The sequence below is a fragment of the Spiribacter salilacus genome (genome assembly GCF_009649225.1).
Classification (GTDB): domain Bacteria; phylum Pseudomonadota; class Gammaproteobacteria; order Nitrococcales; family Nitrococcaceae; genus Spiribacter; species Spiribacter salilacus.
In genome coordinates this window covers 1-57,671 of the sequence record NZ_WJPP01000002.1, presented here as the reverse complement: position 1 = coordinate 57,671, position 57,671 = coordinate 1, and the positions used below count along the sequence as shown (strand labels likewise).

Annotated in this window: 56 protein-coding genes (1 of these 56 running past the window's edge); 38 read left to right on the top strand and 18 right to left on the bottom strand. The window is 51.0% G+C overall.

Annotation, left to right across the window (positions count from 1 at the left end; all coding sequences use genetic code 11):
* The 3 genes from hrpA to lysS form a co-directional block, all read left to right on the top strand.
* Positions 1 to 2,878, top strand: partial view of an ATP-dependent RNA helicase HrpA gene (gene hrpA, locus GH984_RS03440; protein WP_253939112.1) — the 3' portion only. 728 nt of this gene lie to the left of the window's left edge; 2,878 of the gene's 3,606 nt are visible here — the last part of the coding sequence; its start codon lies beyond the left edge, outside the window; it ends in the stop codon at positions 2,876 to 2,878.
* Positions 2,879 to 2,896: 18 nt separating this feature from the next.
* Positions 2,897 to 3,995, top strand: a protein-coding gene (prfB, locus tag GH984_RS03435; protein ID WP_369691920.1) for a peptide chain release factor 2 whose coding sequence is annotated in 2 segments (ribosomal slippage) — positions 2,897 to 2,971 and positions 2,973 to 3,995 — 1,098 coding nt in all. Because the reading frame shifts where the segments join, the coding sequence is not laid out codon by codon here.
* A 14-nt stretch (positions 3,996 to 4,009) separates the two neighbouring features.
* Positions 4,010 to 5,521, top strand: a complete 1,512-nt coding sequence (lysS, locus tag GH984_RS03430) for a lysine--tRNA ligase (RefSeq protein ID WP_153718821.1) — start codon at positions 4,010 to 4,012, stop codon at positions 5,519 to 5,521.
* Here lysS and ygfZ read toward each other — a convergent pair.
* Entirely contained in the window at positions 5,487 to 6,467 is a 981-nt protein-coding gene (ygfZ, locus tag GH984_RS03425) for a CAF17-like 4Fe-4S cluster assembly/insertion protein YgfZ (RefSeq protein ID WP_153718820.1), read from the bottom strand. The genes lysS and ygfZ overlap by 35 nt on opposite strands.
* 68 nt (positions 6,468 to 6,535) lie before the next feature.
* Between ygfZ and GH984_RS03420 the strand changes: the two genes are divergently transcribed.
* The 18 genes from GH984_RS03420 to acpS all read left to right on the top strand — a co-directional run bounded on the left by GH984_RS03420 (position 6,536) and on the right by acpS (position 20,402).
* Complete coding sequence (locus GH984_RS03420; protein ID WP_153718819.1) at positions 6,536 to 6,694, top strand: DUF1674 domain-containing protein; 159 nt, start codon at positions 6,536 to 6,538, stop codon at positions 6,692 to 6,694.
* 106 nt (positions 6,695 to 6,800) lie between these two features.
* Positions 6,801 to 7,181, top strand: a complete 381-nt coding sequence (gene sdhC, locus GH984_RS03415) for a succinate dehydrogenase, cytochrome b556 subunit (RefSeq protein WP_153718818.1) — start codon at positions 6,801 to 6,803, stop codon at positions 7,179 to 7,181.
* 11 nt (positions 7,182 to 7,192) lie between these two features.
* Complete coding sequence (gene sdhD, locus GH984_RS03410; RefSeq protein WP_153718817.1) at positions 7,193 to 7,573, top strand: succinate dehydrogenase, hydrophobic membrane anchor protein; 381 nt, start codon at positions 7,193 to 7,195, stop codon at positions 7,571 to 7,573.
* A gap of 4 nt (positions 7,574 to 7,577) precedes the next feature.
* On the top strand, positions 7,578 to 9,365 hold the full coding sequence (gene sdhA / locus GH984_RS03405; protein WP_153718816.1) for a succinate dehydrogenase flavoprotein subunit: 1,788 nt from the start codon (positions 7,578 to 7,580) through the stop codon (positions 9,363 to 9,365).
* A gap of 17 nt (positions 9,366 to 9,382) precedes the next feature.
* Complete coding sequence (locus GH984_RS03400; RefSeq protein WP_153718815.1) at positions 9,383 to 10,162, top strand: succinate dehydrogenase iron-sulfur subunit; 780 nt, start codon at positions 9,383 to 9,385, stop codon at positions 10,160 to 10,162.
* An 18-nt stretch (positions 10,163 to 10,180) separates the two neighbouring features.
* Positions 10,181 to 10,432, top strand: a complete 252-nt coding sequence (locus GH984_RS03395; RefSeq protein ID WP_369691919.1) for an FAD assembly factor SdhE — start codon at positions 10,181 to 10,183, stop codon at positions 10,430 to 10,432.
* Positions 10,389 to 10,793, top strand: a complete 405-nt coding sequence (locus tag GH984_RS03390) for a hypothetical protein (protein ID WP_172973154.1) — start codon at positions 10,389 to 10,391, stop codon at positions 10,791 to 10,793. Before GH984_RS03395 ends, GH984_RS03390 begins: the two co-directional genes overlap by 44 nt.
* A 25-nt stretch (positions 10,794 to 10,818) precedes the next feature.
* A complete protein-coding gene (gene rpoE / locus GH984_RS03385; protein ID WP_153718813.1) occupies positions 10,819 to 11,406 on the top strand; it encodes an RNA polymerase sigma factor RpoE in 588 nt (195 codons plus the stop codon).
* Positions 11,406 to 11,987: a sigma-E factor negative regulatory protein gene (locus tag GH984_RS03380; protein ID WP_153718812.1), complete on the top strand. Its 582-nt coding sequence runs from the start codon at positions 11,406 to 11,408 to the stop codon at positions 11,985 to 11,987. Before rpoE ends, GH984_RS03380 begins: the two co-directional genes overlap by 1 nt.
* Positions 11,984 to 12,967, top strand: a complete 984-nt coding sequence (locus GH984_RS03375; RefSeq protein WP_153718811.1) for a MucB/RseB C-terminal domain-containing protein — start codon at positions 11,984 to 11,986, stop codon at positions 12,965 to 12,967. Before GH984_RS03380 ends, GH984_RS03375 begins: the two co-directional genes overlap by 4 nt.
* A complete protein-coding gene (locus tag GH984_RS03370) occupies positions 12,967 to 14,388 on the top strand; it encodes a DegQ family serine endoprotease (RefSeq protein ID WP_153718810.1) in 1,422 nt (473 codons plus the stop codon). Before GH984_RS03375 ends, GH984_RS03370 begins: the two co-directional genes overlap by 1 nt.
* 63 nt (positions 14,389 to 14,451) lie before the next feature.
* Complete coding sequence (lepA, locus tag GH984_RS03365; protein ID WP_369691952.1) at positions 14,452 to 16,245, top strand: translation elongation factor 4; 1,794 nt, start codon at positions 14,452 to 14,454, stop codon at positions 16,243 to 16,245.
* Positions 16,245 to 16,979 carry a signal peptidase I gene (gene lepB, locus GH984_RS03360; protein WP_153718808.1) on the top strand — a complete coding sequence of 245 codons (735 nt, stop codon included), beginning with the start codon at positions 16,245 to 16,247 and terminating at the stop codon, positions 16,977 to 16,979. The genes lepA and lepB overlap by 1 nt, the downstream gene beginning before the upstream one ends.
* On the top strand, positions 16,936 to 17,664 hold the full coding sequence (gene rnc / locus GH984_RS03355; protein WP_153718807.1) for a ribonuclease III: 729 nt from the start codon (positions 16,936 to 16,938) through the stop codon (positions 17,662 to 17,664). The genes lepB and rnc overlap by 44 nt, the downstream gene beginning before the upstream one ends.
* The gene (gene era, locus GH984_RS03350) at positions 17,661 to 18,563 is read left to right on the top strand and encodes a GTPase Era (RefSeq protein WP_153718806.1); all 903 of its coding nucleotides are present in this window, start codon (positions 17,661 to 17,663) and stop codon (positions 18,561 to 18,563) included. The genes rnc and era overlap by 4 nt, the downstream gene beginning before the upstream one ends.
* Positions 18,563 to 19,273, top strand: coding sequence for a DNA repair protein RecO (gene recO / locus GH984_RS03345; RefSeq protein WP_153718805.1), 711 nt, complete (start codon positions 18,563 to 18,565; stop codon positions 19,271 to 19,273). Before era ends, recO begins: the two co-directional genes overlap by 1 nt.
* A 2-nt stretch (positions 19,274 to 19,275) precedes the next feature.
* The gene (gene pdxJ / locus GH984_RS03340; RefSeq protein WP_153718804.1) at positions 19,276 to 20,025 is read left to right on the top strand and encodes a pyridoxine 5'-phosphate synthase; all 750 of its coding nucleotides are present in this window, start codon (positions 19,276 to 19,278) and stop codon (positions 20,023 to 20,025) included.
* Positions 20,022 to 20,402, top strand: coding sequence for a holo-ACP synthase (gene acpS / locus GH984_RS03335; RefSeq protein WP_153718803.1), 381 nt, complete (start codon positions 20,022 to 20,024; stop codon positions 20,400 to 20,402). Before pdxJ ends, acpS begins: the two co-directional genes overlap by 4 nt.
* Here the strand turns inward: acpS and GH984_RS03330 are convergent.
* Positions 20,386 to 23,868 (bottom strand): FAD-dependent oxidoreductase, encoded by a 3,483-nt coding sequence (locus GH984_RS03330; RefSeq protein WP_153718802.1) that lies wholly within the window; start codon positions 23,866 to 23,868, stop codon positions 20,386 to 20,388. The two genes, acpS and GH984_RS03330, sit on opposite strands and share 17 nt — an antisense overlap.
* A gap of 48 nt (positions 23,869 to 23,916) precedes the next feature.
* Positions 23,917 to 25,116 carry an exodeoxyribonuclease VII large subunit gene (gene xseA / locus GH984_RS03325; RefSeq protein ID WP_253939110.1) on the bottom strand — a complete coding sequence of 400 codons (1,200 nt, stop codon included), beginning with the start codon at positions 25,114 to 25,116 and terminating at the stop codon, positions 23,917 to 23,919.
* A 63-nt stretch (positions 25,117 to 25,179) separates the two neighbouring features.
* On the opposite strand from xseA, the gene guaB reads away from it, so the two are divergent.
* From guaB to GH984_RS03310, 3 genes are all read left to right on the top strand, one after another.
* Positions 25,180 to 26,646, top strand: a complete 1,467-nt coding sequence (gene guaB / locus GH984_RS03320) for an IMP dehydrogenase (protein ID WP_153718800.1) — start codon at positions 25,180 to 25,182, stop codon at positions 26,644 to 26,646.
* 4 nt (positions 26,647 to 26,650) lie between these two features.
* The gene (guaA, locus tag GH984_RS03315) at positions 26,651 to 28,228 is read left to right on the top strand and encodes a glutamine-hydrolyzing GMP synthase (protein WP_153718799.1); all 1,578 of its coding nucleotides are present in this window, start codon (positions 26,651 to 26,653) and stop codon (positions 28,226 to 28,228) included.
* Between the two features lie 204 nt (positions 28,229 to 28,432).
* Positions 28,433 to 29,701 carry a tyrosine-type recombinase/integrase gene (locus GH984_RS03310; protein WP_172973153.1) on the top strand — a complete coding sequence of 423 codons (1,269 nt, stop codon included), beginning with the start codon at positions 28,433 to 28,435 and terminating at the stop codon, positions 29,699 to 29,701.
* Here GH984_RS03310 and GH984_RS11075 read toward each other — a convergent pair.
* The 4 genes from GH984_RS11075 to GH984_RS11020 form a co-directional block, all read right to left on the bottom strand.
* A complete protein-coding gene (locus GH984_RS11075; protein WP_369691917.1) occupies positions 29,698 to 30,003 on the bottom strand; it encodes a DUF6626 family protein in 306 nt (101 codons plus the stop codon). The two genes, GH984_RS03310 and GH984_RS11075, sit on opposite strands and share 4 nt — an antisense overlap.
* 75 nt (positions 30,004 to 30,078) lie before the next feature.
* Entirely contained in the window at positions 30,079 to 30,408 is a 330-nt protein-coding gene (locus GH984_RS11070) for a MarR family winged helix-turn-helix transcriptional regulator (protein ID WP_153718797.1), read from the bottom strand.
* A 39-nt stretch (positions 30,409 to 30,447) separates the two neighbouring features.
* Complete coding sequence (locus tag GH984_RS03300; RefSeq protein WP_153718796.1) at positions 30,448 to 30,954, bottom strand: hypothetical protein; 507 nt, start codon at positions 30,952 to 30,954, stop codon at positions 30,448 to 30,450.
* Positions 30,955 to 31,264: 310 nt separating this feature from the next.
* Positions 31,265 to 31,870, bottom strand: coding sequence for a tetratricopeptide repeat protein (locus GH984_RS11020; RefSeq protein ID WP_153718795.1), 606 nt, complete (start codon positions 31,868 to 31,870; stop codon positions 31,265 to 31,267).
* Positions 31,871 to 33,078: 1,208 nt separating this feature from the next.
* Between GH984_RS11020 and GH984_RS03285 the strand changes: the two genes are divergently transcribed.
* From GH984_RS03285 to GH984_RS03265, 5 genes are all read left to right on the top strand, one after another.
* Positions 33,079 to 34,566 (top strand): type I restriction-modification system subunit M, encoded by a 1,488-nt coding sequence (locus GH984_RS03285; protein WP_153718793.1) that lies wholly within the window; start codon positions 33,079 to 33,081, stop codon positions 34,564 to 34,566.
* A complete protein-coding gene (locus tag GH984_RS03280; RefSeq protein ID WP_153718792.1) occupies positions 34,556 to 35,749 on the top strand; it encodes a restriction endonuclease subunit S in 1,194 nt (397 codons plus the stop codon). The genes GH984_RS03285 and GH984_RS03280 overlap by 11 nt, the downstream gene beginning before the upstream one ends.
* Entirely contained in the window at positions 35,749 to 38,781 is a 3,033-nt protein-coding gene (locus GH984_RS03275; RefSeq protein WP_153718791.1) for a type I restriction endonuclease subunit R, read from the top strand. Before GH984_RS03280 ends, GH984_RS03275 begins: the two co-directional genes overlap by 1 nt.
* Positions 38,774 to 39,529 (top strand): M48 family metallopeptidase, encoded by a 756-nt coding sequence (locus tag GH984_RS03270; RefSeq protein WP_153718790.1) that lies wholly within the window; start codon positions 38,774 to 38,776, stop codon positions 39,527 to 39,529. The genes GH984_RS03275 and GH984_RS03270 overlap by 8 nt, the downstream gene beginning before the upstream one ends.
* Before the next feature lie 175 nt (positions 39,530 to 39,704).
* Positions 39,705 to 40,385, top strand: coding sequence for a hypothetical protein (locus GH984_RS03265; RefSeq protein ID WP_153718789.1), 681 nt, complete (start codon positions 39,705 to 39,707; stop codon positions 40,383 to 40,385).
* Positions 40,386 to 41,038: 653 nt separating this feature from the next.
* On the opposite strand, the gene GH984_RS03260 is transcribed toward GH984_RS03265, so the two are convergent.
* The 7 genes from GH984_RS03260 to GH984_RS03230 all read right to left on the bottom strand — a co-directional run bounded on the left by GH984_RS03260 (position 41,039) and on the right by GH984_RS03230 (position 46,414).
* Positions 41,039 to 41,950 carry a tetratricopeptide repeat protein gene (locus GH984_RS03260; protein ID WP_153718788.1) on the bottom strand — a complete coding sequence of 304 codons (912 nt, stop codon included), beginning with the start codon at positions 41,948 to 41,950 and terminating at the stop codon, positions 41,039 to 41,041.
* Positions 41,951 to 42,061: 111 nt separating this feature from the next.
* A complete protein-coding gene (locus tag GH984_RS03255; RefSeq protein ID WP_153718787.1) occupies positions 42,062 to 42,577 on the bottom strand; it encodes a hypothetical protein in 516 nt (171 codons plus the stop codon).
* 507 nt (positions 42,578 to 43,084) lie between these two features.
* Entirely contained in the window at positions 43,085 to 43,375 is a 291-nt protein-coding gene (locus tag GH984_RS03250; protein WP_153718786.1) for a hypothetical protein, read from the bottom strand.
* Entirely contained in the window at positions 43,368 to 44,018 is a 651-nt protein-coding gene (locus tag GH984_RS03245) for a recombinase family protein (RefSeq protein ID WP_153718785.1), read from the bottom strand. The genes GH984_RS03250 and GH984_RS03245 overlap by 8 nt, the downstream gene beginning before the upstream one ends.
* 609 nt (positions 44,019 to 44,627) lie before the next feature.
* The gene (locus tag GH984_RS03240) at positions 44,628 to 45,293 is read right to left on the bottom strand and encodes a DUF4136 domain-containing protein (protein WP_172973152.1); all 666 of its coding nucleotides are present in this window, start codon (positions 45,291 to 45,293) and stop codon (positions 44,628 to 44,630) included.
* 310 nt (positions 45,294 to 45,603) lie between these two features.
* Complete coding sequence (locus tag GH984_RS03235) at positions 45,604 to 46,023, bottom strand: hypothetical protein (protein ID WP_153718783.1); 420 nt, start codon at positions 46,021 to 46,023, stop codon at positions 45,604 to 45,606.
* A gap of 211 nt (positions 46,024 to 46,234) precedes the next feature.
* A complete protein-coding gene (locus GH984_RS03230; RefSeq protein ID WP_153718782.1) occupies positions 46,235 to 46,414 on the bottom strand; it encodes a hypothetical protein in 180 nt (59 codons plus the stop codon).
* A 571-nt stretch (positions 46,415 to 46,985) separates the two neighbouring features.
* Here GH984_RS03230 and GH984_RS11065 point away from each other — a divergent pair.
* Complete coding sequence (locus GH984_RS11065; RefSeq protein WP_369691916.1) at positions 46,986 to 47,345, top strand: 7(1) septoil knot domain-containing protein; 360 nt, start codon at positions 46,986 to 46,988, stop codon at positions 47,343 to 47,345.
* A 1,156-nt stretch (positions 47,346 to 48,501) separates the two neighbouring features.
* On the opposite strand, the gene GH984_RS03225 is transcribed toward GH984_RS11065, so the two are convergent.
* Positions 48,502 to 49,038 carry a GNAT family N-acetyltransferase gene (locus GH984_RS03225; protein ID WP_153718781.1) on the bottom strand — a complete coding sequence of 179 codons (537 nt, stop codon included), beginning with the start codon at positions 49,036 to 49,038 and terminating at the stop codon, positions 48,502 to 48,504.
* Positions 49,025 to 49,312, bottom strand: coding sequence for a type II toxin-antitoxin system TacA family antitoxin (locus GH984_RS03220; protein WP_153718780.1), 288 nt, complete (start codon positions 49,310 to 49,312; stop codon positions 49,025 to 49,027). The genes GH984_RS03225 and GH984_RS03220 overlap by 14 nt, the downstream gene beginning before the upstream one ends.
* A gap of 142 nt (positions 49,313 to 49,454) precedes the next feature.
* Between GH984_RS03220 and GH984_RS03215 the strand changes: the two genes are divergently transcribed.
* The 3 genes from GH984_RS03215 (at position 49,455) to GH984_RS03205 (ending at position 51,897) form a co-directional block, all read left to right on the top strand.
* On the top strand, positions 49,455 to 50,309 hold the full coding sequence (locus GH984_RS03215; protein WP_253939109.1) for a type IV toxin-antitoxin system AbiEi family antitoxin domain-containing protein: 855 nt from the start codon (positions 49,455 to 49,457) through the stop codon (positions 50,307 to 50,309).
* Positions 50,293 to 50,463 carry a nucleotidyl transferase AbiEii/AbiGii toxin family protein gene (locus GH984_RS03210; protein ID WP_253939144.1) on the top strand — a complete coding sequence of 57 codons (171 nt, stop codon included), beginning with the start codon at positions 50,293 to 50,295 and terminating at the stop codon, positions 50,461 to 50,463. Before GH984_RS03215 ends, GH984_RS03210 begins: the two co-directional genes overlap by 17 nt.
* Positions 50,464 to 50,754: 291 nt before the next feature.
* Positions 50,755 to 51,897, top strand: coding sequence for a Fic family protein (locus tag GH984_RS03205; RefSeq protein WP_153718779.1), 1,143 nt, complete (start codon positions 50,755 to 50,757; stop codon positions 51,895 to 51,897).
* A 69-nt stretch (positions 51,898 to 51,966) separates the two neighbouring features.
* Here GH984_RS03205 and GH984_RS03200 read toward each other — a convergent pair whose 3' ends face one another.
* The gene (locus GH984_RS03200; RefSeq protein ID WP_369691915.1) at positions 51,967 to 52,377 is read right to left on the bottom strand and encodes a type II toxin-antitoxin system VapC family toxin; all 411 of its coding nucleotides are present in this window, start codon (positions 52,375 to 52,377) and stop codon (positions 51,967 to 51,969) included.
* The gene (locus GH984_RS03195; RefSeq protein WP_153718777.1) at positions 52,374 to 52,616 is read right to left on the bottom strand and encodes an antitoxin; all 243 of its coding nucleotides are present in this window, start codon (positions 52,614 to 52,616) and stop codon (positions 52,374 to 52,376) included. Before GH984_RS03195 ends, GH984_RS03200 begins: the two co-directional genes overlap by 4 nt.
* A 137-nt stretch (positions 52,617 to 52,753) precedes the next feature.
* Between GH984_RS03195 and GH984_RS03190 the strand changes: the two genes are divergently transcribed.
* The 5 genes from GH984_RS03190 to GH984_RS03170 all read left to right on the top strand — a co-directional run.
* Positions 52,754 to 53,938 carry an ATP-binding protein gene (locus GH984_RS03190; RefSeq protein WP_153718776.1) on the top strand — a complete coding sequence of 395 codons (1,185 nt, stop codon included), beginning with the start codon at positions 52,754 to 52,756 and terminating at the stop codon, positions 53,936 to 53,938.
* 1 nt (position 53,939) lies between these two features.
* Positions 53,940 to 54,653 carry a response regulator transcription factor gene (locus tag GH984_RS03185; protein WP_153718775.1) on the top strand — a complete coding sequence of 238 codons (714 nt, stop codon included), beginning with the start codon at positions 53,940 to 53,942 and terminating at the stop codon, positions 54,651 to 54,653.
* A gap of 57 nt (positions 54,654 to 54,710) precedes the next feature.
* Positions 54,711 to 56,576: a sensor histidine kinase gene (locus tag GH984_RS03180; protein WP_153718774.1), complete on the top strand. Its 1,866-nt coding sequence runs from the start codon at positions 54,711 to 54,713 to the stop codon at positions 56,574 to 56,576.
* On the top strand, positions 56,549 to 57,238 hold the full coding sequence (locus GH984_RS03175; RefSeq protein ID WP_153718773.1) for a response regulator transcription factor: 690 nt from the start codon (positions 56,549 to 56,551) through the stop codon (positions 57,236 to 57,238). Before GH984_RS03180 ends, GH984_RS03175 begins: the two co-directional genes overlap by 28 nt.
* An 80-nt stretch (positions 57,239 to 57,318) precedes the next feature.
* On the top strand, positions 57,319 to 57,671 hold a 353-nt coding region (locus GH984_RS03170; protein ID WP_153718772.1), incomplete at its 3' end, for an LEPR-XLL domain-containing protein.

Here is a 57,671-nt window from a genome sequence, read left to right as displayed (position 1 = left end):
GCCGCTGTTTGGACGTCTATCAGTCGCTGAGCAGCAGCGGGTTTTCGCGCCGCATCGTGGTCGGCGGATTGTGCTGGCAACCAACGTTGCAGAAACCTCGTTAACCGTACCCGGCATTCGATATGTGGTGGATAGCGGGTTAGCGCGGATCAGCCGTTACAGTTTTCGCACCCGCATTCAGCGTCTTCCCATCGAGCCTGTCTCTCAGGCAAGCGCTCAGCAGCGCTCGGGGCGGTGTGGGCGAGAAGGCCCCGGTGTGTGTATTCGGCTATATGAGCAATCAGACTTTGCCGAGCGTCTGGCGTTTACCGAGCCTGAAATCCTGCGCACTAACCTTGCCTCTGTGATTCTGCAGATGAAGCATTTGCGCTTAGGCGACATTGACGAATTTCCATTTGTTGAAGCGCCCGATCCGCGTTTGGTGCGCGATGGCTTAAGACTGCTGGAAGCATTAGAGGCTTTGGATAGCGCCCATCATCTCACCGCTTTAGGAAAAAAACTGGCCCGTTTGCCGATTGACCCGCGAATTGGGCGGATGTTGCTTGCCGGTGCCTCTGAAGGGGCATTGAGCGAATTATTGGTGCTGGCCGCCGCCTTGTCGGTACAAGATCCAAGAGACCGACCGCTGGATCATCAAGAGGCTGCGGATGCCGCGCATGCTAAGTGGCAAGACAAACGCTCTGATTTTGTCAGCCTGCTCAATTTATGGGCGGCGATGAAGGCCACGGCCAAGGAGTTAAAAAGAAAGCCGTATGAAGCGTGGTGTCGTGAGCATTTTCTCTCTCCAGCGCGACTGCGGGAATGGCAGGAGGTGCACGGCCAATTGCGCGGTCTGTCCAAAGAAATGGGGTTGAGTGAAAACGCCGAACCGGCAGACCGGGTTGCGATTCATCGCGCATTGCTAACGGGTTTACTAAATGCGGTTGCGTTGCGTGAAGAGGATGATGTGTATCGCGGCGCACGCGATTTAAAATTGGCGATTCACCCGGGGTCTGGATTGGCTAAACGCAAGCCGCGCTGGATTGTGGCCGCAGAGCTGGTCGAAACAAGCCGGGTATTTGCCCGTTTAGTTGCCGAGGTTCGCCCAGAGTGGATAGAGCCTGTTGCCAAGCACTTGCTTAAGGCGCATTACCACAGCCCCTTTTGGGATTCGCATAGCGGCAAGGTGTTTGGCCGCGTCGATATGACCTTGTATGGCTTGCCCGTAGTTAATGGACGAAAGATTGATTACGCTCGGGTTTCACCAACAGCGGCGAGAGATATTTTTATTCAGGATGGCTTGCTGGGCCAATATCCAGAGCCTTGGCCCGCTTTTTTGCAACATAATCGTGACTTGCAGGCCGCCTTAGAAAAGGCGGAGGCAAAAGCCCGCCGTCGTGATCTGCTGCTGGATGCCGAGCAGCTGGCTGCATTGTACGATGCCGCTCTGCCAGACGAGGTAGTCGATGCCCCAAGCCTTGCCCGGTGGCTCAAGCGCGGTGGCAACGAACAAGCTCTAAAATTTTCAAAATCTCAGCTTATCGCGGCCACCGATCATACGGTGGTTGAGGACTTTCCTGACACCCTTAAGGCGGGCAGTCTGCAATTGCCGTTGAGCTATGTCTTTGAGCCTGGTGACGATGCGGATGGAGTGACCGTGCGTGTACCCGTGGCTGGGCTCAATGCGCTCGAACCAGATGTTTTTGAGTGGCTTGTGCCCGGTTTATTAGCCGAGAAGGTCATGACGCTCATTCGTGCCTTGCCCAAGCGGCTGCGGCGGCATTTTGTGCCAGTGCCCGAGTTTGCGGCTGCTGTGCTAGAGGCCTTGCCCGATCGTTGCGGCTCTTTAGAGGATGCGGTGCGGCGTGAACTAAGACGAATGACGGGAATTGATCTGCCCGCCGATGTATGGGATGAGCTGAGCATACCGAGCCATCTAACCATGCGGTTTTTGGTGGTGGATGCCAAGGGTAAGGTGCTGGAGGCAGGCCGCGATCTTGCTGCGCTTCAGCAGCAATGGGGCGCGCGGGCTGGTAAAGATTTTCGAGCCACTGAAGAGGTTGGCTTTGAACGCACCGATATTACCGATTGGGATTTTGGCAGCCTGCCAGATCAAATGCCCTTTACTCAGGGAGGTGCCGAATTGCTGGGCTATCCGGCACTATGTGCGGAAAAATCGGGCCTAGCATTGCGTTTGCTGGATAGCCCGCAGCGTGCTGAAGCCGCTCATCGGGTGGGCGTGCGCACTTTGTTGATGAAGAAATTTGCCCAGCAGGCGCGGCTGTTGCGTCGTGAGATGGGCGGATTGAGGCACCTGCAAGTCACCACTGAGGAGCTTTGCGCCGCCACGTTTGATCGGGTGTTTCTAGCCAACGAGGTTCCGCGTGATCAGGCCGCGTTTGTCCGCTGCTGTGAACAAGGGCGTGAGCAGATTATTGTTGAAGGAGAGCGGCTTAGCGAGCTTGTCTCTGGTATCCTGCAGCGCCATGTGACCGTGCAACGACACCTAAAGGGAAATATTCCGCTGGGTTTGGTTGATAGCTATCGGGATTTGGCGGAGCAGCTTGAAGGTTTGGTTTATTCGGGTTTCTTGCTAACAACACCCGTGGAGCAGCTGGCTGAGTTGCCTCGCTATTTGAGGGGGATGGAGCGTCGAATTGAGCGTTTGCAGCGTGACCCATCTCGTGAGCAGGCAGGTTTAGCCCAGATTTTGCCGCATCAAAAGCGGCTGCGGGAGACGCTTGAGCGGCATCAGCGCAAAGGGGTTAAAGACCCGGCCCTGACGGTGGTTCGTTGGATGATCGAAGAGTATCGGGTGTCCATATTTGCCCAAGAACTTGGCACCCAAACGCGTGTATCAGAAAAGCGCTTAGCCCAGGCATGGGCTGAAGTGCGGTAAGACAAAAAGAGGAAAATTGTGCTCGATACCAATGCATTGGTGAATCAACTGGCCGACCTTAAAGGACGTCATGACGCCCTGAGGGGGTATCTTTGACCTGGCAACTCAGGCAGAGCGCTTAGAGGAAGTGAGCCGAGAGCTTGAATCTCCAGAAGTTTGGAATGATCCAGACCGGGCGCAAGCACTCAATAAGGAGCGAGCGGCGCTGGAGCGGGTTGTTAATCGTCTGAACGACCTAGCCAGCGGGCTGAATGATGCCGAAGAGCTGCTTGAGATGGCGCGCGAAGAAGACGATGAAGAAACGATAGCGGTGGTGGGCGATGACCTGGCGGGTCACGAAAAGGTGATTGCTGATCTTGAATTCCGCCGTATGTTCTCAGGCGAGATGGATGCCAACAATGCCTTTGTAGACATTCAGGCAGGATCCGGCGGCACCGAGGCCCAAGATTGGGCGGAAATGCTGCTGCGAATGTATTTGCGCTGGATTGAAGATAAGGGCTTTAGCAGCGAAATTATTGAACTCTCCGCTGGTGAGCAGGCCGGTATAAAAAGCGCCACCATTAAGGTCAATGGCGAATATGCGTTTGGCTGGCTACGCACCGAGACGGGTGTCCATCGGCTAGTTCGAAAATCACCATTTGATTCAGGCAATCGTCGGCACACCTCATTTGCAGCCGTGTTTGTGGCACCAGAGCTGGACGATAAAGTGGATATTGAGATTGATCCATCGGATTTGCGAGTGGATGTGTATCGAGCGAGTGGCGCCGGCGGGCAGCACGTTAACCGCACCGAGTCTGCTGTGCGGATTACGCATTTACCCTCAGGCGTGGTGGTGCAGTGCCAAAATGATCGCTCTCAGCATAAAAACCGGGCAACGGCGATGAGTCAGCTGCGGGCAAAGCTTTATGAGCGCGAAATGGATCGGCAGCGTGCGCAGGCCGCTGAGATCGAAGATACCAAGGCCGATATCGGTTGGGGCAGCCAGATCCGCTCGTATGTGTTGGATCAAAGCCGAATTAAAGACTTACGCACGGGCGTTGAGGTGGGTAACACACAAGGGGTGCTTGATGGCAACCTCGACCCATTTATCGAAGCCAGCTTAAAAGCAGGATTGTAGGGAGCAACAAGGCGATGGCAGAAAAAGATCAACAACACGAAGAGCATCGTCTGATTGCCGAGCGGCGGCGTAAGCTTGGCGAGTGGCGTAACAGCGGGGCCGCATTTCCAAATGATTTTGGCCGCACGCATTTAGCAGCTGACCTACAGCGTAACTACGCTGAGCATGATGCTGAGGCGCTGCAAGCCGCGGCCATCCCTGTGCAGATTGCTGGGCGGCTCATTTTAAAGCGTGTGATGGGCAAGGCGAGCTTTGCCACGCTGCGAGATATGTCTGGCGATATCCAGCTGTTTGTGCGGCGAGATGATCTGCCTGAAGGCGTTTATCAATCGTTTAAAGGGTGGGATGCCGGCGACATTGTGGGTGCAACCGGCCTGCTGATGCGTACCCAAACCGGCGAGCTGTCTGTGCACTGTGACAGCTTGCGCCTGCTCACCAAATCACTGCGGCCGCTGCCGGATAAATACCATGGCTTAGAAGATACTGAAGTGCGCTATCGCCAACGGTATTTAGACTTAATGACCAACCCAACGGTGCGTGAGGCGTTTTATACGCGCAGCCATATCGTGCGCTACATTCGTGAGTATTTTCACGCCAAGGGCTATTTGGAGGTGGAAACCCCAATGATGCAGCCCATTCCCGGTGGCGCTACGGCACGGCCATTTGTCACGCATCATAATGCACTAGAGCGCGATCTTTACCTGCGCGTAGCCCCCGAGCTCTATCTTAAGCGCCTTTTGGTGGGCGGGTTTGAGAAGGTGTATGAGATTAATCGTAATTTCCGTAACGAAGGCGTCTCTACGCGGCACAATCCCGAATTCACCATGCTCGAGTTCTATGAGGCCTACTCAGATTACCGCGTAGCAATGGACTTAACCGAAGATTTGTTGCGTGGCTTAGCACGCGATGTGCTCGGCACCGAGTCAATCACCTATCAAGGTGAATCCATTGATTTTGGCTCAGACTTTGCGCGGGTAACCGTGGCCGAAGCGGTAGTTGCGCAAAATCCTGAACTAAAAGGGCAGCTCAGCTCGCCAGAGGCTTTGCGGTTGCGCCTAGATGCGCTGGGTGTGCCCACTCAGCCGCATTGGGGGGTTGGCAAGCTTTTATTAGAGATTTTTGAGAAAACGGCTGAGGGCGAGCTGCGCCAGCCAACATTTGTGACCGATTATCCAACCGAGGTATCGCCGCTTGCGCGCCCCCGTGATGATGACCCGAGCGTGACCGAGCGGTTTGAGTTGATTGTGGCTGGTCGTGAGATTGCCAATGGCTTTTCAGAACTAAATGATGCCGAAGATCAGGCGCGCCGCTTTCAGCAACAGGCCGAGGAAAAAGCCGCCGGCGATGCCGAAGCGATGCACTACGATGCCGATTATATTCGAGCGTTGGAATATGGCATGCCCCCCGCCGTGGGCGAGGGGATCGGTATTGATCGGTTGGTCATGTTACTGACCGATGCGCCGTCTATTCGCGATGTATTGCTATTTCCGGCTATGCGGCCTCAGGCGGCTGATAAGGCAGATTAAGCAGGGTTAAGTTAAGTTCATCAACGGTCAGCCCCCCGGCTTCGGCGGCGTCAATTTTTAATACGGCCAAAAGCTCGGCATTGCCATCGGCGGCGGCAGCGGCAATGACAACGCTGCCAGCCTCACCCCCATTGGCATCTAAAATTTTAGCGCCAGGCGCGGGTGGGTCGCCCGCCATCTCTAGGCGGTAAAGACGGCGTTTCAAGCGCCCAAGGTAATGCATTCGGGCAACCACCTCTTGGCCAGGATAACAACCCTTTTGGTAGCTAATGCCGCCTAGTGGCTCTAGGTTCATCATGGTGGGGATGAACTGTTCCATGGTCTCTGGCACCACATCCGGAATGCCAGCCTGAATCTCTAAGAGTTGCCAAAAAGCATCGTCAGCCGGCGTTAGGGCCTCCATTAGGCGAGCCTGCAAAGCGCTGGCCTCTGCTTGGGGAGCCAGTAATAAGTACCGCAACCCCGTAGCGCTGGGCAGCGCAATAATGTGTAGATCACCCGCGCGGCTGACTTCGCCTGATGTTGTGGGAAGCGTGCCCGCTATTTCGGTCAGTAAAGTCTCAGCGGCAGGGCCGGCCAGACCGAGTAATGACTCGTCATCAGACAGATTGGTAAGGGCAACCTGCGCTCGGAGTATGAACATTTGTAGTTTGGGTTGGATGGCCTTAAGGACTGCCGCATTACCGATTAAAAGAATGCCGGTGTCACTGTGAACAACTCGAAAGAGTGCCCGCGTGCGTCCTTTCGCGTTACACCAAGCGGCGATGCAGCTTTGATTATCCGGCAGATCTTTAACGGATTGGGTGAGCTGGTTTTGTAAAAACTCAATGGCATCGTCCCCCGCTACATGTAAAACGCCTAAATGCGTGAGCGGCGCCACGATACCGCCGGTTTCAGCGGCCTGTAGCAAGGGTGCTACGGGGAGAAGGGGTTCTGCCTGAGACATGTCTGACTCCTAAACAAATATGCGATAATGACAAGGTAACAAAATTGTCGATAGTACGGAGGCAGCTAATGAGTGATGAGCGCAAGGAACAAGCCCCAGAGCCTGCTGCTGATTCAGCCAAAGAGCAAGCGCCTAAGCCGATGCCTAAAGAGTACGGTGGAGCGCCCGGCCCTGAGCCAACACGTTATGGAGATTGGGAGAGCAATGGGCGCTGCACCGATTTCTGACGTCGAGGTCAGTGATTGTTGCATCGCGGCATTGTTGCGCTGAGTGCCAGCAAAGCGTACCTTATAGAGGTTCCAAACGCCGTTAGTCTGCCTGGAGAGCAACCAGATGAGCATCGATAATCGGCCGCTATCGCCGCATTTACAAGTCTACCGATTGCCCTTTACCGCAATCACATCCATCAGTCATCGAATCTCTGGCGCTTTGTTAGCGGCCGGTTCTCTGGTGCTGGTCTACTGGGTGGCTGCTGTGGCAGCAGGCGCAGAGCGCTACGCGGCAGCCAGCGCGCTTTTGGGCAGCGTGCCGGTAAGGCTATTAATGTTCGTATGGACCTTTATTCTGTTTTATCACCTCTGCAATGGGGTGCGGCATCTGTTTTGGGATGCGGGCTATGGGTTTGATTTAGCCGTAGCGCAACGGACGGGGCAGGCTGTGATTGCTGGCGCGGTTGCGTTAACCCTCATCACGTGGCTGATTGTGCTGATTTAAGGAGCCAAGGCATGCAATTTCGTACTCCATTAAAGCAGGCGCGCGGCCTAGGCGCCTCACATCACGGGCGCGCCCATTGGTGGGCACAGCGGGTTAGTGCAGTGGCCATGTTGCCGCTAATGCTTTGGTTGGTGATTGGGCTAGCAGTTAACTCCGGCGCCGATTATGCACAGGCCGCGGCATGGATTAGCAGCCCAATTAACGCGGTTATGCTGATTTTAGCCTTCGGCGTTTTGTTTTATCACGGCGCGCTAGGTCTACAGGTTGCCCTAGAAGACTATGTGCCCCACAAAGGCGTGCGCATGGGTCTGGTTTTTGGGTTGCGGTTTGTTGCAGCCTTTCTTGCCGGGTTTGCTATTTTTTCTGTGCTGACTATTGCCCTCGGAGGCTAATGCCATGACCACCGATTACGAAATTATCGATCACACCTACGATGTGGTGGTTGTCGGCGCGGGCGGTGCCGGTTTACGTGCCACCTTTGGGATGGCTGAAAAAGGCCTAAAAACGGCGTGCATCACTAAGGTTTTTCCAACGCGCAGTCACACCGTGGCGGCACAGGGCGGCATTAGCGCAGCCCTCGGTAACATGGGTGAAGATGACTGGCGCTGGCATGCTTACGACACAATCAAAGGCTCTGATTGGTTGGGCGATCAGGATGCAATCGAATATATGTGTCGCGAAGCCATCCCCGCCATCATCGAGCTTGAGCACTACGGCGTGCCGTTTTCTCGGACTGAAGCCGGCAAAATTTATCAGCGCCCATTTGGCGGTATGACAACGCATTTTGGCGAGGGTACAGCCCAGCGCACCTGTGCCGCGGCTGATCGAACCGGGCATGCCATTTTGCATACCCTTTATCAGCAGTCACTGGCGCATCAAGCTGAGTTTTATATCGAATATTTTGCGCTCGATCTGATTATGGAAAACGGCGCTTGCCGGGGCGTCATTGCTCTTGAGTTGGCCACCGGAAAGATTCATCGTTTCCGTGCCCATTTGGTGGTGTTGGCCACCGGGGGTTATGGACGGGCCTGGTTCTCTTGTACGTCTGCGCACACTTGCACGGGTGATGGTGGTGGAATGGTCTTGCGGGCGGGTTTGCCGTTGCAAGATATGGAGTTCACCCAGTTCCACCCAACGGGGGTTTATGGCGCAGGCTGCCTGATTACCGAGGGTGTGCGGGGTGAAGGCGGCTATCTCACCAATTCTGAGGGTGAGCGTTTTATGGAGCGCTACGCGCCCAACGCCAAAGATCTTGCCTCGCGCGATGTGGTCTCTCGCTCAATGACAATTGAGATTCGCGAAGGCCGCGGGGTAGGCCCCAACAAAGATCACATTCATCTGCACCTTGAGCACTTAGGGCCTGAGGTTATCAATCAGCGCCTACCGGGTATTGCAGAAACCGCTCGTATCTTTGCGGGTGTCGATGTAACTAAAGCGCCAATTCCGGTATTGCCCACGGTTCACTACAACATGGGCGGCATTCCAACCAACTACCGTGCTGAGGTTGTGGCACCACGTGACGGTGATCCTGATGCCGTTGTACCAGGCCTGATGGCCATCGGTGAGGCAGGCTGCATCTCGGTGCATGGTGCCAACCGACTGGGCTCTAACTCGTTGCTTGATTTGGTGGTGTTTGGTCGTGCAGCGGCTATTCGCGCGGCTGAGGTGGTTAGCGAGCTTGGCTCGCATCGGCCATTGCCGGCAGATAGTGCCGATTATGCCTTGTCTCGGCTCGATCGGTTGCGGCATGCAGAGGGTGAGCATTCAACGGCCAGCATTCGAGATGCCATGCAGGCGACAATGCAGGAGTACTCGGCGGTGTTCCGGACCGCAGAAACGCTGGAGCAGGGCAGTCAGAAAATGCATGAAATTGCGGGGCGCCTTGCCGATGTGAAGGTGGCCGATCGCTCGCTCATCTGGAATACCGACCTGATTGAGACGCTAGAGCTTGAAAACCTGCTAGGTAATGCGGTTGTGAGTATGGACTCGGCTTTGAATCGTCAGGAAAGTCGCGGTGCGCATGCCCGTGAAGACTTTAGCGAGCGCGACGACGAGAAATGGATGAAGCATACGGTGTCGTGGTTGCAAGCCGATAATGCCGTGCAATTGGATTACCGCCCGGTGCATATGACAACGCTTAGCGATGAGATGGAAGTGATTCCACCTAAAAAGCGTGTGTACTGAACGAGGAGTATGAAGTAATGGCGAAGTTTGTCCTTCCTCCCAATTCCCGGATTCAGCCGGGTGAGCATCATCCGGCACCGGGTGGCACCAGCAACACACGGCTGTTTAAAGTCTACCGTTGGGATCCTGATGGCGGTCAAAACCCGCGTCTAGACACCTATGAGGTTGATTTGGATACCTGCGGCCCAATGGTGCTGGATGCGCTCATAAAAATTAAAAACGAAATCGATCCAACGCTCACCTTCCGGCGGTCTTGCCGTGAGGGTATTTGCGGATCTTGCGCAATGAATATCGATGGACGTAATACGCTGGCTTGTACCATGGCCATCGATGATATTAAGGGCGATGTGCGCATCTACCCGCTGCCATCCATGCGGGTGGTGAAAGATCTTGTGCCGGATATGACGCATTTTTATGCGCAGTACGCGTCCATTAAGCCGTGGCTGCGCGCACAAACCCCCGCGCCGCCAGATCACGAGCGACTGCAGAGCCCTGAAGACCGAAGCGAGCTCGATGGTCTGTACGAGTGCATTTTATGTGCTTGCTGCCAAACCTCCTGCCCAAGCTATTGGTGGAATCCTGACCGCTACCTAGGCCCAGCCGTGCTGCTGCAGGCCTATCGCTGGATTGCAGATAGTCGGGATGAATCAACGGGCGAGCGTCTTGATGACTTAGACGATGCCTTTAAGCTTTATCGTTGCCATACCATCATGAACTGTGCCTCGGCATGCCCTAAGGGATTAAACCCGGCAAAGGCTATTGCTGAGATTAAGCAGCTAATGGTGGCACGTCAGTAGGCGATAAGCAGGCTTGTTGTGAGTGAACTGTCACGTCTGCGCTGGCGCTGCCGGCGTGGTACGACCGAGCTGGATCGACTGCTCGGTCGTTTTTTAGATGCGGATAGCAACGGCTATCAGGCACTTGATACCGAGGGCCGGGCGGCCTTTGAGCAATTGCTGGCTTGCGAAGATGATGACCTGATTGATTGGTTACTCAGCGGTCATCTGCCAACGGAGCCTCAGCTTGTCGATATCGTCACAAGAGTACGCGCCGCCTCTGGTCTTTAGAGTGGGGCGCGCTCGCCGCGTCAAGATTTATTTATCCATCGTAACGGGTGTTGCGCTGCTCGCGCCCTTGGCCCATCCCTTTATGTTGTTGGGGTGGGTTTTTGTTTTGCACGGGCTTTTTCGGCATTGGCCCGGCTCGCCTGGGGCTATTGTGGGCGGCGTGATTAACCATAATCATCGTCTGCGCATGCGCCGGGGTGATGGTAAGTGGGTAAGTGGTCAGGTGGTTGATCGCGTCGTTTTGTCTTGGCTGATTATTCTCAGCACCCGCTCGGGGTGGCATCGCTCAGGCTTACTCATCATGCCGGAGGGTAGTGGGCAAGAATCGCATCGTCGTCTGCGTCGGTGTCTGCTACGCTAATAGGCTGGCTGGTATTGGAGAAAACATGAGCACCGCAGAGGCGGATAGGGAACTCGTCAAACGCGTGCAGGCAGGCGATAAGCATGCATTTGATCTGTTGGTGATTAAATATCAGCACAAGCTGGTTAAGCTTGTGTCGCGTTATGTCCATGATCATGCCGAAGCGCTAGATATCTCGCAGGAAGCGTTTATTAAGGCCTACCGTGCCCTGCCAAACTTTCGCGGAGACAGCAGTTTTTATACCTGGCTGTACCGTATTGGCATCAATACCGCAAAAAATTATTTGGTCTCACAAGGCCGCCGTCCACCGGATAGTGATATTGATGCACAAGATGCGGAACGATATGACATCGAATCGCGTCTAAAGGATCACGAGTCGCCAGAAGCGCTTGCGCACCGCGACCAGGTAGAGGCAGTCGTCATCAGTGCAATCGAGGCGCTGCCTGAAGATTTACGAACAGCAATTACGTTAAGAGAGTTCGAAGGAATGTCTTACGACGAAATTGCCACGGCAATGGATTGTCCAATAGGAACCGTGCGGTCACGAATTTTTCGTGCTCGTGAGTCGATTGATAAGCGGCTTCGCCCGCTTTTGGTGGAGACTGACAACTAATGGCTGGCAAACAACACGAGCAGATCTCAGCGTACGTTGATGGTGAGCTCAATGCAGACGAACAACGGTTTTTGTGGCGTCATCTTGCCGCTAACCCCCAGGCACGAGCACACCTGATTCAATTGCATGAAATAAAAGCCGCGCTGCACCGTGAGCGTGTGGCGGGGGCCAGCAGCATAGCTGATCGGGTAAAAACAGCGCTGGCTGATGAAGCGGCTCATTCAACACCGAACGCTCCCGAGCGGCGCTTTCGCCTCTCTCCTTTATTTCAACCCATAGCCGGTTTAGCGATCGCTGCCAGTGTGGCGCTGGGGCTGGTTGCCGTGTGGCCCGTTACCGGGCTTGGCCCAACCGCGCCCACAACGCCGAGTGTGGCGAGCGCGCCGCCACCCATGCTCTCGCCCACATTACCCGTCAGCCCAGCGGCTAATCCGCGGGCCAGCGTAGTGGGTGCTACGGGCAATGCGGATGTGCGACAACGCTTGTCGCCGTATTTTATTAATCATAGCGAGCATGCTGCGTCAGGCCAGCTTGGCGGTACGCTGCAATATGCGCGAATTGTAGGGTACGACGGCGAGTGAGTAGGGTACATACACTCGGTTGTCTGGTGTTTTGCTTATTCGCCGTTGCCGGCGCGCAAGCGCAAGATCATCAGGCGCGAGATTGGGTAGAGCGGGCTGCTAAAGCACGTACCGAGCATAGCTTTATTGGCGATTTTATCTACCAGCATGATAGCCAAATACAAACACTGCGTATTTGGCATGCCGGTGATACCGCCGATGGAATTCAGCAGCGTATTGTCTCTTTGTCTGGCGATCCGAAAGAGATTTTACGCAGTGATGGTCGTGTGACCTGTATTTTCGCCGACGATCAGCCGCTAGTGGTTGATCAGCGCCAAATTCAGGCCTCGATTGGCGATCGGATTCCAACCGATGTCGATCGATTACTCCCGCATTATGGATTAGTCCTTTTAGGCCCAGATCGCATTGCAGATCGCTCGGTGGTCGGGGTGGCCTTACAACCGGCCGATTCCTATCGATATGGTTATGAGCTTTGGTTTGATGAGCAAACCGGGTTGTTGCTCGGCGCGGAATTAAGAGATAACCAGAGCCAAGTAATCGAGCGCATTATGATGCTCGACTTTAAATTGCAGGACAGCATTAACCCACAAGATCTTGCCCCATCATTAAGCGGCGAGGGTTTTACTTGGCTTACGCACCCTGGGGGGCAGAGCGACGCTGCACAACCGCCCGAGGGGGTATCTGCGCGTTGGGAAATCGGTGAGTTACCGCCCGGGTTTGAGTTAGAAATGGATCGCATGCAAATGCTGCCGGGGCATGATGCGGCGGTACGGCATTTGTTGTTTTCTGATGGGCTGACTGCGGTGTCGGTCTATATCGAGGCGGCAGACGAACGTGATGGCCTAGACGGGGCCTCAAAAGTTGGCGCGCTCAGTGCGTTTGGAAGAGATATTGCAGGATATCGAGTGATAGCGGTGGGAGAGGTGCCTGCGGCAACGGTAGAAGCACTCGCCTATGCACTTAATCGAGGAGAAAATTAATGAGAACGGTCATTCAGCGTTATTTTGTAGTGTTTGTTCTGTTGTTTCTGTCGGTCGGGGTTGCGTCAGCGCAGTTGCCTGATTTTGTCGATCTGGTAGATCGCAATAGCCCTGCGGTTGTTAACATCAGTACCTCGCAGGAAATGGCCGCTAGTGAACAGGTACCAGATATGCCAGACCTGCCCGAAGGTCATCCTTTTCGGGATTTTATGGACCGGTTTCTTGATGAAAACACCCCACCACCAGGCCCGCGCTTTGATTCTCAGTCGCTGGGCTCAGGGTTTATCGTCTCAGACGATGGCTACATTTTAACTAACAATCATGTGGTGGAAGGCGCCACAGAAATTATCGTGCGACTCAACGATCGTCGTCAGCTAGTTGCCGAACTGGTTGGGGCAGACAAGCGTAGTGATTTAGCACTGCTTAAGGTGGAAGGAGAAGATCTGCCCACGGTATCCATTGGCTCCTCCTCAGACCTTAAAGTGGGTGAATGGGTGCTAGCCATTGGTGCGCCGTTTGGCTTTGAATACTCCGTAACGGCGGGCATCATCAGCGCCAAGGGCCGAAACCTGCCCACCGAAAGTTACGTGCCGTTCTTGCAAACCGATGTGGCGATTAATCCGGGTAACTCGGGTGGCCCGCTGTTTAATTTAGATGGCGAAGTGGTGGGTATAAACTCGCATATCTATAGCCGCTCCGGCGGGTTTCAGGGCATTTCGTTTGCCATTCCCATTGAACTGGCAATGGATGTTGCCGATCAGCTAAAAGCGGGCGGTGTAGTAAGCCGCGCTTGGTTAGGTGTGGTGATTCAGGATGTTACGCGTGAGTTGGCAGAGTCATTTGGGATGGATCGGCCAGAAGGGGCGTTAGTAGCGCAAATTCTGCCCGATAGCCCCGCTGCGGCTGCTGATTTCGAGCCGGGTGATGTGATTGTTGAATTTAATGGCGTTGATGTGCCCAACTCAGGTGCGCTGCCGGCCATTGTTGGCCGTGCACCGGTCGGTGATCGTGTGCCTGTGGTTGTGATGCGCAGTGGCGAAGAGCAGGTCATTGAAGTGGTGCTTGAGCAGCTACCAGAAGATCTGACGGCCCGAGCTCCCGGAGGGGCGCAGGAACAACAGCGAGATCGGGGAGAGTTCGCCTCGTTAGGTATGACGGTTGAGCCGTTGAACCAAGATGCGCGTGAGGCTCTCGGGCTTAATGAAGATGCCGCCGGCGTGCTGGTGAGCGATGTCAGCGGAGAACCTGCGCGCGAGGCAGGGCTGATGCCGGGTGATGTCATTACACGTATCAACCGCCAAGAGATTGAGAGCATTTCAGCACTGCGCGAGGTATTAGACTCCGTGAGCTCGGGGCGGAGTATTCCGCTGTTGGTTTTACGTAATGGGACTCCGCGGTTTCTAGCGCTACGTATACCGTAACGACAATCCCGTGGGTGCGCGGTACAATAAGGGTCTTTGCTTCGGCGGTCTTGGGTTTTGGATATCACTCACATTCGCAATTTCTCCATCATCGCGCATATCGATCATGGAAAATCCACGCTCGCTGATCGGCTAATCGATCGGTCGGGCGCCTTGTCTGGCCGCAAAATGGCCGAACAGGTGCTCGACTCGATGGATATCGAGCGCGAGCGTGGCATTACGATTAAAGCTCAAAGCGTTACGTTAGATTACGTGGCAAAAGATGGGCAAACCTACCAGTTAAACTTTATTGATACGCCTGGGCATGTTGATTTCTCTTACGAAGTCAGCCGTTCTTTGTACGCCTGTGAAGGCGCATTGCTGTTGGTGGATGCCTCGCAGGGGGTCGAAGCTCAGAGCGTAGCTAACTGCTACACCGCGGTCGATCAAGGGCTAGAAGTCATTCCTGTGCTCAACAAAATTGATTTGCCCTCCGCAGAACCCGAGCAGGTGATTCAGCAAATTGAAGAGATTATCGGCCTAGATGGCGCTGATGTTCAGTCAATTAGCGCAAAAACCGGCTTGGGCGTAGATGATCTATTAGAAGCCATTGTTGCTAAAATCCCGCCGCCCGCTGGCGAGGAGTCTGCACCGCTAAAAGCCCTGATTATTGACTCATGGTTCGATAATTACCTGGGCGTTGTCTGTTTGGTGCGGGTGTTTGATGGCGTTTTGAATAAGGGCGATCGCATTCGCGTGATGTCAACAGGTCGGGAGTTTCAGGTTGACGATCTCGGTGTGTTTACACCCACTCGCACACCGCGAGATGCGCTCTCGGCTGGGCGTGTCGGTTATGTTGTAGCCGGTATTAAAGATATTGATGGCGCGCCTGTGGGCGATACGCTCACGCATGCAAAAAAGCCTGCAGAACAACCGCTGCCTGGCTTTAAGGTGGTGCAGCCGCGGGTATTTGCGGGCGTTTTCCCCATCAGCGCAGATGACTACGAGTCATTTAGAGACGCGCTTGGCAAGCTGCGTTTGAATGATGCGTCATTGCACTATGAGCCAGAAAATTCCGAAGCCCTAGGGTTTGGGTTTCGGATTGGTTTTTTGGGCATGCTGCACATGGAAATTATCCAAGAGCGGCTAGAGCGCGAGTATGGCCTAGACCTAATAACCACGGCGCCCACCGTTGTGCATGAGGTATTAGATAAAGACGGCCAGGTTTTGCAAATCCATAATCCCTCTCAGCTGCCGCCACCTAACTCGGTGCAAGAAATTAGAGAACCCATTATTCATGCCAGCATTTTGGTGCCGCAAGAGCATGTAGGGGCAGTCATTAAACTCTGCGAAGATAAGCGGGGTACCCAAAAGGGCATGCAGTACGTGGGTAATCAGATTTCGCTTGAATATGAAATGCCAATGGGTGAGGTGGTGCTAGATTTCTTTGATCGTCTGAAATCAGCGAGTCGGGGCTATGCCTCCTTCGATTATGAATTTCGCCGTTTTCAAGCCGAGCGCTTAGTCAAACTCGATATTTTAGTGAATGGCGATCGTGTAGATGCCCTGTCGGTTATTGTGCATCGCGATCAGGCAGAGTCGCGAGGGCGCGAGCTAACCGAGCGGTTAAAAGAAATTATCCCGCGGCAGATGTTTGAGGTGGCAATTCAGGCATCGATTGGCTCGAAAATTATCGCCCGCTCAACGGTGAAGGCCTTGCGTAAGAACGTAACGGCAAAATGCTATGGTGGCGATATTACGCGTAAGAAAAAATTGTTAGAAAAACAAAAAGAGGGCAAGCGCCGAATGAAACAGGTTGGGCGTGTAGAAATTCCACAGGATGCTTTTTTGGCCGTACTGCAGGTGGATAATCGCTAATGATTAACTTTGAAGCAGTACTGGTGTTGGTAACGCTGCTTACCGGTGTGACTTGGGCATTTGATAAGCGACGCCGCCGTCGGGGCTATACCGGAGGGATGTCATGGTGGGTTGATTTCTCCCGCTCCGTGTTTCCCGTGATCCTGGCGGTTCTTGTGATTCGTTCATTTATTATCGAGCCTTTCAGAATTCCTTCTGGCTCGATGATGCCCACCCTAGAGGCGGGCGATTTTATTGTCGTTAATAAGTTTGGCTATGGGCTGCGTCTGCCGGTGGGGCGGCAGTTAATTGTTCCAATGGGTAATCCTGAGCGTGGTGATGTAGCCGTGTTTCGTTATCCCGTTGATCCGTCTCAGGACTACATTAAGCGTGTTGTCGGTCTGCCAGGCGATGAGCTCGTCTACCGCAACAAGCAGCTTTCAATTAATGGCGAGCCGGTGCCAACCAAAGCATTAGGTCGCTGGCAAGGCGATCCTGAGTTTCTGCTACGTGAGGAGCAGATTGGTGAAATCTCGCATCAATTGTTGGTTTTTGATGAAAGAGGCGGGCGCGAGTTTTCCTTTGAAGTGCCGGCCGATCATTATTTTGTGATGGGAGATAACCGCGATCGCAGTAGCGACAGTCGCTTTTGGGGCCCGGTGCAGCGTGATCACTTTGTGGGTGAGGCGTTCTTTATTTGGATGAGCTGGAATGGCGGCATCAATTGGGGGCGGCTTGGCCAGCGAATTGATTGAGACACTCAGCAAGCGGCTTGGGTGGTCTTTTAATGATGCGCGTTTGCTCGCTCAAGCGCTAACGCATCGCAGTGTCTCTGACGAAAACAACGAGCGCCTAGAGTTCTTGGGCGATGGTATTTTGAACTTTGTGGTTGCCGCAGAGCTCTACCATCGTCGCCCTGATCTTCAGGAGGGCGATCTTAGTCGGTTACGGGCCGCTTTAGTGAACAAATCAGCCCTAGCGGGCATCGCGCGGAGCATTGAGCTTGGCGATTACGTTGAGCTAGGTGGTGGAGAGCTAAAAAGCGGCGGTCATCGGCGAGATTCTATCCTTGCCGATACGCTTGAGGCGGTTTTAGGTGCGGTTTATTTGGATGGCGGTTTTGATGCCTGCCAAGATATGATTCAACGGCTGTATGCCCAGCATTTTGCTGATTTGCCGAAGATGAAAGCAAAAAAAGACCCCAAAACGCGTCTTCAAGAATATCTTCAAAGCCGTCAATTACCGTTGCCTGAATACCAGGTAGACGATATTGCCGGCCGTGCGCATGAGCAGGTGTTTACCGTGTCTTGCCGGGTTGAGACGATTACATTGGTCGGCGCGGGTAGCGCAGGCAGCCGTCGTGCTGGCGAGCAGGCCGCTGCTGCCGATTTATTATTTAAGCTGGGTATTGATGACCCTGCCACGGAGTCTGATAAATGAGTGAGGTTCCAGAAGGGTTTAAGGCGGGTTTTGTGGCGTTGGTCGGCCGGCCTAACGTTGGCAAGTCAACCTTGCTCAATGCCTTATTAGAGCAAAAAGTCTCTATTGTTACGCGTAAACCGCAAACAACGCGCCATCGCATTCAGGGCATCCATCAGCGTAAGGATGCACAAATCATTTACGTTGATACGCCGGGTATTCATGACAGCGGCAAAACCGCAATGAACCGCTACCTGAACGATGCTGCGGGCAGCGCGCTTGCCGATGTTGATGTGGTGGTGATGCTGGTTGAATCGGGGCGTTGGGGTGAAGGCGAAGATTTGGTGTTACGCCGGCTTAACGCGGTGCGTAGCCCCGTGATTCTGGCGGTCAACAAGGTTGATCGAGTGCGTGATAAAAATCAGCTGCTCCCAGAAATTGAACGGCTGAGCAAGCGCTATGACTTTGCGGCAATTGTGCCAATCTCTGCTCTAAAAGCGGATAACCTAGCGGCCCTAGAAGCGGCTATTCTTGAGCAGCTGCCGCAATCTCCCCCGCTGTTTCCGCAAGATCAGATTACTGACCGAAGCGAGCGATTTATGGCCGCAGAGCTTGTGCGCGAGCAGCTCACCTTAGCACTGGGTGACGAGCTGCCGTATGCCAGCACGGTAGAGATCGAGGCCTTTGAGCAAGAGGGGCAACTGCGCCGGATTGCCGCTATTATTTGGGTGGAGCGACGTGGCCAGCGGCAAATTATGATTGGTGAAGGCGGTAGTCGAGCTAAACAGATTGGCACCGATGCAAGGCACGAAATGGAGCGTGTGTTTGGCGGTCGGGTTTACCTTAAGCTTTGGGTGAAAGTCAGAGAAGGCTGGTCAGATGATGCGCGCATCCTGCAATCGTTAGGATATGCGGATTAATGTCGCTTGAGCCGGCGTTTGTTCTACATACCCGGGCTTATCGCAATACAAGCTTATTGCTTGAAATTTTAACACGCAGCCATGGCCGGCTCGGCTTAGTGGCCCGCGGCGTGCGACGGCAACGCTCGCCAACAGCCGCCTTATTACAACCCTTTCGACCGGTGGCCTTAGATTGGCGCCTACGCGGTGAGCTAGGCACGCTGCGCCAGGTAGAGCCAGCAGGTCAGCCGTTGGCGTTGCATGGCCGCCCATTAATTAGCGGTTTCTATCTCAACGAGCTGCTGCTGCGTTTGCTGGCAAGGCACGATCCGTACCCGGGTTTATTCGAAGCGTATTTAACTGCCTTAGAGCGTTTGACGATGCCCGATTTTGATGAGGCGGTTGCCCTGCGCACTTTTGAGCGTGATTTGCTACAGATGTTGGGCTATGGCCTGCCTTTAACGCATGACCTTGGCGGGGCTTTATTAAAGCCAGCGCAGTGGTATCGTTACGACCCAGAGCGCGGCGCTGAACCCGTCGCCAACGCTACCGCGGCCGGGCTAGTGGTTGTTGGAGCAACCCTGATTGGATTAGCGCAACCTTTAATGACGGCTGAGGTGGCGCGCGCAAGCCGAGCGTTGATGCGCGCCGCGCTACAGCCGCATTTAGGCTCAAAGCCACTGAAAACACGCGAGCTGTATGCCCGCTTTCCAGAGAAAGGAGCTTTTTAAACATGGCGCATCATCAAGGCTGTTTAGAGCCGCTGCTTGGCGTGAACGTCGATCATGTTGCGGGATTACGGCAGGCGCGCGGCACGCGTTACCCCGATCCGGTGCTGGCCGCATTAATTGCCGAGCAAGCCGGAGCCGATGTAATTACGGTGCATCTGCGCGAAGACCGTCGGCACATTAATGATCAAGATGTGGCGCGTTTGGCAGAGGCATTACAAACGCGAATGAATTTTGAAATGGCGGTAACCGGCGAGATGATCGATATTGCTAAGCGCATCCAGCCAACGGATTGTTGCTTGGTGCCTGAGCGCCGTGAAGAGCTCACCACCGAGGGCGGGCTTGATGTGGCCGGGCAGCTATCGCGCATTACTGAAGCAACGACCGAACTTCAACAAGCCGGTATTCGGGTGTCTTTATTTATTGACCCAGAGCCTGATCAACTACATGCCGCTGTGGCAGCGGGGGCACAGGTGGTTGAGCTGCATACCGGGCAGTTTGCTGAAGCGGGTACGGATACGACAATTCATGCAGAATTTCAGCGCATTCATGATGCCGCCGTGCTGGGGCATTCGTTGGGCCTGCAGATTAATGCAGGTCATGGTCTGCATTATCATAATGTGGCGCCAATTGCTGCGCTGCGCGAAGTCACCGAGCTCAATATTGGGCATAGCATTGTGGCGCGGGCCGTATTTACTGGATTTGAAGCAGCCGTGCGTGAGATGAAGCGATTGATTCAGGATGCGCGCCATTGAGTATTCTAGGGCTCGGCACAGATGTGGTAGAGATTGCGCGGATGCAGCAAATCTACGCCGCGCATGGTGAGCGGTTTGCTAAGCGGCTGCTGAGCCAGCAGGAATACCCCGCGTTGGCTAGTGCGGCTCAGCCGGCAGCGCTGCTAGCACGCCGGTTTGCCGCCAAAGAAGCCGCTGCTAAGGCACTGGGCTGTGGCATTGGCGCGCAGGCAAGCTTTCATGACCTGATTGTGGCCCATGATGATGCCGGTGCGCCTAAGCTGGTGCTCAGTGGCCCAGCTGCCATACGCGCACAGCAGCTGGGCGTATCGAGTACACACCTAAGCATTAGCGATGAGCGCGCTTACGCTATGGCGGTGGTTATTCTTGAGAGCTAGTCACCGGCGGTGCTTCAAGTAACACCTGCTCTAACCACTGCGCATTAAGTCGGTCGCTTAAGCGATTTTGCTGCTGACGTGCGGCCAGATTCTCCAAATCAATACAATCCAGCGGCTGATCCTGCCCGGCACAGGAGAACACCGCGCGCGTCCGCTTGCCTGTGACTGGATCGATCTGCCATTGCAAGCACTGCGCGCAAACGCCCTGCAACATGCACTGCATGGGGCTGCCCACCGTGCCAAAGGCGTCGCAATTTGGCGCCACTAGCGGCTTGAGCTCGCCCTTTATGGCATCTTGAAAACCCTGCAGTAAGCCCGTGCCACCCATCACCATAATGCGATCGACATCGTGTAGCGGAATGCCGCCACTGGCAGGACCGATCTCGCCATGGGCATAGCGGCGGACAACGTCGATCATATCCGTTGCCTCTAGGCTGATGTCTTGTGGCCGGCGTGCACTAATTTGTGGGCCGCGCGCAGTACACCAAATAATTTGATCAGCACCGGCCTCCAGCTCATCTTGATGATCCACATCAGCCGCTGCGCCAAAGGCCGCTACATAAAGGACCCGATTGCCCGCGGCACGCAAAGCAGCGCCGATATCTAGCATAACGGCAGCCCCCCAGCGCCCAGCCACAACCATGATGGTGCGATTGCTCGGCATATCGGTTGGCGCCCCGGTGGGGCCCATTAAGACCAGCGGATCACCCGGTTGTAGGCGGCCGACCAAGCGAGGCCCTGCACCCCATTGTAAAATCATGAGCCGAATACAGTCATTACGCACACCGGTACCAGACACGGTAATTACCGGAATCTGCAAGCGGGTGCCCGCCACAACGGGCGATAAAGACTCATACGTTTGCAGCCGGAAAAATTGCCCCGCCTTAAAATTACGTGCAGCCATGGGCGCACGCACCCACAGCTCGATCATGGCGGGGTTGTCTCGCTTGACTTCAACCACTCGGGCGGAGAGCAGATCATCTATGCTTGTCATAAACTCGGCATGGCTGCGCGTATCGGCTGCGGGCTCCAGCGCCATCGCAGCTAAAACATACGGGTAGGTGCGCATGCCCGAGGCAATGGCTTTAACCACACTGCCATGAAAAGCCGGGTGGGTATCGCCAATAAAGCTCACGCGACGGCCACCCTGCTGGTATGAGGTAAAGGGGCCGAAGGTCGGTTTTTTACTATGCTCGGCATCCTCGGTAGCCGTGAGCGTTTTGTCGACGAGCTCATGCGGGCGGAAATGATCGCCATCAAGCTCAAAGGTGCCGCTGTGCTCACGCTCGTAAATGGTGTTGGGCACGGTGCCAGCGGCAATAAAAATGGCACGCGCTGATAACCGCTGCGTTTCGCCGGTTTCGCGATTTCGGCACACTAGGCCGCTGACATGCGCGTAGTCATCTACCTCGGCATGCACCGGCTCAAGGCCCTCAGCGTAAAGCAGGCCTTCTTCCATCGCCTTAGCTACTTCTTCGTGGTTACGCGTATAGGCTGGAGAATCGGTCAGCGACTTGCGATACGCAACGGTCACGCCACCCCAGCTTTTTAATAAGGCACTGAAGTCTGGCTCGCGGCCATCGCGCGCGGCGGCGAGGCGCTCGGCGCGCACCGCCTTTCCATGGGTAACGAATTCATCTAGCGTGGCTAGGTCTTCTTCGTTCATGCCGCGGGTGACGGCCTCTGCACCAATCCGCTCGCAAAGCTGTTCATGCCGGCTTAGGATTTTTTCAACCTGTTTAATGTAATAGGCCTGTACTTCGGTGGCGGTATCGATGCCGGTGAGTCCACCGCCAATCACCACGGCCGGCAAACGCACCTGAAGGCTGGCTAGGCTAGAGGCCTTGGCTGCCCCGGTTAGCTGCAGCGCCATCAGGAAATCACTGGCTTGGCGCATACCTCGAGCAAGGCTATTACCCATCGGCACCACGCGCGGCAGCCCCGCGCCGGTGGCGTTGACTACATGATCAAAACCCAGCTCCCACGCATCGTCTAAGGTGAGGGTGCCGCCAAGGCGCACGCCGCCAAAGGCCTGAAAATGATGCCGTCGCGCTAGCGTAAGATAAATGAGCTTAAGAAAGTTCTTATCCCAACGTACGGTAATCCCGTATTCCGCCACGCCGCCAAAGCCGAGCAAAATTCGCTCATCTAAATCTTCAACCAAATCATCCCAATGCGCCACGGGCTGCTCCAGCAGCTCGGCGGGCAAGGGCTCGATTTTTAGCCCATCAATACCCACTACGGCGGTGCCTGTCATGGTTAGATGATGGGCGATTGTAAAGCCGGCCGGCCCTAAGCCCGCCACCAAAACCCGGCGCCCGTTATCGGGCTGCTGTACGTATTGCTCGCGCCGTAGCGGGTTCCAGCGCGTAAGCAGATGATAAAGCTCAACGCCCCAGGGCAGCTCAAGCGTATCGGTGAGCACGCGGGTTTCAATTTGCGGGATATTAACCGGATCTTGTTTTTGGTAGATGCAGCCTTTCATGCAGTCATTGCAAATTCGGTGTCCGGTGGCAGGCACCATGGGGTTGTCTACCATCACCATTGCCAGCGCGGCTAGGTTAAGCCCTTCGCGCCGCAGCAGATGCATTTCTGAGATTTTTTCTTCTAGCGGGCAACCGGTAAGCGTTACGCCCAGTGGGTCTTGCTTAAACCCGAGCCCCGGCTCGGTTTTTTTCTCAGGAAACCCACGTGAGCAAAAATCACCTTCGTGATCATGGCAATAAATGCAGTAATGCACCTCGCTTTGCACTTGGCGTGAGTCCATCCGCGCATCGGTTAGCGAAAATCCATCGCGGTGGCGCTGCGCATTGGCCGGTGCGGCAAGTCGATCAATCTGCTCAACAGACTGAATTTCGGTATCAACGCGATTGAGTGGGTCAACCCGTGCGGGTAGCCGAAAGCTGGCCCAGCCGGCCACGCGGGCCTGCCCTTCGGGCGTTTGCCGCGCCAGCTTGCACCAAGCGGTGATTAGCTCAATGGCCTCGGCGTTGGTGTCTGCATCGTCAAGCAACGCCATGGCCAGCTCGGCAATCGCGCGCTCTTCATCCTCGCCATGTGAGCCACCGCCGAGGCCAGCCTTGACCGCGGCATCTAGCTCGCCAAAGGTTGATTCAATGGGTTGGCGATGTTTTTTAACGCGTTTTTGCACATACGCCTGCTTAAACGCCATCACTACATCGTCTGCCACAATGCGTGCCTGCAACTCATCTAACGCGTCTTGAATACCAAAAACATCGCCAATAAACGCTTCAAGGTGCGGTGCAATGGCCAATAACAGCTCGCTATTGGCGGTGCCAGGTAGGTCGCTATCGCGTTTTCGATACGCACGTAATGCTTCGCTAAGCGTGGCATCACTAGTATCGAGTGTTCGCAAAAATAAGGCATCTAGCTCAGCTAGGCCTTCAGGGGTTTGTAGGCGCGTAAAATCGAGCCCATGCCGGGCGAGTGCGGTATTCAAGTTCATAATCGTAGATGATGCGCTGTGTCTTCCCAATCAACAAGCCAGCGTGGATCAGGTTTTTACCTTTTTTACCTGTGCGCTGATCTCACCCTGGCTTAATTGTATCTGCACATCTTGCCCCGGCTCTGCGGCGCTGGCCTCGCGCAGAATTGTACCCGTGCTGGGGTCGGTCACAATGGCATAGCCGCGCTGCAATGTAGCCAAGGGGCTGATAGTTTGCAGACGATGGCTAAGATTGCCAATTTGCTCGTGAAGCCGCCCAAGGCGTTGCTGCATGGCGTGCCGAAGCCGTTGATCCAGTTCGTCTAGTCGCTGACTTCGCTCTTGAAGTTGCCGGCCTGGATGTTGTGCATCAAGCCGCCGCGCCAAATTTGACAGCCGCGTTTGGTGATCTGCAAAACGCCGGCCCAGGGCGCTTTTGAGCTGATGTGCCAGTCGCGCGAATTGCTGTGCCAGCGCATCGGCATCGGGTGAAAGGGTTTCTGCGGCGGCTGAAGGGGTGGCCGCGCGGTAATCAGCGACCCAATCAGCAATAGAAACATCCACCTCATGCCCAACGGCACTCACAATAGGCAATGTGCTGGCATGAATGGCCCGCGCCACGCGCTCATCATTAAATGCTTGCAAGTCTTCGAGCGAGCCACCACCACGCCCCACAATCAGCACATCGGTTTCCGCACGCTGATTGGCAAGCGCAATGGCATTGACAATGTCGTCGGGCGCACTGTCGCCTTGCACGGTAACGGGATAAATTAAGACGGCGGTGGCTGGGCTGCGCCGTTGTAAAACACTAATAATGTCACGCACCGCAGCCCCGGTGGCCGAGGTGATTACGCCAATGCGCTTTGGCAGGGAGGGAAGTGGCCGCTTGTGTTCGGTATCAAAAAGCCCTTCGGCTTGTAGTTTGGCGCGGAGTGCTTCAAAGGCGCGCTGCAGGGCGCCATCGCCCGCGGCTTCTAAGTGCTCTACGATCAGCTGATATTCACCGCGTGCGGTGTACAGCCCCACCTTGGCGCGCAGGCGCACTTGATCTCCATTGTTCGGTGTAAAGCGGCCACGGCTGGCGCGATGGCGAAAAAAAGCGCAACGTACCTGAGCGTTACTATCTTTTAAGCTGAAGTAAAGATGCCCTGAAGCGGGGCGGGCCAAATTGGAGATTTCGCCCTCAACCCACAGCGGCGGGAGCGCTTGGTCAAGTAATTGGCGCACGGTCTCGTTAAGTTGTGAGACCGAAAGGATCTCGTTTGGCATCGGGTGGTTCATACTCCTATAATGGCGGGTTAACCTTACCCGCGGCAACAAGAGGTCAAATCTATGCAACTCATTCAAGAAGCGTTGACCTTCGATGATGTTCTACTGCTGCCGGGTTATTCAGACAAATTGCCGCGAGAGGTAGACCTAAAAACCCGCGTCACCCGTGAAATTTCACTGAATGTTCCGTTGCTCTCAGCCGCCATGGATACCGTTACCGAGGCCCGGCTTGCCATTGCGTTGGCAGAGCAGGGCGGTATTGGTGTGGTGCATAAAAGCATGACGGCCGAGGCACAGGCGCACGAAGTCCGCCAGGTTAAGAAATTTGAAAGTGGCGTGATTAAAGAGCCCATTACCGTTGCGCCCTCCGCCAGCATTCGTGATGTGCTGCTGCTCATGGCGCAAAACGGCATTTCCGGTGTGCCGGTTGTAGATGGTAAGCGCCTGGTCGGTATTGTGACTAGCCGCGATTTGCGGTTTGAAACCCGCTTTGAACTGCCCGTAACCGCAGCAATGACGCCAGAAGACCGGTTGGTGACGGTGCAGGAGGGCGCTGAGCGGGAAGAGATTTTGGCGCAGCTACATCAACATCGCATCGAAAAGCTGCTGGTCGTTAATAAAGACTTTGAACTGCGCGGCATGGTCACGGTTAAAGATATTCAAAAGGCCGAAGACTTCCCCAATGCTTGCAAAGATGAAGATGGCCGGCTGCGTGTAGGCGCGGCGGTTGGCACCGGCGAAGGCACCGATGAGCGTATTGAAGCGCTAGTCTCAGCCGGCGTCGATTTGCTGGTGGTTGATACCGCGCATGGCCACAGTCGGGGTGTACTGGAGCGAGTGCGCTGGATTAAGCAGCATTACGCAGATGTGCAAGTCATTGGCGGCAATATTGCCACCGAGCAAGCGGCGCGCGCGCTGGTTGAAGCGGGGGCAGACGCCGTAAAAGTGGGTATCGGGCCCGGCTCAATTTGCACCACGCGCGTGGTGGCCGGTGTAGGTGTGCCGCAAATCACCGCTATCGCCAATGCGGCTAAAGGCGTAGCCGGCACAGGTGTGGCGCTAATTGCCGATGGCGGTATTCGCTACTCCGGCGATGTCGCCAAAGCCATTGCGGCGGGTGCCGATTGCGTGATGATCGGCAGCATGTTTGCGGGTACGGAAGAGGCTCCCGGTGAGGTGGAGCTGTATCAAGGGCGAAGCTACAAAGCTTATCGCGGCATGGGCTCGATTGGGGCGATGGCGCGCAATCAAGGCTCCTCCGATCGGTATTTCCAAGAAGACGCCAGCGAAGTAGAAAAACTGGTGCCCGAGGGCATTGAAGGTCGCGTGCCGTATAAAGGCGCCATGCAAGTGATTGTGCATCAGCTACTCGGTGGCCTGCGCGCCAGCATGGGCTACTGCGGCAAGCCAACTATTGATGATTTCCGTGGTCAGGCTGAGTTTATTCGCATCACCAACTCTGGGGTGCGCGAAGGGCATGTTCACGATGTGAGTATCACCAAAGAAGCGCCCAACTACCGAAGCGAATAAATCAATGACCAGCCAGCTACATGATGAGCGAATTTTAATCCTTGATTTTGGTTCGCAATACACCCAGTTAATTGCCCGTCGCGTGCGTGAGGCGGGCGTGTATTGCGAGATTCGCCCGTGGGATGCCACAGCCGAGTCGCTCATTGATTTTGCGCCGCAGGGCGTCATCCTCTCCGGCGGCCCAGAATCGGTTCACTTTGATGCCGCCCCGCGCGTGACGGATGTGGTGCTGGGCATGGCTGTACCCGTTTTAGGTATTTGCTATGGCATGCAGGCACTGGCGCAGCAGCTGGGTGGCCGGGTAGAGCCATCTAGCCATAAAGAATTTGGCTATGCCGAGGTGCGCGCACGCGGGCATTCGCGGCTACTAACGGACATTGATGATCGGGTGAATGCCGAGGGGCATGGCCTTTTAGATGTGTGGATGAGCCATGGCGATCATGTGGCAGAGCTACCCGCTGGGTTTAAGGTGATTGCCAGCACCCCGAGCGCGCCGATCGCAGGGATTGGTGATGATGAACGTGGCATCTATGGGCTGCAGTTTCATCCTGAAGTTACGCATACCAGCCAGGGGCAGCGTGTCCTCGAGCGATTTGTGCGCGATATCTGCGGCTGCAGCGGGCAGTGGACAGCCGGCAATATTATTGACGATTTAATCACCCGCGTGCGCGATACGGTGGGTGATGAGCACGTTTTACTTGGCCTATCGGGTGGTGTTGACTCCTCAGTGGTTGCCGCGCTGCTGCATAAAGCCATTGGCGATCAGCTGACCTGCGTGTTTGTGGACAACGGGCTGCTGCGCTTGAACGAAGGTAATGAGGTGATGCAGACGTTCGCCCAGCACATGGGCATTCGTGTGATTCGGGTAGATGCAGAATCGCGTTTTCTCGACGCGCTGGCGGGTGAGGCTGACCCAGAAGCCAAGCGTAAAATTATTGGCCGCACATTTATTGAGGTTTTTGACGAGCAAGCCAGCCAAATTGATAACGTGCAGTGGCTGGCTCAGGGCACCATTTACCCCGATGTGATTGAATCAGCTGGCGCCAATACGGGTAAGGCCCATGTCATAAAATCGCACCACAATGTGGGCGGGCTGCCTGAGCACATGAAACTCAAGCTGCTCGAGCCACTGCGCGAGCTCTTTAAAGACGAAGTGCGCCGCATTGGCCTTGAGCTTGGCTTGCCGGCCGAAATGATTAACCGCCATCCGTTTCCTGGGCCTGGCCTGGGGGTACGCATTTTAGGCGAAGTGCATAAGCCCTACGCCGATTTGCTGCGCCAAGCCGATGCCATTTTTATCGAAGCGCTGCGGGCTGAAGGCTGGTATGAAAAAACCAGCCAAGCCTTTGCGGTTTTTCTACCCGTAAAATCCGTGGGCGTAACTGGCGATGGCCGGCGTTATGAATATGTAATTGCCTTGCGCGCCGTTGAAACGGTCGATTTTATGACCGCCCGCTGGGCGCATCTGCCCCATACCTTCCTCGATCAAGTCTCACGCCGAATCATCAACGAAATCGATGGCATCTCACGCGTCGTCTACGACATTTCCGGAAAACCGCCGGCCACGATTGAGTGGGAATAGTTTTTAGAATGTAAGTCATTGATTTTTTGGAAAAAAATTTTCCACATTTGTTACACGCTACCTCGTAAGTTATTGAAAACATTGAACCAGAATCTTGACTTACACAAAAAAGTGCACAATAGTTGAGTTTTTCCAGTTCAATAGTTGCAAGGCATGCTTATACCAATACGAAACCCGAGAAACACTGACACTCAGCAAACGATTATGGGGTTAGCGACTATCTTTCTGCGCGGAAAGGTTTGGTGGCTAAGATATCGGGTGCAGGGGCAGGGGGGGTACGAACGAGAAAGTCTCGGAACGCAGGATCGCGATGCTGCGATAGCGAAAGCTTACGATATTGTCTCGCAATATCAAAACCATGGGATTCTGCCTTCTCGGCGCTTAACAGTGGCATCAGCGATTAAAGAATACCTCGACGATAAAGCCACAGAAGTTGCTACAGGCAACGTCCTCGAGGGTATAGGTGCTGGCCGATTCGGAACAATCCAAACCCATTTATCCCATTGGCAAAAATTTCTTGGCGATCAGACCCCTCTAGGGAATTTGCATCTTGATAGCGGCAAGGCTTTCAAGCGTTGGCGACTCGACCAAGGTGCATCTCTGGTCACGATTCGTAATGAGCAGGCCTCGTTTAATGCGTTAGTCCGATGGTTGTACGAACGGAACAAATTTCACTTGGCTAAGCTGAATATGAGCAAAATCCGGGCAGCGGAGTTTGAGAATCAGGATGTCCGGCGAGCTTCCTTCACTGAAGAACAAGCTCAACGGATTCGCGCCCATTTGATGGCTAAAATTAAGTCAGCGGAGCAGAGTACAAATGGCGTCGAGTACGGAGATCTGTTGACCTCCTGTTTTTTTATGCTGCTGCTCGAGACTGGTCTGCGTATTGGGGAAGCGCTAGCAATGGAATGGCGAGACCATAGCCTCGAGGAGAAGGTGATTACAGGGTCTGTCCCAGATTCTGGGTCATCCGTAACAAATCCGGAAGACCAAGAATTTCATTCCCTGACTCGAGTGCAGGTGCGCGCAGAGTCCTCAAAAGTCCGGAAATCACGAGTGGTAAAGTTTTTGGATTCCTCGAATTTCTTCCTTTTACTCAAAATGGCGCAACTTCGACGTTATGAAGAGACGGATGGCCAGTTTCCAAAACCAGAATCCACTTCAAAGATTTTTCGCCTGAATACTAATACACCAATGTCTCGGCGTATCTACTTGAAGGGGTTTGAAAAGCTTCTTGACGATTTGGGTATCCAGAACAAGCAGGGTGCCTTGGTGCCGTACTCATTTCGACATTATTACATTACCCGTCATATTAATATTGGTAAAATCAACACCATGCAGTTGTCGGCGATTGCGGGGACGAGTGAGCAACAAATTAGAAAGACATATTTCCATCTTTTTGATCAATATGTTGAAGATGCCGCACTTGCGGGCGTGGTGATGCATGACGGTATACTGATTGAGCACAATTAGTCCTCCACTATCGTAATATCCACGCTACCCAAAACTTCATCCCGTATTTGGTACGCAAGTCGCAAAAATTGACCGTGATCGTCCGGATCCAAATATGGGTAAAGATCTGCTGTGGCGGCCTGCAGTCGCAGCGCGCATATTGCAAGGGCTTCCTTGCTCGGCTCAGAACCTTTAGCTCGCATAGATCGAATGTAACCTTCTGTTTTTCCGAGCCATTTTACAGAAAATTGGTTTTCACTGGTCACGATATTGAGACGTGATAGTAGTTCGTACGTTTGGTTAAGTAGATCATGTTTGTTCATGATTCTATTTAGCCGATTGGTCACAGAACTGGAAAAATGGTGGGTGGACAGGTGATGACCCACAGCGCTCACTTTTCAAAGGGAATTGGCAATCGCCTCGAATGCCTTCAATGTTTTTTCGGTGGGTATCAGGAACACAGTGCGCCGGTCTTGTTCCGATCGGGTTCTCTCAATCCAGCCATCAGCGACTAGTCGATTTAAATTGTAACGAATCCCAGTTGCTGAGTTCGGTACGGTGGCCATCAGCTGTCTGACGGTTAACGATTTACCATCATTCTTCTTAACGCTTACGGCTATTAATATATCAAGCGGCAATAGTGAGGAACCGTAGGGTATGCCTGGTTCTAACGCCGCTCTGAGTGCCTGAACTGCGCGGGTGGTGTTGTGAAAGTTGTTCCTATCCATAGGTGACTATTTGTCCAATGTGGTGCTATGAAAAGCAACCTATAAGTTTTGTTGCGCATACTGCAGCAGTGTGGATCGAACAGATTTGGCTTGCCCTGGTGTTCGGCCGGTAAGAAGTGAGGTCATCACGTAAATCAAAAGGTTGAGTAAGATAAATGCCAATTGAAGGGGCAAGAGTGTCCAAATCCACTTGGCATTGCTTAAGGAGTCAGTAATTGTGTTCCATATGACAACTCCGGTTACCCCAAGCAAAACCATACTTTGTGTTACTACAAGTACGGTAACGAGCACTCCTATGAAGTTCGATAACCGATTTTGGAAATAGTCTGGACTGAATTTGTCGAGTTGGACTTTGAGGATATGGTTCGCGTTGTCAGGTTCCTCAGCCTTTTCTATTGGTATTCCAGCCTGTAAACAAACCTCATAAAAGGCTTTGTCTGCCGCCTTGTTTTGAAAACGAATGGTTAAGAGTGCCGCTACCGCACTTATCGATAACACCACAGTAATGCAGCCAATGATATGTCCTATGGCTATGAGTGTGTTCATCCTAGAGCACCTTTATCGCGAGCAGGGGTAACTTGCTTGTATGGAGATGTGGGCATATCGAACACTCTTATCGGTGTGAACCCGATCGGGTCAGATGACAGTCGTGATTATTTCTCTTTCTCCCATGACGTAGGCAAGCAATCATCTTGTCTAACAAGATTCCCCACCTGATTATGCCGCAACTTATGCCTCAAACGCACCTAGGGTGATGTATCCGAAGGCAGAATGGGTTCGGCTGTAGTCAATTTCGATGCACTCAATCTGGCGACCATGGTTTTTCCCGAATAGGCGGGAAAATCAACACGGTGGGCTAATCGCAGTCCTGATAATCCGATTCTATGCAGATTCGGGCGCGGCTTTGGGCATCGGCAATGGCTTCGGGGGTCATGCGGTCTGCAATTACGTCTCTATTATGCACGGCATCGGAGTTTCCGTTGCTCGCGGCAATGTTAAACCACATATGTGCAGTTGAATAATCCTGAATCACACCGTTGCCAAGTCCATACATGCGACCAAGGTTGTATTGCGCTTTGGCATTACCTTGCTCAGCGGCTAACCGATACCATCGCACAGCCTCCGCGTAGTCTTGCGCGACCCCTTGGCCTTGGACATACAAGACCCCAAGGTTGAGTTGTGCGTCGACATCACCTTGCTCAGCGGCTAACCGGTACCACCGCGCAGCTTCGGCGTAGTCTTGCGCGACCCCTTGGCCATGTGAATACATGAGACCAAGGTTGTATTGCGCTATGTCAAGCCCACCCTCTGCGAAAGGCAAAAATATTTCATAGGCAGTCTCGTAATCACGGATTTTATAGGCCTCTACGCCAGCTTTGAATTGCTGGGTTAAATCATTTGCCCACAACATACCCGGGGCAAGCAATAAAGCCATCACGACTGCACGAATAATCCTTTTCATGCCTTTAGTTTCTTCGATGTGTCTCACACAGGTCAACATCCGTACTGATCTTCAAATCCTCAGAGTCATGGGCAGGTAAAAAATATTTACCCGTTGTCAGTACGGCTAAATATAGTCATGACTAAAAGAAAAAAACCCCCTCGTGGGAACAAAAAATCAAACGTTACTGACGTAGAGCTCGCAACTGCACAGATGTTGGCTCGAAACTGCTTGAAAGATTACGGAAATATCCTAAGCCCCGCGGAGCGTCTTACTTTGCAGCGATTTTTGCGCGCCCTTGGTGGTGGTAAATCGGAGGGCAAAAAGAAAGATGATCCGGCGACCATGGTTGATAAAGTCTTGAACATAACTCTTAACGTCAACAATACGGTCCGTAATCGGAAAGCAAGAGAGCACAGGGAGTAGAGATGACTACGGACATTGGTAGTACGGTTGGCTAAAGTGCCCTAGTTACAAGTGAAGCCGCCGAAACCGTCAGAACGACAATGTGTGCCATCGCTGTTCCGCCACCCTCCAAAACCGTCGGATCGTGATGAGGAGCCATCGCTATGACGTAGGCCACCAAATCCGTCCGAGCGGGATGAACTGCCATCACTATGCCGATAGCCTCCAAAACCATCTGATCGTGACGAAGAGCCATCGTTGTAACGGAAGCCGCCAAAGCCATCAGAGCGGGCAGTCGTGCCATCATCGCATCTATATCCCCCAAAGCCGTCTGATCGGCAGTTCTGGGCTTGGGCAGTACCAATGGTGAAAATCGACAAAATAGCGAGACTTAGCAGCAACTTTTTCACTTGGCTTTTCCTCTATTTTTCAGCGGACTCTTTGATAGACAGGATGTTGGCATACAGAGGTAATCTCGTGAGTTAAGACCGGTGCTAGGAATAAAGTGCATCAGGCGGGCATGGTCACACTTTGTTTTGGAGTCATGTCGCTCAATGTCATATCCATACAGTTATGGGGGCACTTTCAATTAAAATCCTTGACATCGCAAGCGAGCTACAACGTTTTCAAACAGTAGTAACAACAGTCTGCGACATAATGTGTCGGTGAGGTCTGGAATGCTCATAATGATAAAGGCGCTCCATTGATGGGCCTGCTGTGCTTTGATGTAGTGCCGCCTTAATAAGCGGTAAACTAGTGTGACTTCGGTAATTTTGGGTGTTCATCGCACTACAGTCCTGTCGCCTGATGAAAAGGAAATTTTTATGGCAATCACACTAAACGAACTTGAACAACACCTTTGGGGGGCTGCCAACATCCTCCGAGGCAGTATTGATAGTGGCGAATATAAGAGCTACATCTTTGGCTTGCTGTTTTTCAAGCGTCTGAGTGACGTCTGGCAAGAAGAGTTCGAACAAAAGCTCAAAGAGTATGGGGACTCATCTTTGGCAGCTGATGCTGATGAGCATAGGTTTGATCTTCCTAAGGGTCATCGTTGGGAAGATGTCAGGAAGCACACCACCAACATTGGTGAGCATTTGAACTCAGCATTTCAAGCGGTTGAAGATGCCAATATGAAATTACGTGGCATTTTCCAAAGTGTGGATTTCAATAACAAAGAACGTTTCAGTGATGAGATCCTAGAAAGGCTATTGCAGCACTTTGAGAAATATGAGATCAGTAATGCCAATGTCGATGCTGACATGTTGGGTAATGCCTATGAGTATTTGATCAAGCAGTTTGCTGATGATGGTGGCACAAGGGGTGGGGAGTTCTATACACCCAAAGAAGTTGTGACCCTAATGGTCAAATGTCTTGAGATCACAGAAGGCATGAGTGTCTATGATCCCACCTGTGGCAGTGGCGGTATGTTGCTTGAGTCCTATCGATCGGTTGAACAAGCTGGTCTCAATCCTCGTTCATTAAGTCTCTATGGTCAGGAAAGGAATCTAAACACCTGGGCAATCTGCCAGATGAACCTTTTTCTGCATGATATAGACGATGCTGATGTGCGGCGTGGTGACACGTTAAGAGAGCCAAAGCACTTGGTCAGTGAAGGTAGCAAAGCCATCAAGACCTATGATCGTGTGATTGCCAATCCACCATTTTCTTTGAAGGAATGGGGTCATACCCAGTGGAAGAATGGTGATCCCTATGGTCGGGATGTCTATGGGGTTCCTCCTGCCAGCTATGGTGATCTGGCTTTTGTTCAGCACATGGTGGCCAGTCTCAATGAACATGGGAAATTGGCTGTGGTTGTGCCTCATGGTGTCTTATTCCGTGGCGGTGCTGAAGGCAAGATCAGACAAGCCTTTATTGAGAATGATTTGGTGGAAGGTGTGATTGGATTGGGTCCCAACCTGTTCTATGGTGCCGCAATTCCTGCTGCCATTCTGTTTTTGAATCAGCACAAGCCTGAACATCTGAAAAACAAGATCATGATCGTCAATGGTGCTGAGGAATTTGATGAGGGTAGAGCACAGAACTATCTTCGTGATGAGCACATTGAAAAGCTATCTGATGCCTATCTTGGATTTGAAGATATTGAGAAATTGGCTCGATTGGTTGATGTCTCTGAGATTGAGGGCAATGATTTCAATCTGAATGTGACTCGCTATGTGAGTCTTGGGGAAGAAGCTGAAAAGATTGATGTGGCAATTGAAGCTCAGAAGCTGACTGAGTTGATGGCTGAACGTGATGCCACTGAGAAAAAGATGACTGCCTATCTTCAGGAGCTTGGCTATGTTGAGTGAGGTTCCTGAGGGGTGGAGATTGAATCGGCTTTCGTCGGTGGCTACTTACACTAATGGAAAAGCGTTCAAGCCGTCAGATTGGTCATCTCAAGGTTTACCAATCATTCGAATTCCTCAATTGAGAGACCCTTCCTCTGATTACAACTGCTTTTCCGGAACCGTTGATGACAAATATCGAGTCACCTCCGGTGATCTGCTCTTCAGCTGGAGTGCAACACTAACCGCTGTAATGTGGAATGCATATGATGCTGTTCTGAACCAACATATCTTCAAGGTAGAGCCGATTGATGACATAAATAAAGAATTTCTGCTCTATCGTTTGTTACTGTCAATCGATGAGCTCATGAAAGGGGCTCACGGCACGACGATGCAGCACATCAAGAAAAGGGAATTGGATACTCATTTGATTTCAGTGCCACCACTCCCCGAACAAAAACGCATTGCCGAAATCCTTTCAAGCGTTGATGAAAGCATTCAAGCCACACAGTCTGTGATTGATCAGGCTGAGCGTGTCAAGCGTGGTTTGATGGAAGATTTGCTCACCGGTGGTTTGGGTAGTGAAGCCATTGCACGAGGTGAGGTTCCTGAGGGTTGGCGTATGATTCCGTTCGCTGATTTTTGTGAAATAAAAGCCGGCGTTGGCTTTCCCGTAAAGTTCCAAGGAAGGACCGAGGGTGATTTCCCGTTCTACAAAGTTAGTGACATGAATTCTTCTGGTAACGAGCAGTTCATGTCTGTAGCTAATCATTACGTGACAGAAGCAGACTTGCCTGTATTGAAGGCAAAACCATATCCCGATGGAGCTGTAATCTTTCCCAAAATTGGTGCGGCCATTAGAACTAATAAAAAGCGTCGTCTCACGAAAGACAGCCTAATTGATAACAATGTTATGGCACTGATAGCAAACGACAATGTGGTTACGCCAGGCTATCTATTTCGAATCATGGAGAGGACCAATATTTACTCTTTCTCGTCTCAGAATGGCTTGCCATCAATCAATAAGTCGACGATAGCAAAAGCTGAGGCGTTGATACCTCCCCTTTGTGAACAAAAACGAATTGCCGAAATCCTTTCAGGCGTTGATGTGTTCATCCAAAGCCAAAAGCAAATCATTGACCAGTACCAAGTCACTAAGAAGGGACTGATGGATGACTTACTTACGGGGAAGGTTAGGACTGTCTAATGAAAGGTCGTGGGGCTGAATGGCGATTGGCTGAGAAACCGACACTGGAGTATCTCCAGTCAATGGGGTATCAGTTTGTGCCACCAGAGTCTCACCATGAACTTCGATCTGCTGACAATCAGGTCATCTTTCGACCACATCTGATTGAAGCCATCCAAAGACTCAATGACATTTCCCTCGGTGACGCTGAGGCGGCTGCTTCTGAACTTTCTCGACTAGAAGATAATGAAGAATGGCTCAATGTATTGAGAGGATCATTCTCCAGAACTGTTGAGGGTCAAAGCACCCAAAAGACCCTGAGACTGATTGATTTCCATGATCCAAGCAATAACCACTTTGCTGTGACGCATCAGCTGTATGTCAAGGCTGAGAAGTCCCGCATTCCTGATGTGGTGGTTTATATCAACGGCATTCCTGTCGTGGCTATTGAAGCCAAGTCTCCCATCAATTTCAAAGACAAGAATGGGGAAGGCTTTGATCAAATCAAACAATACGAAAGAGACATCCCCAGGCTATTCTTTACCAATGCCTTCAATATTCTGACCGATGGCACCACAGTGCTTTATGGCACCACAGGATCACCATCCAAGTTCTATGGCTATTGGCGAGACAGTTATCCACGACCAGATGATTTTGACAATGAGTTGCACAAGGGACTGTGGTGTTTGTTGGAACCCGCCAGACTGTTAGACATTATTGCTCACTTTATCGTCTTTGAACGAGAGCAAGAGTCTGGTGCCATCATCAAAAAGATTTGTCGATACCAGCAATTCAGGGCCGTCAATAAGATGGTGGACCGTGTATTGGAAGGCAAACACAAAAAAGGCTTGATTTGGCACACCCAAGGCAGTGGTAAGTCACTGACCATGGTGTTTGCTGCCTTGAAACTCAAGCAACATCGCACCATTGAAAACCCCAAGGTTTCCAATCCAAACCTATTGGTTTTGACTGATAGGAAAGATTTGGATAAACAGATCTCTCAGACCTTTGTTGCCACCCGTTTGCCCAATCCTGTGCCTATTGCCAGCATTCGAGACCTCAGAGAGAAGATGGCCACTGAGGTGAGTGGTCAAACGTTGATCAGCACCATCTTCAAGTTTGAGGGATCCAAGAATCCCATTCCCAATTCTGAGAACTGGATTGTGATGGTGGATGAGTGTCACCGTACCCAAGAGAAGGATTTGGGTGCCTATATGCGAGCCACCTTACCCAATGCCACATTCTTTGGGTTCACAGGTACACCGATTCGGAAAGACGACAAAAACACCTATGAGAACTTTGGGATCGTGGGTGAGGGTTATTTAGATAAATACGGAATTGATGATGCCGTCAAAGATGGTGCGACAGTTCCAATCTATTACACCAGTCGAAAAACAGAATGGCAGATTGATGAAGCCAAGATTGATAGCCTATTTGATACATGGTTTGCTGATGCCAGTGATGAACAGCTAGAAATCATCAAAAAGCGTGGTGTCAGATTGGCGGATTTGGTTTGTCATCCCAAGCGAGTGGAGTTGATTGCTTTTGATCTGTGGAACCACTTCAAGTCCTATGCCATGCCAGATGGGTTCAAAGCACAATTGGTGGCCTATGATCGAGAAGCCATTGTTCTCTACAAAAAAGCATTGGATGCGATCATCACACAAGATTTAGTCAAGGAGGGGATGAGTGAGGCTGAGGCAAGGTCTGAATCAGAGACCTACACAGCTTGTGTCTATAGTCGATCTCAGGAAGATGACAAACCCAGCGAGGATCATTACAAATCAGCGGTCAGAGAAAATCTGGTGGCATGGTATGCCGATGACAAAGCAGAAGATAAGATCAAAAAGGACTTCAAGACTCGTTATGCCAAGCCCCATATCCTGATTGTCTGTGACAAGTTGCTTACTGGCTTTGATGCACCGGCTGAGAGTGTGATGTATCTGGACAAGCCACTCAAGGAACACACACTGCTACAAGCCATCGCCAGAACCAACCGAGTGGCTGATGCCAAGAAGAAAAATGGCTTGATCGTGGACTACATCGGTGTCAGTCATCATCTCGAGGATGCCTTGTCCAGTTATCGATCTGAAGATGTCCAGAATGCCATGCGAGATCTTGAGAGTCTTCGCAATGAACTCAGAGCTGCGCATCGGGTGTTGTTGGCATACACCAAAGATATCAAGCGCCATGGTGGCAATCTCAAGGTTGAATATGATGCGCTGGTCAAAGCTATTGGCTCAGAAGATGAGTGGATATTATTTCAGCGCAAGGTCAGAAACTTTGTGACCCTCTATGAAGCACTGTCTCCTGATCCCGCTGTGTTGGAAATGAGCCAAGACCTTCGTTGGTTTGCCAATTTCATGTTGTATGGCAGACAAGTCTTCGACAAAAAAGAAAGTTTTGAGACAGGAGATTACAGCGAGAAGATTCGAAGCATGTTGGAAGACCATGTGCATGTCACCGGTTTATCCACCATCGTCAAATTGCGTTCTGTAATTGATGGTGAGTTTTGGAATGATTTTGATCAGGTGGGGGATGATGAAGACAGCCAACGATCGGCTGCTTTGAAAAAGACCACTGAGTTGAGAAAAATCACCGAAGCCAAATTGGCTGAGAATTTTCATCAATATGCCAAATTCAGTGAGAAGCTCAAAGAGTTGATTGAGAAGATGGATGACAGTCAGCTCTCTTGGGCTGACAAATTGAAATCAGCCGAGGCTTTTGCCAAAGAGATAGAAGAAGAGTCTCAATCGTACGAAAGAACAGGTCTGTCATTTGAAGCACACAGCCTTCTGAGGGTCATTGAGTCGATATCTGGTGACAAAGTATCCCCAGATGCCCAAAAATCCCTTGCTGAGGCTGTGGAAGCCATTTACAGCGATGAGAACTCGGCGCCCAAGCTTTGGCAGACCAAGGATGGTCTTCGGAAGGAACTTCGCCAGCAGGTCAGGAAGGCAGCGCACCAACTGGGGTTCACTCAGTTGAGAGAATTGCCAGTGGAATTGGAAGAAATGGCCATCAAGCATTTCTCACGAGGTGAATATGAGTGAGATTGTGATTGGCGACCAAAGTATTCCGTATACCCTAGTGCGCAGTGACAGAGTACGGCGCATTCGGTTCGATATGGATCTGAATGGATTTCGAGTAGTGGTTCCCATTTATGCAAGTGGTGACGACATACGCGGGGCGATGCTTCAAAAAAAGAAATGGATTATCCGGAGTCATCATTCACTTGAAGAGAAGCGTTCCGAGTGTCATAAACTCTATAGATTTCAGAGTGGTGCGAAAATACCGTACTGGGGCAGACTATCGCGTCTGCAACTTGAAGCATCCGATGTGGAAGAAGTCACAGTTCGATACCGAAATGGGTTTCTCGTATCCCATCCCCAATATAAATCACCTCAGACACACGATGAATCTATTGAGTTAGGTTTACAAAGTTATCTGCGCCAACAATTTATGACTGAGGCAAGGCGACTTTGCCGTAAGTATCAGCAATCAATCGGGAAATCGCCAAAAAGCCTGCGAATTACCCAAATGGTAACCAGGTGGGGCAGCTGTTCACCTGCTGGGATAATCTCGCTTGACTGGAGGCTTGTGTATGCCCCCAAGCGTGTTGCTTCTTATGTGGTAGCTCATGAAATGGCGCATCTTCATGTGCTAAATCACACATCTGAATTCTGGAGAACCCTTCGCAGTATCTATGGGAATTTCTCATCGGAACATGAATGGCTTGAGGCGAACCAGCATCGACTCGGCTATGTTCGTTGTCCGATCAACAATGCGATGATTGGATGAGGTCAGATAATCTTTAAGTTACATATGCTGAATATCTTCAAACGAAGAAATTGAGCAAAAAAAGAAAAAGAATTTAAAGATCATCTGCCAAGGAAGGTGAACTTTGATAATAAGGTATACGATTACGTTTCACAAAAACGGCGTAGAGAGAACCACTCGTCTCTTTGCTAAAGACGTGAAAGCTGCAATTGTTAAATTTTTGTATAAAAATAAAGACGTTGATGCAAAAGACATCGTGTCTGTGACGTCGAAAAGATCATTTTCAAAAGAGACAGGTAAGATTGTTGGTGCAGCGCCGAACGAAATAAGCAGGCTCCAAGTCGATGGCAAAGGGGAGGTGCAGAAATCTGAAGAGGACTCTGCAAGCTCATCTAATAATGTCGGAGATGCCAGTTGGCAAAAAAAGCCACTTATATTGGGGCTGTCCTTGTGCTTGATTGTTGCCATAACTCTAATTATTGGGGAATATCTGGAAGATTCAAGTTTCACCTTCAAAAACCAAGAGAGACGGTATAGTTCAGAATGGGATAGTTACCCAGTTGACTTTAGGCGTTTAAGAGAAGATGCGCAAAATAATGATGGGTATATCATCAAGGGTACAAATTTTGAAATAGCGAACCGTTATGGGTACAGAGATTACGTTCAAGAAAAGGCAGATGGTACTCGGTGGGCGATGGTACGTAGTCTATCAAATCAATTTTCTATATCGAGCTGGACAGTAGACTGTGATGAAAAGTGGTTCAAGATTGGGCATATCGGCGGTGAGCAGGAAGATTTGCAAAAACCTGAAATAGGAACCCAAGGGTTTGCCGTTGCTGCAACCATATGCAAAATTCCATTTACTCCTCACTATTGACTATAGAAACTTGCTCGACATGGGATTAAATATGAAAAACCTAGCTATTTTAATAATTTGGCTGATAAGTGTTGATGCATTTGCGGAAATCCCCTGGGAAACAAATCCTAGAGAAACGCCTTATTTTGTTTCAGAATCTGGAACGAGGTACTGGGAATGTAAGGGGCAAGTAGATCCTCGGTTATTGCATTTGATTGCAGATGAAATGAAAATGATATCGGATGCGCATGGGTTTTCACGGCCAGACTCTAGCCTTTGCCTCTACAAAATCTGGGACCATATAGTGGATGCCAGTGTAAAGATGTATTCCGTGGACTATTATGTTTCCTTTAGATCTTTAGAAACCTGTCTCCTGGAAAACTATTGCGACAATGTTAGGTCAGTTACCTTTATGCCCGTTAATGACGGGGTCGCAAGGCAATATCTCTTATCAAGTGTTCAGTTGAAAGATACCAAAATGGTATGCATTGGGTGGGATGGTAACCTTATAAATGCCTTGGGTGGTTGCCGATGATTGTGTCTTAACTACTTTACACATTTGTTGTGTCAGACAACTTACGCAATATCATTGTCTGACCATCTCTATCACCTCCGTTTCATCTCCATGATATGGGCAAGGTAGACCCTTATTTGGTCATACGCAAAAGAGTGTATTAACCATAACGTTGTCTAAGTTGATCTAGTGCGTCTAGCGCCTGCTCTGCAATATGATTCTTAGCCCAACTCGCTTGAGTGAACCATAGCCGGGCACTTTCGATATCGCGAGCCACGCCTTTGCCATTGAAAAACAAAATCCCAAGGTTCAACTGAGCACCATGATGTCCTCTTTCTGCAGCCTTTAGGTACCAATGTGCTGCGGTAGCAGGGTTGGCTGCCACTCCACGTCCATCTTCTAGCAATAGGGCAAGGTTGAACTGAGCAGACACGAATCCCTGATTGGCAGCTCGGGTATACCAGTAAACGGCCATTTGTGGATTGGGTTCTCCTACATACCCCTCATCATGGAAAAGCCCAACGTTAAATTGGGAGGCAGCATCATCTTGTATTGCTGCTTGCAGATACCAGTGCATCGCCTTTCGCATATTGATTGGGACAAGTTTGCCTTCTTCATACAACACCCCAAGATCATGCTGTGCATCAATGAATCCCGCATTGGCAGCTGCCGTGTACCAATGGATGCCTTTTTTTATATCCAAATCCACCCCATTGCCATCAAGATACATGGCACCCAGTTGATGTTGACTCTCAGGTAGACCTTGATTTGCTGCCTTTTCAAACCATTCTGCTGCTCTACTGAGGTTTTTCTCAATGCCGATACCATTGGTTAACCGAATTGCAAGGTTATGTTGGGCATAGTCCAATCCTTGTTCTGCTGCAGATTGATACCAAAAAGTGGCCACTTGAATGTCTTTATCAACCCCAAACCCTTCATCATAAAGGTGTGCAAGGTTGTACATTGCAGATGCAGAACCACTTTGAGCTGCCATTTGACAAAAATGACCGGCCTTAGCCCAATCCCTTTGATCAATGGCATCAAAACACTGTTCACATAACCTTTCACTCATAAACAAACCACTGGCAATAGCTCTGTGGATAACTTATAACCAATCAAACTAGTGGGAGCAAATTTACAAGTCATCTCTTAGATATGATTTCTTTTAATACAGTAAGGAAATCTAATTTTTCCGATATTCCGTTGTATAGTTATTGAAATCAATGTAATCCGTTGTCCACAATTCAAATTGCTTCGTAAGATATTCAGAGAGTCCTTTTGGGTCATATATCTCTTCACACCATACTTCAGAACCCCCTGAAGCTCGATATACATCACCAGTAATAGGAGAGGAATTATTCCAGTTATCTCGAATAATATCCTTTATATCTTTGTTCCCATTTTTGTTACTTAGTGGTCGGGGGTCTTGTATTAGAATATGATAATGCACTCCATAAAAGGCATTTCTTTCTAATATTGGAGTTACAACTATGCTCTTTCTTGATCTTCTACCAAAATAACATTCATTCATTCTTTTGATAAATCTCGAAAGTATCATGGATGCAGTGATTTCATTAACATCTTCTTTGAATGTTAGAGTGATCATGTAATCATGATGTCTTGAGATTATGAATTCCTGAATTTCTTTTTTATATTTCTCAATTATCTTTTCTGCATCAATTGTTATATTTTTAACCATTTTACTAAACTCCTATGTTTTATGATGGCACTAGAATAACCAAGTCTCCCGAGTGTTATTTTCTCGGCTCCAGCGTGTGTGACCTGATTGTGAGCGGAGATGGGATCCTTGAGGGAGTCGAATCCATTTTGGTTAGACGACTTTACGAAGGCATCTCAGCTTTTTCATGAATCTTTACAATTCATGTTCACGCATGGTTATTTAGTTCATTTGAATAAATTAATATTTTTTATATGAGAACTGTCGTTGCAGTCTTTTGAATTTTGAATATTTAGGAAAAGTCGTCAGGTTATGGAATATTTGGAATTGATTGAAAATGAGGGAAAATTTGGGTCAGATTGACTAGAAATATGATGCATTAGCAACCGGTGTAGATCGGTAGTGATGGTATCGGTGATTTTCTCAAAGCAGTGGAAACGGAAAGGTTTCATGCCTTAAGGAGTTTAGAGCGAATGCTCTCGAGGACGTTGGAAATTAGGGCTCTTAAGAATTTAAAAAAGTTGGTGATTATTGTGGTTGATTTCTTGTAGTTGAACGAAACAGTAATTCAAACCCAAGGGCGCTGCCGATGGGGATGATTATGGCGACAAAAAGTGACGCTGCTCCTGGGGCAGTCGGAAAGAGTGTGTTCACTAAACCAACGAATACGAATGTGGTAACGCATGCTTTGGCGTGTATTTTGAAGTTCTTTTGGATCGAACAAAAATGTAGTATCAGAGCGACAATCGCGAATGCCGGCAGCCCAAACCCAATACCGTATGCAAGGACTCCACCGATTAGTAAACCTAACTCATTCATTTGGAACCTCCTCAAATTGCGGCATTGGTATCACGGTACGGCGGATTTTTTGAACAGTGCTTGTACTGCATCCGAGCTTTGATGCGATATTCCGCACAGATAATCCCACACCTAAGAGATCACGAATATCCTTGTGAAGCTTTTCGTTCACCGGTCTGCCTTGGTATTTTCCAGCATCTTGTGCCTTTCGGATACCTTCTGCCTGGCGACGGCGGCGATCTTCAAAATCCTTGCGAGCAATGGCAGCCATCATATCCAGCATCATTCGGTTGATAGCGTCGAGCATACGGCCGGTGAATTCATCTTCCCCATTAACCATATTCATTGCGATGTGGCTTGTCGGTAAGTCCATGGCAACTACGCGCAAGCCCTTGGACTCTATCTCATTTCGAAGGGCGTCCCAGTCTTCTCGTGGAAGGCGAGAAAGACGATCAATTCCCTCAACTAAAAGGATATCACCAACCTGTGCGTCCGCTAGCAAACGCCGTAGTTCCCGACGGTCTGGTGTGGCACCACTGGCATTCTCTACATACCATGCGGCAACGGGTCTATCTTTTGACCGACAGAAATCCTCGAGCGATTGACGCGCTCGATTTGCATTTTGATCAATAGTGGAAGCTCGGAGATATCCTCTAACGAACATGGGAACCTCTTCGTGTAGCGATTAGGGTATATAGTAACACACTGTAGCATTTTGGATCAAGATGCCGTACTTTTCGCTACACTTTTGCCTAACTTCTTAACGTAGTAGTGGAGGTATACCCAAAAAAATAATGATGACGATGGTATGTTCGGCAGCCGACTTATTGAGGTGAGGCACAAATTACATCCAGTCAGCAGCTCGCCCTCACACACCAAGATGCCAGCGTCCCTTATGAGTAACTTGCGACGTTATCCGTCGTTGGTAATGATTACGTACCTGTTTGGTCATCAGGCGCTGCCGGAGCGAGAATCGGCTGGGGGTTTAGGAGCGTAGATGGAGCCTTACTCGAGTTGTTGTTTGATCTTTTTCTCAATCAACTGCTCCATGGCCCTGGTCTCCAGCTGGCTTTTCTCCCAGTCGATCCCCCAGTCCTCCTGAGGGATGCCCGTGGAAGCTCCTGTCCTCGCTAGGGTTGAAGATTCCACCTATCACCTCGATCATTTTCGGGGGGCGTACCCTAAGACAGCACCGCTGGAGAAATTTGATTGAGCAAAAGAAAACGAGAGGCATAGCACAATACCCCTCGCTACAACAAAAAACGGATTCTAGTTATTCTATGACCCGAACCGCTTCAGTCCGAGTTGCACCGCTCTCACCTGGGAAATCTCTGAATAAGGCCTCTACCATCGCTGGCATTACCCGGCTTAACTGAGAAAACGAGCCTACGCTGAATACAGTAGCCTCAAGCAAAACTTTTGTGTCATTTCCGCCAACAGTCTGTGGCTCAGCAATATTTAACTGTAGAGAACGGCTATACACGGTACCAGAATACGTCAAAGAACCAACAACGCCAAAGGTCGGTGTTTGGTAGGTCGTGCCAGAATATGTCCCGAAGCCGCCGCTTGAGCTTATGGTTCCATACGTTGTAGATGAGGAAGTACCTGTCTGCCCTATGATAGGTAGTGATCCAACTTTTTCTTCACCATCACTAATTTTGTATTCCATCTGAATTACCCACATAGCATCAGACTGGGCATCGGCTTCAACATATCCTAATTCAGTCAGATGCCCGCGCACCAAATCTGCGTATGCTCTATATTCTAATGAGCCTGACTGCGCCGCTGTTGGATCGAACGCAAAGGTAATCTCATTAGCACGCGCATCTAAATCATGGAATACGGATATATCAGAGCGGACGACGGTTCCGCAACCAGATATCGCAATCGATATTAGCGCTAACAGCCCCGTAATAATCAAAAATTTTTTATTATTCATAGTGTCAACCTCAGTTATGAGCGCTTTTGCGGAAGGCAAATATAGGCTCGTACTTGCGCCACTTTCCATTAATCTTACAGAAGATTTTTGTCGCCGGCTGCTTAGGTAATCCCCCTGGTGCGACCCCAGATCCCTAGACACTCGATCGCTTCCTAAGGTAGTTATCTTCGAAAACACTTGATGATCGTGTTACTCAGAAAATCAACAACCTACAAGCTCAAATCTGAGGTGTGCGAAATGGTGTGCTACAGCTGACACTGAAAACGTGTTAGCACAATTGAGTGTGTCGTATACCTGCTTTATTCGTTCGTCAGCTTTTTCTAGTGTGACTTACCAACCCTTTATGTCCGCGCACCACTGACACGAAAACGCCTAAAGTAATAAGGTTTGCGCCTCCATCCGCTAATAACGCAGTGAGGTTCATATTTCCCGTGTAACCTATCACGTTACCAACAAGAGCCAACGCTGTTAACAACACTGGCAACACCATTAGCGTGGCAAAGCTAATCTCTCCGGCAAACTTGGTGATCACTACACCAGCAAGCCAACCAGCGAATAGACCAGCTACGAGTGTCGGTCCTACCGCTACTATCAACTCAGATAGATTCAAAAACATTATGTTGTTGTATATGTAGTAGAGGGCAACGCCTAAAAGATAGCCAACAGCCTGACCAGCGAAAACAGTGATGGGATAGGTAAGAGACCAAAGAACAGAGCGTAAATAAATCATTAAAACCACGCCATCAGAAGTAACCTCAACGTTTCAACCATATTTTGTAAAACAAATTTGCCCGCTTCACCGATCAGGTATTCCCCCATTTATAACGCCGTTTTTAACTAAAAATGCCATTTTAGGGGCAGTCATGGACGGGCAGTTTGGGTAGGGCTCCACACAGATCTGTCTTCGTGTAGTGATTCGGGAGATTCCATATCCATAACTCTTAAAGGGCTTCGATGCCTTTGTCGCGCAGCTTCTTGTACGCTTGCCGTATCTGCTCAGCTTTCGCATCGCTTATCGTTGGTGTCTTAGAGGCATCGATGGCGATTTTAGCGTAGGCGATACGCTGCTCTTGCGGCATGTCGGGGTACAGTTCCGCGATTAGTTTTTCTAGATTGACCATGTCTTATTCCTCGTTTACCAATGTGATAAAGACGCACTTGCAGCCTTTATGTTCTTTACATTACCACCTCGCTCTAACGCTTCTTTTGAAATCATATAGAATGCGAAGCAGGTGGTGTATTCGTACTACACATTGCTAAAGACATCCATCATTTCTTCAGCACTAGTGTTTGCAAATGGAGCAGACGTATCTTGTGCGCACACAATTGATGGCACTAGTGCTAGGAAAAGTATTAGAGAGACTAAACGAAACGATTTACACATCAGCGCTCCATCCTATGGAAATATTCCTTTTGCTGTAATTTCAACCATGCTAAGTACTGTGCGTAAGTAGCGTGCCACTTGTGTGCTCAAATTTCTATGTTCGTCTGATCTTGCCCACTTTGCAGTGGTTCTCCGCCAGTTTACTAAGTTACTGTGGTGCCCACGGCAAGTGGGCAAGATTACTTGTCTTAAGGATATCCCCTGAGTTTTATCTAGGCCATCTCTGGGTCGTCAGCTTTGAGCAAGGTTGTCACAGCAAATTCCCTGTAATACCTTCGGTCAACCTATATAGTAATGAGGAGCAAAGAATGCCCAACGAGTCTTTGAGATTTAATTCGGAGCTAGTTTCCAAGGGACGCATTGCTCTGACATGCACGGTATGCCTTTTTCTCCTTTTTTTCTCCCTATCTGCTTCTGCGAGGAAGGTCTATTTTACTAACTCAGAGGTGCAGGCGGATCTAATCGTCTATGAAACATCGTCTCAGGTCCAAGCTGATCTAAAAGTGTTTATTACTCACTATCAAACACACGCTAACAAAAGACCCGGAGTATGGTACGTCGCTAATTCTCAGGGACAAAGTGACACACTCGTGTATGTGACTGACTCGCAGGCGCGAGCTGACCTTGTGATTTATTATGTGAATAGTGAGGTTCAAGCTGGAAGGTAGAACCTATGCCGAAATCCAAGCGGACTCAGAAGAAAACTGACGGGTTAAACAGTTTCTCTAAAACGGCTGCATTATCCGGAATTTTGGTCTCCTCTGCTGTGCTACTCGTGTCCGAAGAAAACTACTTTAGGAAGCTATCGAGTGTCTAGAGAACTGGGTCCGCACCAGTTTCACTGTAAGCACGAGAGTCGCATCAACTGATCTCGGCCCTTATTTACCTGAAATACCGCAGTAGATGCGTCGGGTTGGTCTTCAAGGCGAATAATAAGCTCAGACGACTTCATTATCTGGGTTAGGGCCCATGCGCTTGAAACGGTCGGTTGGAGTTCTAGCAGACGACGACGACAGCGATCTCTGAGACAAACAGGCCAGTCCTTATGTGTCCAAGAGCCAAAGGACCTTATCGGACCACCATCCGCTCTGTAGATAACATTATAGCTATAAGGAGGAACAGTAACCTCCCCGCTAAGCTGAAGAAATACTCTAGCTTTACCCGACGGAAGACACTGTACTCTAAGAAATTCATGCTTCCGCCTAAGTATTCCATCATCGCCTCGAATGAGGCTGCCTCGTAAGGTAGCTTCACTCGTATCCACATCGGTCATTAGATCAATGTTTCTTGAGTGCTCCCACTGCCCATAAATCGGAAGACTAATAAAGAAAAGGAGCGCGCAAACGGTCATCACAACTTTCATCTATTTTTTCATCCTTGATAATAAGCGGCGGTAGTAAGCCAGTTGGCATGTGCGATTATGAAGCATATCCCGCTGTATTTGGTACGGACCCAGTTCTCTAGACACTCAATAGCATTCTAAAGTGGTGCTCTTCCAACTCTGTTGGAGACAGGTCCCCACTCTTAACCTGTGCAGTTCTGGAGGGCATTGCTTCATCGCTGCCGCTATGGCGCCGAAAAAATTGTGCAGGGGAATGATCAGAAGTTAAAAATCGTTCACGTCGTGCGCGGTGCTAAATATAAGCTGTTGATTACTTGAAGGTTAAAGAACTGAGCGGAAAAATCCTGACATTTTTTAGTGCACAGATGTTACACAAAAGACCTTTACAAGCTTTCAAAGTATTGAATTTATTGACTATATTTTTGCGCAACGATTGAGTGGGAATGATGTTGTTTCATGGACGGGGATGCAGCGATAGGTACTTATAGGGTCTCCAATGATGCCATGGGCACGAATAGCTTCATGGGGTTGTCTGTTAACGGTAAAAAAAAGTCGAAAGATCGATAGAAGGCCAGCGCTTCCTGATCGAGTACGTCTAGAACGATGCCCAGAGCAGGTATGCCATTTGGGTTGCTGGCAATCTGGTAGGCATGTCTCAGTGCGTGAACCAGCGTTTTTGCTCCCAGGCCTTGCCGGTGGAACCGTCGGTCGATTCCCAGTTGAGCGAGCAGGATCACGGGAACAGGGTATCGCGGCAGGCGGGATGGATCAGGCAGCTCTTCACGCATCAGGGTCTGAAGGGCCAGAGTGTAATAAGCAGCCACATGAGATTTCCCTGAATCCTGTTTAGGGGTAAGGGCTTCGGGTATATAGGGCAGAACAAAGGTCCGGTTGAGATTCAATGCCATATTCTTTGCCGCGTAGCGACGCAGATAGGTGTTAATGACATCCTTTCCGCAATTGAATGATTGAACATTGATCGCACTGGGATCCAGTGGCAAAAACTCAGCGGTTGGCATTCAGCACGAAGCCCTCTTGGTCAAGCGCTTCTGCCGCCTTACGGAGTTTAGCCGTTGGTGCTGGCGGGTTGTCACAAGCCTCGCAAAAGGCATCAAACTGGGCGTTGGTCAGTTGAATATTGCTGTAGGCTTCTAATACCTCGGGCGCATGTTGCTTTACCAATTGCGTGACATACGCCTTGATGCTGGTTAGGCCAGACGCGCGTGCAGCGCGCTCTGCCAGCGCATAAGTTTCTTCATCCCACTGCATTTCATAGCGTAAAACTTTAGGCATGTTAATCTCCAAATGCTATTTACGGAAAATATCCGTAGCAAACAAAAATACTACGGAATTCATCCGGGAAGTCAAATTGGTGCGGACCCAGTTCCATAGACACTCGATAGCTTCCCCCGGTTATAAATGGCGGAATACCGTATTGGCTTTGGTTTATAAAAACCGTATTTTAGTCACTATGAGTGATCAAAATGAGAAAAAATTAAACCATCTACTGGCTGGGCTCGGTGATACCGGCGTGGTTTCCAGCCGGTGGCTAAGAGCGCATGGCTATTCCAGCAGCCTAGTGGTCCGTTATGTGGATAGCGGCTGGCTGGTATCCCCGGCCCGTGGTGTGTATATGCGCAAAGGCGGCTCCCTGCAGTGGGAAGGTGTGGTGTGGACGCTGCAATGGATGGAGGGTTTGTCACTGCATGTCGGCGGGCGCTTTGCCTTGGCCTGGTTGGGGCATGAGCACTACCTGCGCTTGGGCGAAGCTGCCGTGATCACCCTCTACGGGCCGGATCGTGTGCCCGGGTGGGTGCGCAAGTTGCCGTTGGTTGAAGGTGTCGAGTACTGCGGCAAGGGGCCTTTTGATTTGCCAGTGCCTTCCCTTACCGATGAGACATCGGATCAGACGTTGCTGAACCAGGGCCTGGAGCGGCGTGAAGCAGTGCCGAGCCGGATGCTAGTGTGTTCAACACCGGAGCGGGCCATGCTGGAATTGTGTGCCGAGGCGTCTGATGCCAGTGGGGTCTATGAGGTCGACGCATTGATGCAGGGCATGGCCACGCTGCGGCCAAAGCGGCTTGAGGTGTTGTTGCGACGATGCCACAGCATCAAGGCTAAGCGCTTGTTTCTCGCCCTGGGCGAACGTCACCGGCATGCTTGGTTTTCGCACCTGTCGCTCGATGGTGTGGACCTCGGTCGTGGTAAACGATCACTGGTCTCCGGTGGCCGTTTGCATCCCCGCTATCAGATCACCCTGCCGGGAGACCTCGATGAACAGCTGGGATAAGCGCTACAGCGATCGGGTGCAATTGCTGGTGGATATTCTGCCGGTGCTGGCAAAGGAAACCCGCTTTGCCCTGAAAGGCGGGACGGCCATCAACATGTTTGAGCACGATCTTCATCAACGCTTTAGTGTCAGGTCATCATCCAGGGTCAAGTAATGCATCCCCGTTGGGCGATTTGGCGTACCAGGGTTGTTTTGCCGGCCTGGCGTGGCCCGGCAAGCAATACCACGGGTGTATCCTGGGGAACAGGGATGTTGTATTCATAACGAATACAATATCGTAAATTACGGAATCTATGAATCGAAATATCGGAATAAGGGGAAGTCAAATTGGCACGGACCCAGTTTTCTAGACACTCGATAGCTGCCCCCGGTTATAAATGGAGAGAATGCATAATCGCGCCAAATATATCTTTAAAATGGCGTGAATAATTGTTAGCATCGCGCCATGACGTGGATATGGCAACAACCCGACTGGCCAGATTTTCGGTACGACCAGCGCGCGCTCGATGATAGGGAGCTTAAATTCCGTCTGAAATCGGAGCGCCTGGCCGGCAGCTTTGATGCGCTACCAATGGCATCTCAAGAGAATGCCACGATCGACTTGATGCTTTCCGAAGCCATTAAAACTAGTGCCATTGAGGGTGAAGCGCTGGACAGAGAATCGGTCAGGTCATCGCTACTCTCTTTAATTACGTCAGATACGCTACCCATAAATTCTGATCAGAAGGCGGCGGGGGCCGCGATGTTGCTAGTTGACGTTCGCAAGAACTGGCAAATACCACTGGCACATGATTTGTTGGGCAGGTGGCAATCCATGGCTGTTCCGGAGCAGCGCTACACGCCTATCTTGCGAGGCGCATACCGCAACGATCTCTCACCGATGCAAATAGTGAGCGGGCCTTATGGGCACGAAAAGGTTCACTATGAGGCCCCGACAGCGATTCAGGTGCCTGATGAAATGGCGAAGTTTATCGACTGGTATAACCAAACCAGTCCTTTGAGCGGTAATAAGTCTATAACCGGGATTGCCCGGGCAGGTATTGCCCATCTCTGGTTCGAGGTCATTCACCCCTTCGATGACGGTAATGGGCGAGTCGGTAGGGCAATTGCTGATCATGCACTTTCGCAGTCGCTCGGCTATCCAACCTCGGCTTGTCTTGCCACAGCGATAGAAGCGGATAAAAAATCCTATTACCTGCAGCTGGAGAAAGCGAGCCGCGGGAGCATGGATGTCAACCGCTGGCTGGATTATTTCGCTGATACCGTTATCAAGGCACAAGACATTGCCAGGGCAGAGGTAGATTTTGTACTGGCCAAGACACGTTTCTATGAAGCCTTTGGCGATCAGTTGAACGCCCGACAGGCCAAGATGGTATCGCGGGTATTCGCTGAAGGTCGGAAGGGCTTTGAAGGCGGAATAACGACTAAAAAATATGAAATGATCACCAAGTGTCCCAATCGAACGGCAAGCCGTGATCTTTCTGACTTGGTTGCCAAAGGTATCATCACTCCACTGGCAGGTGGCGGCAGAACAACCCGGTATGAGTTGACGACCTTTGAACCGAACGGTCATTCCCCCGAAAAATGATCAGAAGTTAAAAATCCTTACGATAAAACAGGGTTCGGCTTGCTATAGGAACGCTAGGTCTTTTCAAGGTTACGGTAGCCAGTTCTCTACTTTTAATCCTGGGACTCGTGAGAATTCCCCAACATTGGCGGTCACAACTGTAAGGTCACTGGCGAGTGCATGTGCAGCAATGAGTAGATCGTTTGGCCCGATAAGTGATCCCTTACTTGTTAGGTGATGACGTAATGCTGCGTACTGACGGTCGGTAGGTGTTTCCAGTGGCAAGATTTCCACTGCGGAGAGGATCAGGTCGATGCGTTGCGCTAGTTTTACAGAGTTTGACTTGATCGCACCATAGCGGAGCTCTGCGGCTACAATGATGCTGGTGCTGATAGTTCCTTCGCCTGCCTTAGTGATCTGTGTTGCTACCGCGCCTTGAGGGTTGCGGAGCAGATCTGACAGCGTGTTAGTGTCTAGCAAATATACAAGCGATGGACTCACAACAACACGTCATCTACCGGAGGTAGGTCATCATCTATATTTGGAAAGGGCTCAGCCAACGGGGGTAGGGTGGCAAGCAACGCCAGTAGCTTGCCTTTACGGATTGGCTCCACGATTAGACGGTCACCCTCCTTGTGGATGAGTGCTTCGTCGCCTTCAATCTCAAACTCGCGAGGGATGCGTATGGCCTGATTGCGGCCGTTGCGAAAGACGCGAACGTGGCGTTCTGAAGTTGTCATTAAGCATCCTTTGATTCAAATGGCATATGCCAAAGCCTATGCCAAGGAGCTCGGTTAGTCAACCGAACGGCCTAGACCAACATTCACTTGAGTTTGATCGCTTTTATACCTTGTAAATCAGGAGTTAAATTCCTAAAATGCAAGGTATGTTAAGGCGGCTGATTACAGAAAAACTTCAAAAAACGATCGCACAAGTGCCTGCGGTCGCACTGCTTGGTGCCCGTCAGGTAGGCAAAACGACACTTGCAAAAGCCATTGCTAAAGACATCAACTCAATTTACCTCGATTTGGAAGCCCCCGAGGATTTGCTTAAGCTCAGCGATCCCAGCAGTTTTTTAAGCGCCCATGCCGATAAGCTGGTTATCCTCGATGAAATACAACGAAGCCCGGAATTGTTCCCCGTGCTAAGAGGGCTGATCGACAAAAATCGGGAACAGGGGCGTAAAGCAGGTCAGTTTTTGCTGCTTGGGTCGGCATCCATGGATTTGATGCGTCAGTCTTCGGAAAGCTTGGCGGGTCGGATTAGTTATCTCGAGATGGGGGGGCTTAACGTTGCTGAAATTAATGGTAAGCAAGCGGATCGACAGACCCTTTGGCTGCGGGGAGGCTTTCCCGACAGCTATCTGGCCACAGCTGATGACGTGGCCATGGACTGGCTTGAAAACCTAATTCGTACGTATCTTGAGCGCGACGTACCGCAAATGGGCTTCCGTGTACCCGCAGCAAGGTTACGCCGCCTATGGACGATGATGGCGCATTTGCAAGGTGAGACCATAAACTATTCCAAACTGGCTTCAAACCTGGAAGTCGATGCCAAGGCGGTAAGCCATTACATTGATATTCTGGCAGATCTTTTGCTGGTAAGGCGTCTTGATCCTTGGCATGCCAATGTCAAAAAGCGATTAGTCAAATCACCTCGGTATTATGTCCGCGACAGCGGTATTCTGCACCGCTTGTTAGGCATTAATAGCTATGATGCGTTACTGTCTAACCCGGTTTTGGGCAAGAGCTGGGAAGGCTTTGTTGTTGAGAATATTCTGTCGATCGTACCGAATCGCACAGAAATCTATTTTTATCGAACCGCTGCGGGCGCAGAAGTCGACCTAGTTCTCAAGATGCCGTCATCTGAAATCTGGGCCATAGAGATCAAGCATGGGTTTGCCCCTAAAATCGGCAAGCACTACAACCAGACCTGTGATGATGTTGGTGCAACACACAAATTCATCCTTTACGGTGGTGAGGATGAGTTTCCTGTGGGTAATGATGTGAAAATGATTTCTCTGCCACGGCTTATGGAAAGAATTGAGTCAGGCAAGGGCTAGCATGCAAAACTATCCAGCAATTGCCATTGTTGAAGATGATCGGCTGCTGCGCGAGGAGCTTGCTTGTTTTTTTGAAGCGAATCGCTACCAGGTGCATGAAGCCAACTGTATGGAGGGGCTTTTTGACGTCTTAAAAGGGCACAGCCTTGATTTGGCTATTCTTGATCTCAATTTGCCGGGGCAAAGTGGGTTTGAGATTGCCCAACAGCTACGCGACCGTATTCCCGGCATTGGAATTATTATGCTGACGGCGCGCACCCATATTGACGATCGGGTTAAGGGGTATATGACGGGTGCAGACATTTATTTGACCAAGCCAACGGACCCGCGTGAGTTGCTGGCAGCGGTCAATCGGCTGGCCAATCGCGATGTGGGTCGTACTGATCTGCATTGGGTATTGGATGTTCGCCAGTTTGAGTTGCTTAATGACCAACTTGATGCGCGGATCGCATTAACTGCGGTGGAAACGGCCATATTACGAGCGCTTGCTTTAGAGCCTGCCGGGCTTATGGAGGTGGCTGACCTCTTGGGGCTGCTTGAAGAACACTTTCCGGATCGCGCTAATACTCGGCGCTCTTTAGAAAACACGATAAGCCGTTTGCGTAAAAAGGTGATGGACAGTGTTATCCACTCTCAAACCAAACCGCTGATCAAAGCGCATCGCAATGCTGGCTATCAGCTGACATTGACGGTACAAGTTGTTGAGAGCAACTAAGAACAACTAAGGGGCCACATCATCAAAAAACGCTGGGGTTTTATTCTTGCGGGCGGTTTGTGGGCGCTGTTAGCCGGTACGAGTGCGGCGCAAACCCAGTACCCGATTGAAGAGCTTGCCGTTTATACCGGGCCGGTGACGACCGAGACCACCGTCGAGAGGGTTGCCGACCCGGCGCAGGCAGAGCAATTTGAGCCCCTCAATGACCACTATTCAGCCGGCTATTCCCGAAAGCCGCATTGGTTGCGGTTAACGCTGCAGGCACCTCCAGCCGATGTGACTGGCGAGCGGGTGTTGCATATTGTCGGTAAACCCAGCTTTTTGGGCTCACTGATTCTCTATCAGCCCACGGAAAAGGGCTTTATAGAATGGCGAAACGGCATGACGGTGCCAGTAAGTCAGCGTCCGTTTCCTGATCGGCATTTAAGCTTTTTAGTGGAATTTGCAGATGATCAGCCGCAAACCTTTTATTTGAGGATGCAAACGCCAAGTAGCGCATTTCTTGATTTAACGGTCTGGCAACCGGTTGATTTTGCGAGGCAAACCGTCAGCGAGCTATTGCTGATTGGTATTTATCTGGGGCTGCTTGTTGCTGGCGCTATTAATACCTTGTGGCATCGGCAATGGATCAAGGACCCGCTTCAGCGTACTTACTTGTTGTTTTTGGTGGTGATGTTTATCCACTTTTTGGGCACGAGCGGTTTAACGGTAAAACTCTTTTTCCCAGAAAATCCAGCGTATGCCTGGATTATTGTGGCAACGGGCACCTATGTGGTCTCGGCAACGCTAATTCGTCTGCTTATCCATGCATTTGACATGCATAACGGGCCTAAGCCGGTTTTACGCGTTTTTCAATTGGTGTTTTGGGCGGCCATTGTGTTTTTTCCAGCGCCATTTTTGGGTTTGCATTCTGAAGCGGCACAAATCATGGTTATGCTGGGCACTTTGGCGCTGTCCATCGGCACGGGCTGGAGTCTGTTACTGATTGTTCGGGGTCAGACAGGCAGTATTGCTTTATTGATTGCCAATCTAGTTCCTTTGGTGGGTGCGCTCATCACAAGTCTGGTTTTACTGGGCTTTTTGCCCGGGTCTAACACCCTTTTCTCTACTTTTCAGGTTGGGTTGCTTGGCAGTTTGGCGGCCTTTCAGATTCTTCTGGCACAGCGCAGGCAGTGGCTTGAAAAAGCGTATGCAGCGGCGCGCCGAGAAATCCGCCAAGCGGAGCAAACGGCGCAATGGGAGCGCGCTCGAGCTGATGAGCAACAGCAGTTTATGAGTATGCTGACTCATGAGCTACGAACACCATTGTCGTTGATTCGGTTGCGACTGGATGCCGAAAACCCCTCAAGGTCGATGCAAGCGTATGCTCAGCGTGCAGTTAGCGATATGGATGCGATTATCGATCGCTGTGCCATAGCAAGCCGCATTCAAGAGGGCATTGAAAGAGTTTCAGCACAGCCGCAGCTCATTGTGGACGTGCTAGATCAGGTTATCTCCTCGCTAAAGGCCGAAGACCAAGTAAAGGTGACATGGCATGGCGATATTGCCGGTGAGCTCATCGAAGCAGATCCGGTGTTATTACGCACTGTTTTATCGAATCTGCTGGACAATGCGATTAAATACTCGAAGGATTCATCGCAGGTGGGGCTTGTTGCTGAGCCGTCTATGTTTGAGGGGCGTGATGGGTTTCGGCTGCGCATTTGCAATAACATCGGTGCAACTGGGTTGCCTGATCCTGCGCGTGTGTTCGAAAAATATTATCGAGGCCGAGATGCGTCGCGAGTCAGTGGTTCAGGCCTTGGGCTTTATATCGTGCATAATTTTGTTCGTCGAATGGGGGGTAATGTGGTTTGCGAAGTCACAGAAACTCCAAATAAAGAGGTTTGCTTCGAGCTATGGCTACCCAAAACATCCTTGTTGTAGAAGACCATAGTGCGCTGCGGGCGGTGCTGGTCGAAACGCTTGAGGCTGCTGGGCATCATGTGGTTGCAGTTGACTGTGCTGAGGCGGTGGCTGAGTACCCAGTGTCTCAGCGCTTTGACATTGCGGTTATCGATTTAAACCTGCCCGGAGAAGATGGTTTATCGCTCACCACTCGGCTGCGGAAAACGTGCCCTGAACTCGGGATTATTTTGGTGACGGTTCGCGATGCGGTGGATGACAAGCTGCGCGGTTATGCCGGTGGTGCTGATCTTTATCTCACAAAGCCCATTGATGCTAACGAGCTGCTGTTTGCGCTTAGCGCATTGGCTAGGCGTCTCTCGGGCAGCGCAACAGATACTAGCGTTTATCAGCTTGATCCATTGCGTACACACCTACTCACGCCAGAGGGCACTATGGTGCGCCTGACCCGAAGAGAGGTGCAGGTTTTGCACGCTTTTGCGTTAGCGCCGAATTCAACGCTAGAAACCTGGCAGCTGCTTGAGATTTTGCACCTTGATGAGTCAGACCGTGCTAAGCAGAATTTAGAGGTCTTGATTTCGCGGTTACGCAGCAAATTTCGAGCGCATGGGATTGATCCGACAACCCTACAAACCGAGCGCGCTGTGGGCTACGTTTTAACGCTTCCAATTGAGATTCGCTAAGCATTGCAAGGTAGTGCAAGTTGGCGATTTTGCTAGGCGGTAATCTGCACTAAATCAGTTGCCTAAACGGCGGTAATTTAGTGCTTAAACGGTTATTTGCGGGCCTTAATCTCAATCCCATCGCAAAGGCGATACGGGATGATTTTGGTATCGAACCGCTTGAGCAGCGTTTGCTCTTATCAGGCGATCCACTGCTCACGCCCGCGGCGGTAGCGGCTCCCAACGATGAGCCAGAGCAGCCAGCCGAGCGTGTTGAGTACAAAGCGGACCAATCAGAAGTCCAAGAAGAATCGAGCCTAGAGCTCGATATTGCCGATCTTGACGCAGAAACGACAACACCAACCCTTCGCGTAGCTGAGGATGAAACCCTCGGCGGCAGTCAGGCTTCGAATGTAACAGTCGATGCTGCATTGGATGAGTCAGGACAGGCAGA

Excerpts from the sequence above, each read along its gene's own strand:
- GH984_RS03235 (WP_153718783.1), bottom strand. The coding sequence starts at position 46,023 with ATGATTTATTTACGCTCTGTTCTTTGGTCTCTTACCTATCCCATCACT.
- GH984_RS03195 (WP_153718777.1), bottom strand. The coding sequence starts at position 52,616 with ATGACAACTTCAGAACGCCACGTTCGCGTCTTTCGCAACGGCCGCAAT.
- GH984_RS03310 (WP_172973153.1), top strand. The coding sequence starts at position 28,433 with ATGGGGTTAGCGACTATCTTTCTGCGCGGAAAGGTTTGGTGGCTAAGA.
- GH984_RS03420 (WP_153718819.1), top strand. The coding sequence starts at position 6,536 with ATGAGTGATGAGCGCAAGGAACAAGCCCCAGAGCCTGCTGCTGATTCA.
- GH984_RS03205 (WP_153718779.1), top strand. The coding sequence starts at position 50,755 with ATGACGTGGATATGGCAACAACCCGACTGGCCAGATTTTCGGTACGAC.
- GH984_RS03380 (WP_153718812.1), top strand. The coding sequence starts at position 11,406 with ATGGCTGGCAAACAACACGAGCAGATCTCAGCGTACGTTGATGGTGAG.
- GH984_RS03255 (WP_153718787.1), bottom strand. The coding sequence starts at position 42,577 with ATGGTTAAAAATATAACAATTGATGCAGAAAAGATAATTGAGAAATAT.
- GH984_RS11020 (WP_153718795.1), bottom strand. The coding sequence starts at position 31,870 with ATGAAAAGGATTATTCGTGCAGTCGTGATGGCTTTATTGCTTGCCCCG.
- rnc (WP_153718807.1), top strand. The coding sequence starts at position 16,936 with ATGGCGGCATCAATTGGGGGCGGCTTGGCCAGCGAATTGATTGAGACA.
- GH984_RS03370 (WP_153718810.1), top strand. The coding sequence starts at position 12,967 with ATGAGAACGGTCATTCAGCGTTATTTTGTAGTGTTTGTTCTGTTGTTT.
- ygfZ (WP_153718820.1), bottom strand. The coding sequence starts at position 6,467 with ATGTCTCAGGCAGAACCCCTTCTCCCCGTAGCACCCTTGCTACAGGCC.
- sdhA (WP_153718816.1), top strand. The coding sequence starts at position 7,578 with ATGACCACCGATTACGAAATTATCGATCACACCTACGATGTGGTGGTT.
- GH984_RS03185 (WP_153718775.1), top strand. The coding sequence starts at position 53,940 with ATGCAAAACTATCCAGCAATTGCCATTGTTGAAGATGATCGGCTGCTG.
- GH984_RS03210 (WP_253939144.1), top strand. The coding sequence starts at position 50,293 with ATGAACAGCTGGGATAAGCGCTACAGCGATCGGGTGCAATTGCTGGTG.
- GH984_RS11065 (WP_369691916.1), top strand. The coding sequence starts at position 46,986 with ATGCCCAACGAGTCTTTGAGATTTAATTCGGAGCTAGTTTCCAAGGGA.
- GH984_RS03220 (WP_153718780.1), bottom strand. The coding sequence starts at position 49,312 with ATGCCTAAAGTTTTACGCTATGAAATGCAGTGGGATGAAGAAACTTAT.
- GH984_RS03175 (WP_153718773.1), top strand. The coding sequence starts at position 56,549 with ATGGCTACCCAAAACATCCTTGTTGTAGAAGACCATAGTGCGCTGCGG.
- GH984_RS03240 (WP_172973152.1), bottom strand. The coding sequence starts at position 45,293 with ATGAATAATAAAAAATTTTTGATTATTACGGGGCTGTTAGCGCTAATA.
- GH984_RS03190 (WP_153718776.1), top strand. The coding sequence starts at position 52,754 with ATGCAAGGTATGTTAAGGCGGCTGATTACAGAAAAACTTCAAAAAACG.
- GH984_RS11075 (WP_369691917.1), bottom strand. The coding sequence starts at position 30,003 with ATGAACAAACATGATCTACTTAACCAAACGTACGAACTACTATCACGT.
- era (WP_153718806.1), top strand. The coding sequence starts at position 17,661 with ATGAGTGAGGTTCCAGAAGGGTTTAAGGCGGGTTTTGTGGCGTTGGTC.
- GH984_RS03260 (WP_153718788.1), bottom strand. The coding sequence starts at position 41,950 with ATGAGTGAAAGGTTATGTGAACAGTGTTTTGATGCCATTGATCAAAGG.
- xseA (WP_253939110.1), bottom strand. The coding sequence starts at position 25,116 with ATGCCAAACGAGATCCTTTCGGTCTCACAACTTAACGAGACCGTGCGC.
- GH984_RS03225 (WP_153718781.1), bottom strand. The coding sequence starts at position 49,038 with ATGCCAACCGCTGAGTTTTTGCCACTGGATCCCAGTGCGATCAATGTT.
- pdxJ (WP_153718804.1), top strand. The coding sequence starts at position 19,276 with ATGGCGCATCATCAAGGCTGTTTAGAGCCGCTGCTTGGCGTGAACGTC.
- recO (WP_153718805.1), top strand. The coding sequence starts at position 18,563 with ATGTCGCTTGAGCCGGCGTTTGTTCTACATACCCGGGCTTATCGCAAT.
- GH984_RS03285 (WP_153718793.1), top strand. The coding sequence starts at position 33,079 with ATGGCAATCACACTAAACGAACTTGAACAACACCTTTGGGGGGCTGCC.
- GH984_RS03400 (WP_153718815.1), top strand. The coding sequence starts at position 9,383 with ATGGCGAAGTTTGTCCTTCCTCCCAATTCCCGGATTCAGCCGGGTGAG.
- GH984_RS11070 (WP_153718797.1), bottom strand. The coding sequence starts at position 30,408 with ATGGATAGGAACAACTTTCACAACACCACCCGCGCAGTTCAGGCACTC.
- sdhC (WP_153718818.1), top strand. The coding sequence starts at position 6,801 with ATGAGCATCGATAATCGGCCGCTATCGCCGCATTTACAAGTCTACCGA.
- GH984_RS03280 (WP_153718792.1), top strand. The coding sequence starts at position 34,556 with ATGTTGAGTGAGGTTCCTGAGGGGTGGAGATTGAATCGGCTTTCGTCG.
- rpoE (WP_153718813.1), top strand. The coding sequence starts at position 10,819 with ATGAGCACCGCAGAGGCGGATAGGGAACTCGTCAAACGCGTGCAGGCA.
- GH984_RS03330 (WP_153718802.1), bottom strand. The coding sequence starts at position 23,868 with ATGAACTTGAATACCGCACTCGCCCGGCATGGGCTCGATTTTACGCGC.
- GH984_RS03250 (WP_153718786.1), bottom strand. The coding sequence starts at position 43,375 with ATGAATGAGTTAGGTTTACTAATCGGTGGAGTCCTTGCATACGGTATT.
- GH984_RS03300 (WP_153718796.1), bottom strand. The coding sequence starts at position 30,954 with ATGAACACACTCATAGCCATAGGACATATCATTGGCTGCATTACTGTG.
- guaB (WP_153718800.1), top strand. The coding sequence starts at position 25,180 with ATGCAACTCATTCAAGAAGCGTTGACCTTCGATGATGTTCTACTGCTG.
- GH984_RS03275 (WP_153718791.1), top strand. The coding sequence starts at position 35,749 with ATGAAAGGTCGTGGGGCTGAATGGCGATTGGCTGAGAAACCGACACTG.
- guaA (WP_153718799.1), top strand. The coding sequence starts at position 26,651 with ATGACCAGCCAGCTACATGATGAGCGAATTTTAATCCTTGATTTTGGT.
- sdhD (WP_153718817.1), top strand. The coding sequence starts at position 7,193 with ATGCAATTTCGTACTCCATTAAAGCAGGCGCGCGGCCTAGGCGCCTCA.
- GH984_RS03230 (WP_153718782.1), bottom strand. The coding sequence starts at position 46,414 with ATGGTCAATCTAGAAAAACTAATCGCGGAACTGTACCCCGACATGCCG.
- GH984_RS03270 (WP_153718790.1), top strand. The coding sequence starts at position 38,774 with ATGAGTGAGATTGTGATTGGCGACCAAAGTATTCCGTATACCCTAGTG.
- lysS (WP_153718821.1), top strand. The coding sequence starts at position 4,010 with ATGGCAGAAAAAGATCAACAACACGAAGAGCATCGTCTGATTGCCGAG.
- lepB (WP_153718808.1), top strand. The coding sequence starts at position 16,245 with ATGATTAACTTTGAAGCAGTACTGGTGTTGGTAACGCTGCTTACCGGT.
- GH984_RS03245 (WP_153718785.1), bottom strand. The coding sequence starts at position 44,018 with ATGTTCGTTAGAGGATATCTCCGAGCTTCCACTATTGATCAAAATGCA.